General features: G+C 75.1%; 52 protein-coding genes and 1 riboswitch (1 of these 53 running past the window's edge). Of the genes, 5 read left to right on the forward strand and 47 right to left on the reverse strand.

All coding sequences use genetic code 11. The annotated features are described in order from the left end of the window. Nucleotides 1-969 carry the 3' portion of an aspartate aminotransferase family protein gene (locus AC2TDM_RS10990; RefSeq protein WP_090030146.1) on the forward strand. It extends 465 nt beyond the left edge of the window, so only the last 969 of its 1434 coding nucleotides appear in the window; the start codon falls outside the window, past its left edge; its stop codon occupies nt 967-969. Then, a complete protein-coding gene (locus tag AC2TDM_RS10995; RefSeq protein WP_484634627.1) occupies nt 966-2429 on the forward strand; it encodes an NAD(P)/FAD-dependent oxidoreductase in 1464 nt (487 codons plus the stop codon). Before AC2TDM_RS10990 ends, AC2TDM_RS10995 begins: the two co-directional genes overlap by 4 nt. Before the next feature lie 79 nt (nt 2430-2508). Here AC2TDM_RS10995 and AC2TDM_RS11000 read toward each other — a convergent pair whose 3' ends face one another. From AC2TDM_RS11000 to rpsB, 9 genes are all read right to left on the reverse strand, one after another. Further along, nucleotides 2509-2985 carry an SRPBCC family protein gene (locus tag AC2TDM_RS11000; RefSeq protein ID WP_484634628.1) on the reverse strand — a complete coding sequence of 159 codons (477 nt, stop codon included), beginning with the start codon at nt 2983-2985 and terminating at the stop codon, nt 2509-2511. Further along, nucleotides 2982-4190 carry a 1-deoxy-D-xylulose-5-phosphate reductoisomerase gene (dxr, locus tag AC2TDM_RS11005; RefSeq protein ID WP_484634629.1) on the reverse strand — a complete coding sequence of 403 codons (1209 nt, stop codon included), beginning with the start codon at nt 4188-4190 and terminating at the stop codon, nt 2982-2984. The genes AC2TDM_RS11000 and dxr overlap by 4 nt, the downstream gene beginning before the upstream one ends. Before the next feature lie 50 nt (nt 4191-4240). Then, nucleotides 4241-4795 carry a DivIVA domain-containing protein gene (locus tag AC2TDM_RS11010; protein ID WP_090030142.1) on the reverse strand — a complete coding sequence of 185 codons (555 nt, stop codon included), beginning with the start codon at nt 4793-4795 and terminating at the stop codon, nt 4241-4243. Beyond that, on the reverse strand, nt 4792-5910 hold the full coding sequence (gene rlmN, locus AC2TDM_RS11015) for a dual-specificity RNA methyltransferase RlmN (RefSeq protein WP_484634630.1): 1119 nt from the start codon (nt 5908-5910) through the stop codon (nt 4792-4794). Before rlmN ends, AC2TDM_RS11010 begins: the two co-directional genes overlap by 4 nt. Before the next feature lie 66 nt (nt 5911-5976). Continuing rightward, nucleotides 5977-6828: a phosphatidate cytidylyltransferase gene (locus AC2TDM_RS11020; protein ID WP_484634631.1), complete on the reverse strand. Its 852-nt coding sequence runs from the start codon at nt 6826-6828 to the stop codon at nt 5977-5979. Then, nucleotides 6828-7385, reverse strand: coding sequence for a ribosome recycling factor (frr, locus tag AC2TDM_RS11025; RefSeq protein ID WP_484634632.1), 558 nt, complete (start codon nt 7383-7385; stop codon nt 6828-6830). Before frr ends, AC2TDM_RS11020 begins: the two co-directional genes overlap by 1 nt. 76 nt (nt 7386-7461) lie before the next feature. Next, on the reverse strand, nt 7462-8157 hold the full coding sequence (gene pyrH, locus AC2TDM_RS11030; RefSeq protein ID WP_484636444.1) for a UMP kinase: 696 nt from the start codon (nt 8155-8157) through the stop codon (nt 7462-7464). 282 nt (nt 8158-8439) lie between these two features. After that, entirely contained in the window at nt 8440-9285 is an 846-nt protein-coding gene (gene tsf / locus AC2TDM_RS11035; protein WP_090030134.1) for a translation elongation factor Ts, read from the reverse strand. 120 nt (nt 9286-9405) lie between these two features. Continuing rightward, the gene (rpsB, locus tag AC2TDM_RS11040; RefSeq protein ID WP_090030132.1) at nt 9406-10359 is read right to left on the reverse strand and encodes a 30S ribosomal protein S2; all 954 of its coding nucleotides are present in this window, start codon (nt 10357-10359) and stop codon (nt 9406-9408) included. 395 nt (nt 10360-10754) lie between these two features. Between rpsB and AC2TDM_RS11045 the strand changes: the two genes are divergently transcribed. After that, nucleotides 10755-11318: a peptidoglycan DD-metalloendopeptidase family protein gene (locus AC2TDM_RS11045; protein WP_484634633.1), complete on the forward strand. Its 564-nt coding sequence runs from the start codon at nt 10755-10757 to the stop codon at nt 11316-11318. A gap of 90 nt (nt 11319-11408) precedes the next feature. Here AC2TDM_RS11045 and AC2TDM_RS11050 read toward each other — a convergent pair whose 3' ends face one another. The 13 genes from AC2TDM_RS11050 to rpsP all read right to left on the reverse strand — a co-directional run bounded on the left by AC2TDM_RS11050 (nt 11409) and on the right by rpsP (nt 22158). After that, a complete protein-coding gene (locus tag AC2TDM_RS11050) occupies nt 11409-12335 on the reverse strand; it encodes a FliA/WhiG family RNA polymerase sigma factor (protein WP_239078646.1) in 927 nt (308 codons plus the stop codon). A gap of 15 nt (nt 12336-12350) precedes the next feature. After that, nucleotides 12351-12425, reverse strand: a riboswitch (cyclic di-GMP riboswitch). A gap of 100 nt (nt 12426-12525) precedes the next feature. After that, nucleotides 12526-13458: a tyrosine recombinase XerC gene (locus tag AC2TDM_RS11055; RefSeq protein ID WP_090030130.1), complete on the reverse strand. Its 933-nt coding sequence runs from the start codon at nt 13456-13458 to the stop codon at nt 12526-12528. A gap of 105 nt (nt 13459-13563) precedes the next feature. Next, nucleotides 13564-14850, reverse strand: coding sequence for a DNA-processing protein DprA (gene dprA / locus AC2TDM_RS11060; protein ID WP_484634634.1), 1287 nt, complete (start codon nt 14848-14850; stop codon nt 13564-13566). Further along, nucleotides 14847-16376, reverse strand: a complete 1530-nt coding sequence (locus AC2TDM_RS11065; RefSeq protein ID WP_090030475.1) for a YifB family Mg chelatase-like AAA ATPase — start codon at nt 16374-16376, stop codon at nt 14847-14849. The genes dprA and AC2TDM_RS11065 overlap by 4 nt, the downstream gene beginning before the upstream one ends. A gap of 101 nt (nt 16377-16477) precedes the next feature. Beyond that, nucleotides 16478-16837 carry a YraN family protein gene (locus tag AC2TDM_RS11070; RefSeq protein ID WP_090030128.1) on the reverse strand — a complete coding sequence of 120 codons (360 nt, stop codon included), beginning with the start codon at nt 16835-16837 and terminating at the stop codon, nt 16478-16480. Nucleotides 16838-16973: 136 nt separating this feature from the next. After that, the gene (locus AC2TDM_RS11075) at nt 16974-17300 is read right to left on the reverse strand and encodes a DUF2469 domain-containing protein (RefSeq protein WP_090030126.1); all 327 of its coding nucleotides are present in this window, start codon (nt 17298-17300) and stop codon (nt 16974-16976) included. After that, nucleotides 17297-18382, reverse strand: coding sequence for a ribonuclease HII (locus AC2TDM_RS11080; protein ID WP_484634635.1), 1086 nt, complete (start codon nt 18380-18382; stop codon nt 17297-17299). The genes AC2TDM_RS11075 and AC2TDM_RS11080 overlap by 4 nt, the downstream gene beginning before the upstream one ends. Continuing rightward, the gene (gene lepB / locus AC2TDM_RS11085; protein ID WP_484634636.1) at nt 18379-19212 is read right to left on the reverse strand and encodes a signal peptidase I; all 834 of its coding nucleotides are present in this window, start codon (nt 19210-19212) and stop codon (nt 18379-18381) included. Before lepB ends, AC2TDM_RS11080 begins: the two co-directional genes overlap by 4 nt. 141 nt (nt 19213-19353) lie before the next feature. Next, complete coding sequence (rplS, locus tag AC2TDM_RS11090) at nt 19354-19728, reverse strand: 50S ribosomal protein L19 (protein ID WP_090030123.1); 375 nt, start codon at nt 19726-19728, stop codon at nt 19354-19356. A gap of 244 nt (nt 19729-19972) precedes the next feature. Beyond that, a complete protein-coding gene (trmD, locus tag AC2TDM_RS11095) occupies nt 19973-20800 on the reverse strand; it encodes a tRNA (guanosine(37)-N1)-methyltransferase TrmD (RefSeq protein WP_484634637.1) in 828 nt (275 codons plus the stop codon). Between the two features lies 1 nt (nt 20801). Then, the gene (gene rimM, locus AC2TDM_RS11100; RefSeq protein WP_484634638.1) at nt 20802-21353 is read right to left on the reverse strand and encodes a ribosome maturation factor RimM; all 552 of its coding nucleotides are present in this window, start codon (nt 21351-21353) and stop codon (nt 20802-20804) included. 137 nt (nt 21354-21490) lie between these two features. After that, nucleotides 21491-21727, reverse strand: coding sequence for an RNA-binding protein (locus AC2TDM_RS11105; RefSeq protein WP_090030117.1), 237 nt, complete (start codon nt 21725-21727; stop codon nt 21491-21493). After that, on the reverse strand, nt 21727-22158 hold the full coding sequence (rpsP, locus tag AC2TDM_RS11110) for a 30S ribosomal protein S16 (RefSeq protein WP_090030115.1): 432 nt from the start codon (nt 22156-22158) through the stop codon (nt 21727-21729). The genes AC2TDM_RS11105 and rpsP overlap by 1 nt, the downstream gene beginning before the upstream one ends. Nucleotides 22159-22415: 257 nt before the next feature. Here rpsP and AC2TDM_RS11115 point away from each other — a divergent pair, with 257 nt between their 5' ends. Next, entirely contained in the window at nt 22416-23783 is a 1368-nt protein-coding gene (locus AC2TDM_RS11115) for an MFS transporter (protein WP_484634639.1), read from the forward strand. Between the two features lie 53 nt (nt 23784-23836). Here AC2TDM_RS11115 and AC2TDM_RS11120 read toward each other — a convergent pair whose 3' ends face one another. The 17 genes from AC2TDM_RS11120 to ileS form a co-directional block, all read right to left on the reverse strand. Further along, complete coding sequence (locus AC2TDM_RS11120) at nt 23837-24919, reverse strand: amidohydrolase family protein (protein WP_484636445.1); 1083 nt, start codon at nt 24917-24919, stop codon at nt 23837-23839. 29 nt (nt 24920-24948) lie between these two features. Then, entirely contained in the window at nt 24949-26547 is a 1599-nt protein-coding gene (ffh, locus tag AC2TDM_RS11125; protein WP_484634640.1) for a signal recognition particle protein, read from the reverse strand. A 100-nt stretch (nt 26548-26647) separates the two neighbouring features. Further along, nucleotides 26648-28441 carry a [protein-PII] uridylyltransferase gene (locus AC2TDM_RS11130; RefSeq protein ID WP_090030110.1) on the reverse strand — a complete coding sequence of 598 codons (1794 nt, stop codon included), beginning with the start codon at nt 28439-28441 and terminating at the stop codon, nt 26648-26650. Nucleotides 28442-28454: 13 nt separating this feature from the next. After that, on the reverse strand, nt 28455-28796 hold the full coding sequence (locus AC2TDM_RS11135; protein WP_090030108.1) for a P-II family nitrogen regulator: 342 nt from the start codon (nt 28794-28796) through the stop codon (nt 28455-28457). Beyond that, the gene (locus AC2TDM_RS11140) at nt 28796-30103 is read right to left on the reverse strand and encodes an ammonium transporter (RefSeq protein WP_090030106.1); all 1308 of its coding nucleotides are present in this window, start codon (nt 30101-30103) and stop codon (nt 28796-28798) included. Before AC2TDM_RS11140 ends, AC2TDM_RS11135 begins: the two co-directional genes overlap by 1 nt. A 186-nt stretch (nt 30104-30289) precedes the next feature. Next, nucleotides 30290-31543 carry a signal recognition particle-docking protein FtsY gene (gene ftsY / locus AC2TDM_RS11145; protein ID WP_484636446.1) on the reverse strand — a complete coding sequence of 418 codons (1254 nt, stop codon included), beginning with the start codon at nt 31541-31543 and terminating at the stop codon, nt 30290-30292. A 25-nt stretch (nt 31544-31568) separates the two neighbouring features. After that, the gene (locus tag AC2TDM_RS11150) at nt 31569-31955 is read right to left on the reverse strand and encodes a hypothetical protein (RefSeq protein WP_090030102.1); all 387 of its coding nucleotides are present in this window, start codon (nt 31953-31955) and stop codon (nt 31569-31571) included. A 124-nt stretch (nt 31956-32079) separates the two neighbouring features. After that, nucleotides 32080-35679 (reverse strand): chromosome segregation protein SMC, encoded by a 3600-nt coding sequence (smc, locus tag AC2TDM_RS11155; RefSeq protein WP_484634641.1) that lies wholly within the window; start codon nt 35677-35679, stop codon nt 32080-32082. 98 nt (nt 35680-35777) lie between these two features. Then, complete coding sequence (gene ndk, locus AC2TDM_RS11160) at nt 35778-36209, reverse strand: nucleoside-diphosphate kinase (protein WP_484634642.1); 432 nt, start codon at nt 36207-36209, stop codon at nt 35778-35780. Nucleotides 36210-36276: 67 nt separating this feature from the next. Then, nucleotides 36277-36735 (reverse strand): DUF4233 domain-containing protein, encoded by a 459-nt coding sequence (locus AC2TDM_RS11165; protein ID WP_484634643.1) that lies wholly within the window; start codon nt 36733-36735, stop codon nt 36277-36279. Nucleotides 36736-36802: 67 nt separating this feature from the next. Further along, nucleotides 36803-38419 (reverse strand): MDR family MFS transporter, encoded by a 1617-nt coding sequence (locus AC2TDM_RS11170; protein WP_484634644.1) that lies wholly within the window; start codon nt 38417-38419, stop codon nt 36803-36805. Between the two features lie 61 nt (nt 38420-38480). Next, on the reverse strand, nt 38481-39095 hold the full coding sequence (locus AC2TDM_RS11175; protein ID WP_484634645.1) for a TetR/AcrR family transcriptional regulator: 615 nt from the start codon (nt 39093-39095) through the stop codon (nt 38481-38483). Nucleotides 39096-39152: 57 nt separating this feature from the next. Beyond that, on the reverse strand, nt 39153-39974 hold the full coding sequence (gene dhaM / locus AC2TDM_RS11180; RefSeq protein WP_484634646.1) for a dihydroxyacetone kinase phosphoryl donor subunit DhaM: 822 nt from the start codon (nt 39972-39974) through the stop codon (nt 39153-39155). Then, nucleotides 39971-40603, reverse strand: coding sequence for a dihydroxyacetone kinase subunit DhaL (gene dhaL / locus AC2TDM_RS11185; protein WP_090030091.1), 633 nt, complete (start codon nt 40601-40603; stop codon nt 39971-39973). The genes dhaM and dhaL overlap by 4 nt, the downstream gene beginning before the upstream one ends. Nucleotides 40604-40688: 85 nt before the next feature. Continuing rightward, nucleotides 40689-41684, reverse strand: a complete 996-nt coding sequence (dhaK, locus tag AC2TDM_RS11190) for a dihydroxyacetone kinase subunit DhaK (RefSeq protein ID WP_484634647.1) — start codon at nt 41682-41684, stop codon at nt 40689-40691. A 209-nt stretch (nt 41685-41893) separates the two neighbouring features. Beyond that, nucleotides 41894-43318 (reverse strand): bifunctional folylpolyglutamate synthase/dihydrofolate synthase, encoded by a 1425-nt coding sequence (locus AC2TDM_RS11195; RefSeq protein WP_484636447.1) that lies wholly within the window; start codon nt 43316-43318, stop codon nt 41894-41896. Nucleotides 43319-43419: 101 nt separating this feature from the next. After that, a complete protein-coding gene (gene ileS / locus AC2TDM_RS11200; RefSeq protein WP_484634648.1) occupies nt 43420-46707 on the reverse strand; it encodes an isoleucine--tRNA ligase in 3288 nt (1095 codons plus the stop codon). Between the two features lie 783 nt (nt 46708-47490). Here ileS and AC2TDM_RS11205 point away from each other — a divergent pair. Beyond that, nucleotides 47491-48192: a hypothetical protein gene (locus AC2TDM_RS11205; protein WP_484634649.1), complete on the forward strand. Its 702-nt coding sequence runs from the start codon at nt 47491-47493 to the stop codon at nt 48190-48192. On the opposite strand, the gene AC2TDM_RS11210 is transcribed toward AC2TDM_RS11205, so the two are convergent. From AC2TDM_RS11210 to malQ, 8 genes are all read right to left on the reverse strand, one after another. Then, on the reverse strand, nt 48131-48466 hold the full coding sequence (locus AC2TDM_RS11210; RefSeq protein ID WP_310747052.1) for a histone-like nucleoid-structuring protein Lsr2: 336 nt from the start codon (nt 48464-48466) through the stop codon (nt 48131-48133). The genes AC2TDM_RS11205 and AC2TDM_RS11210 overlap by 62 nt on opposite strands. A 230-nt stretch (nt 48467-48696) precedes the next feature. Further along, nucleotides 48697-49323 carry a hypothetical protein gene (locus tag AC2TDM_RS11215; protein ID WP_484634650.1) on the reverse strand — a complete coding sequence of 209 codons (627 nt, stop codon included), beginning with the start codon at nt 49321-49323 and terminating at the stop codon, nt 48697-48699. Further along, nucleotides 49317-50531 (reverse strand): hypothetical protein, encoded by a 1215-nt coding sequence (locus AC2TDM_RS11220; protein WP_484634651.1) that lies wholly within the window; start codon nt 50529-50531, stop codon nt 49317-49319. The genes AC2TDM_RS11215 and AC2TDM_RS11220 overlap by 7 nt, the downstream gene beginning before the upstream one ends. Before the next feature lie 77 nt (nt 50532-50608). Beyond that, nucleotides 50609-51058, reverse strand: a complete 450-nt coding sequence (locus AC2TDM_RS11225; RefSeq protein WP_484634652.1) for a signal peptidase I — start codon at nt 51056-51058, stop codon at nt 50609-50611. Nucleotides 51059-51151: 93 nt separating this feature from the next. Beyond that, entirely contained in the window at nt 51152-51805 is a 654-nt protein-coding gene (locus tag AC2TDM_RS11230) for a hypothetical protein (RefSeq protein ID WP_484634653.1), read from the reverse strand. Nucleotides 51806-51911: 106 nt separating this feature from the next. Next, nucleotides 51912-53564 carry a GGDEF domain-containing protein gene (locus AC2TDM_RS11235; RefSeq protein WP_484634654.1) on the reverse strand — a complete coding sequence of 551 codons (1653 nt, stop codon included), beginning with the start codon at nt 53562-53564 and terminating at the stop codon, nt 51912-51914. Beyond that, nucleotides 53561-54451 (reverse strand): hypothetical protein, encoded by an 891-nt coding sequence (locus AC2TDM_RS11240; RefSeq protein WP_484634655.1) that lies wholly within the window; start codon nt 54449-54451, stop codon nt 53561-53563. Before AC2TDM_RS11240 ends, AC2TDM_RS11235 begins: the two co-directional genes overlap by 4 nt. Before the next feature lie 215 nt (nt 54452-54666). Then, a complete protein-coding gene (malQ, locus tag AC2TDM_RS11245) occupies nt 54667-56490 on the reverse strand; it encodes a 4-alpha-glucanotransferase (protein ID WP_484634656.1) in 1824 nt (607 codons plus the stop codon). Nucleotides 56491-56949 lie beyond the last annotated feature (459 nt).

The following is a 56949-nucleotide window of genomic DNA, read 5'->3' on the forward strand; positions in this document are numbered from 1 at the left end:
GGGAAGCCCGGCAAGCACAAGGTGATCTCCCGCGCGCTGGCCTACCACGGCACCCCGCAGGGGGCGCTGTCCATCACGGGCCTGCCCGGCATGAAGGCGCCGTTCGAGCCCCTCGTCCCCGGCGCGCACAAGGTGCCGAACACCAACATCTACCGGGCGGAGGACGGCCTGCGCGAGGACCCGAAGGCGTTCGGGCGGTGGGCGGCGGAGCGCGTGCGCGAGGCCATCGAGTTCGAGGGGCCCGAGACCGTCGCGGCCGTGTTCCTCGAGCCCGTGCAGAACGCCGGCGGCTGCTTCCCGCCGCCCCCGGGGTACTTCGAGCGGGTCCGGGAGATCTGCGACGAGCTCGACGTGCTGCTCGTGTCCGACGAGGTCATCTGCGCGTTCGGCCGGATCGGGTCCATGTTCGCGTGCGACGACTTCGGGTACGTGCCCGACATCATCACGTGCGCCAAGGGGCTGACCTCGGGGTACTCCCCGCTGGGCGCGATGATCGTGTCCGACCGGGTGCACGAGCCGTTCCGCAGCGGCGCCGCGACGTTCCTCCACGGCTACACGTTCGGCGGGCACCCCGTCTCGACCGCCGTGGCGATGGCCAACCTCGACATCTTCGAGCGCGAGGGCCTCAACGCGCACGTGCAGGAGAACGCCCCGGCGTTCCGCCGCACGCTGGAGAAGCTCCTCGACCTGCCCATCGTCGGCGACGTGCGCGGGGCCGGGTACTTCTACGGGATCGAGCTCGTCAAGGACAAGGCGACGCGGGAGACGTTCGACGAGGCCGAGTCGGACCACCTGCTGCGCGGGTTCCTGTCCGAGGCGCTGTTCGAGGCCGGGCTGTACTGCCGCGCCGACGACCGCGGTGACCCCGTCGTGCAGCTCGCCCCGCCGCTGACCATCGGCCAGCCCGAGTTCGACGAGATGGAGCAGATCCTGCGCGGCGTGCTCAGCGAGGCCTGGACCCGCCTGTGACGCCGCCGGCGGGGAGCGGCGCGCCGGGACGGCCCGGGGGACGTGCCGGCGGTGGCCGGTCCACCGCCGGCCCCGCCGCCCGCGAGGACCTGCGCGGCCTGTCGCTGTGGTGGGACCAGGTCGCCGACGAGGACCCCGGCGCCCTCGTGCCCCGGCCGCCCCTCGACGGCGACACCACCGCGGACGTCGCCGTCGTCGGTGCCGGGCTGACCGGTCTGTGGACGGCGTACTACCTGCTCGAGGCCGACCCGTCGCTGGAGGTCGTGCTCGTCGAGCGGGAGGTCGCGGGCTACGGGGCCAGCGGCCGCAACGGCGGCTGGTGCTCGGCCCTGTTCCCCACGTCCGCGGCGGCGCTCGCCCGTCGCCACGGGCGCGAGGGTGCACTCGCGCTGCGGGCCGCGATGCGCGACACCGTCGTCGAGGTCGGCGGCGTCGCGGCCGCGGAGGAGATCGACTGCGGCTTCGCGTACGGCGGGACGGTCACCCTCGCCCGGTCGGCGGCCCAGCTCGCGCGCGTGCGGGCGTCCGTCGCCGAGGACGCGGCCTGGGGCGACGAGTCCGAGCTCCTCGACGCGCCGGGCGTCGCCGCGCACGTGCGCGCCGCGGGCGTCGTCGGCGGGGCGTTCACGCCGGACTGCGCCCGCCTGCAGCCGGCCCGCCTGGTCCGCGGCCTGGTCCGCGTCCTCGAGGAGCGCGGCGTGCGGCTCGTCGAGGGCACCCGGGCCCTGCGCCTGTCCCCCGGCGCCGTCGTCACCGACCACGGCACCGTGCGGGCGCGCCACGTGCTGCGCGCGACCGAGGCCTGGACGCCGGACCTGCCCGGCAGCCGTCGGGCCGTCGCCCCCGTCTACTCGCTCATGGTCGCGACCGCCCCGCTGCCGGCCGCCGCGTGGGAGGAGATCGGGCTCGAGCGGGGCCAGACCTTCACCGACGGCCGCAACCTCATCGTCTACGGGCAGCGCACCACCGACGACCGCATCGCCTTCGGCGGCCGCGGAGCCCCCTACCACCTCGGCTCGCGCGTGCGTCCGTCGTTCGACCGCGACGAGGCGGTGTTCGCCCACCTCCGCGCCGAGCTCGTCGCGCTGCTGCCGGTGCTGCGCGGGGTGGACATGACGCACGCCTGGGGCGGGCCGCTGGCCGTCCCGCGGGACTGGCACGCCTCGGTCGGCCTCGACCGCGCCACGGGCCTCGGGTGGGCCGGCGGCTACGTCGGCGACGGCGTCGCGACGACGAACCTCGCCGGCCGCACGCTGGCCGACCTCGTCACGGGGGCCGACTCGGAGCTCGTCCGTCTGCCGTGGGTCGACCACCGCTCCCCGGACTGGGAGCGCGAGCCGCTGCGCTGGGCCGGCATCACCGCGGGGCTGCGCGGGGCGGCCCTCGCGGACCGGGTCGAGGACCGCACCGGGCGCCCGAGCCGGGTCGCCGCGCTGCTGGGACGCCTCACCGGGCACTGAGCCGGGCACCGAGCCGGGCACCGAGCCGGGCACCGAGCCGGCGCCCACCGGGCCGCGGCCGGGCCGCGGCGACCGGGTGCTACCGGCGGACGCGGCGGGCGGCCTCGCGGCCCAGGCCGCCGAGCAGCCGGCGCACCACGAGGTGCACCACCGGCGCGAGGAGCGCCGAGGTCAGGCCGACCGGCAGCGGGCCGGCCAGGTGCACCTCCTCGGACCACGTCACCGTGCTCGCGCCCGCCCCCGTCGGTGCGACCTCCACGGTGGTCGCGCCGCGCAGCACCGGCCCGGTCCGCACGAGGACGGCCCGTCCGGGCCGGCCGTCCTGCGGCGGCTCGAACGTCTCCACCGTCTGCCGGTCGGGCAGGCCCGGCACGCCGCGCGCGGTGAACGGCCCGAGGAGCGCCGTGACGCGGGTGCCGACGCCCAGCGGCAGGCCGTCGACGGCGGTGCGCACGAGCGGGACCCACCGCGGCCGGTTGCGCGGGTCCACGGCCGTGGCCCACGCCTCCCCGAGCGGGAGCGCCACCGTGCGGGCGACGACGACGGGCCGGCTCACCGGCGCGCCAGGAGCTCGCGCGCCCGCACCCGGGCTGCGTCCTCCGCGTCGAGCACCGCCTCCAGCGTGAGCGCGGACGCGGGCGTGCCGGGGTGCTCGTCGAGCACACGCTCCACCGTGGCGACGACGTCGCCGAACCCGATGCGGCCGGCGAGGAACGCCTCGACGCACTCCTCGTTGGCCGCGTTGAGCACGGTCGGGTGCGTGGCCGACGCCCTCACGGCCGCCCGGGCCAGGCGCACCGCCCCGAAGACCTCCTCGTCGAGCGGCTCGAACGTCCACGCCACCGGTGCCGTCCAGTCGTTGGCCGGGGCCGCCCCGGGCACGCGGTCGGGCCAGCCGAGGCCGAGCGCGATGGGCAGCCGCATGTCGGGCGGGGAGGCCTGCGCGATCGTCGAGCCGTCGACGAACTCCACCATCGAGTGCACGACGGACTGGGGGTGGACGACCACGGCGATCCGGTCCTCGGGCACGTCGAACAGCAGGTGCGCCTCGATGAGCTCCAGGCCCTTGTTCACGAGGGTCGCCGAGTTCACCGTGACGACCGGCCCCATCGACCAGGTCGGGTGCGCCAGCGCCTGCCGCGGCGTCACGGCCTTCACCGCGTCGGCGTCCCAGCCCCGGAACGGCCCGCCGGACGCCGTCAGGACGAGGCGTCGGACCTCGCCGCGAGCCCCCGTCCGCAGGGCCTGCGCGATGGCGGAGTGCTCGGAGTCGACCGGGACGATCTGGTCGGCGCGGCGCCGGGCGGCCTGCACGAGCGGCCCGCCCACGACGAGGGACTCCTTGTTGGCCAGCGCCAGGGTGCTGCCGGCCGTCAGCGCGGCGAGCGTCGGGCGCAGGCCGACCGATCCCGTGATGCCGTTGAGGACGACGTCGGCCGGGCGTCCGGCGAGCTCCGTCGCCGCGTCGGGTCCGGCGAGCACCTCCACCGCGGCTCCGGACCATCCGGGGCGCGCGCCCTCGCCGCCGTCCTGCGCCACCAGTGCCGCACGGAGGGGGGCGGCCGCGGCGGGGTCGGCGACCGCGACCACCTCGACGCCGAGCGTCGCGGCCTGGCGCGCGAGCGCCCCCGGGTCCCGCCCACCGGCCGACAGCCCGGTGACGACGAACCGGTCGGGGTTGCGGAGCACCACGTCCTCGGCCTGCGTGCCGATGGAGCCGGTGCTGCCCAGCACCGTGACGCGCCGGGGGGCGGAGGTCACCCCGCCCGTGCCGGAGCCGAGGCCCTCGGCGGCGCCCGCCGGTCCGCCGGTCACTCGACGCCCAGCAGGACCTCGACCGCACGGGCGAGGAACGCGTCGACGGGCCCCTCGGCGTACGCGGTGCGGCCGCGGCGGGCACGGAAGGTGGCGGTGCGCAGCTCGGCGGCCGTCAGCGGCACGCCCTCGTCGAAGTAGTCCACGAGGCGGTGGCACAGGGCGTCCACGTCCGCGGACTCGTACCCGGCCTGCCGTCCGGGCGGCGGCGCGAACCGCTGTCCGTCCGGTCGCCCCAGCCGCGGGTACAGCGTCCGCGCCTGCTCGCCGAGCCGGTCCATCCACGCCGTCTGCCCGTGCTCGGCGACGAACTCCGCCCGCGCCCGGGCGACGAAGGCCGCCTCGAGGCGGTCGAGCGCGGCGTCGACGGCGGCGGTGGAGTAGCCGCCGCGGACGAGCTCGAAGGCGGCGCCGCGCACGTCCTTGCCCGACAGCGCGCCGGCCGGCCCCGACTCGTACACGGTGCGGGCGTGGGAGAAGAAGGCGTCGACCTCGCCCGGGTCGTACCCGCGCCGCAGCCCGGGGACGGTCCGGAACATGCCGTCGCTCACTGCTCCTCCTCGGCCGCCAGCTGCCCGCAGGCTCCGTCGATGTCGCTGCCCCGGGTGTCCCGCACCGTCGTCGGGATGCCGTGCGCGCGCAAGCGTGCCACGAACTCGTCCTCGACCGCCGGGTCGCTCGCCGTCCACTTCGACCCCGGCGTCGGGTTGAGCGGGATGGGGTTGCAGTGCACCCAGCCCTTGCCGCGCGCGTTCAGCTTCTCCCCGAGCAGGTCGGCCCGCCACGCGTGGTCGTTCATGTCGCGGATGAGCGCGTACTCGATGGAGACCCGGCGGCCCGTGGCGTCGAAGTACCGGCGTGCCGCGTCGAGCGCCTCGTCGACCGTCCAGCGCGTGTTGATGGGCACGAGCTCGCTGCGCAGCTCGTCGTCGGGCGCGTGGAGCGACACCGCGAGGGTGACGGGGATGCCCTCCGCGGCGAGCTTGTCGATCGCGGGCACGAGTCCCACGGTGGACACCGTGATGTTGCGGGCGCTCATGCCGAGGCCGTCCGGGACGGGCGCGACGAGGCGCCGCACCGTCTCGATGACCGCCTTGTAGTTGGCCATGGGCTCGCCCATGCCCATGAACACGACGTTGCTGAGCCGGCCGGGGCCGCCGGGGAGCTCGCCGGCCGCCAGGGAGCTGGCCGCGGTACGGACCTGCTCGACGATCTCCGCCGTCGACATGTTGCGCGTGAGGCCGAGCTGGCCCGTCGCGCAGAAGGGGCAGGCCATGCCGCAGCCGACCTGGCTCGAGACGCAGAGCGTGGCGCGGCCGGGGTAGCGCATGAGCACGGACTCGACCTTGGCCCCGTCGAACAGGTGCCACAGCGTCTTGACCGTCGTGCCGCCGTCCGCGCTGAGCGTGCGCACGGGCGTCAGCAGCTCGGGGAACAGCGCCGCCACGAGCGTGTCGCGGGTGCGCTCGGGCAGGTCGGTCATGCGCGCCGGGTCGGCGGTGAGGTGCGTGAAGTAGTGCGTGGCGAGCTGCTTGGCGCGGAACGGCTTCTCGCCCAGCTCGACGACCGCGGCTCGGCGCTCCTCGGGCGTGAGGTCGACGAAGTGGCGCGGCGGCTTGCCGCGGCCCTTCGGCGGGGCCATGACCAGCGGGACGGGCGTGGACATCGAGGATCCCTCCCGGGACGTGTGGGTGGTGCGGTGGGGTGGCGGGGTCCGGTGCGGCCGGACGCCTCAGCCCACGGGGACGAGGACGGCCAGCACGGCCCAGGTGACGGGCGCCGTCAGCAGCAGGCTGTCGAGGCGGTCGAGCAGCCCGCCGTGGCCCGGCACCAGCCGGCCCATGTCCTTGAGCTCGAGGTCACGCTTGAGGAGCGACTCCCCCAGGTCCCCGAGGGTCCCTGCGGCGACCGCCGCGAGCCCGACGACGACGCCGACGAGCGGCGGGGCGTCCAGCAGGAACGTGACGCCGAGGACCCCGACCACCACTGCCAACACCACGGACCCCCCCAGACCTTCCCAGGTCTTCTTGGGGCTGATCGAGGGGGCCAGCGGGTGCCGGCCCCACAGGACGCCGGCGGTGTACCCGCCGGTGTCGTTGGCGACCCCCAGCAGGATGAACAGCAGGACCCGCCACGCCCCGTCGGGCGCCGCCAGCATGAGCATCGCGAACCCGGCCAGGAATGGCAGGTACGCCGCGGCGAACGCCGCCGCCGTCCCGTCCCGCAGCGCCGCCGTCCCCGATCCGTCGAGCAGCCGCCACACCACGCAGCCGCCCACGGTCAGCAGGAACGCGACGAACAGCGCCTCGAGCCCGCCGGTCCAGGCCGAGACCGCCATGCCGACGGTGCCCGCGAGCAGCGGCACGAGCGGCAGGTGCAGGTCCCGCCGCCGGAACGCCTGCGCCAGCTCCCACAACGAGGCGCCGACGGCCAGCACGAGCACGAGGCCGAAGGCCTCCTTGCGCACGAGCAGGGACGCCAGGACCAGCGCGATCAGCGCGACCCCGACCCCGACCGCGAGCGGGAGGTCGCGGCCGGTGCGGACGGTGGAGCCGGTCACGGCGGGCGCGGTCTGCTCGATCATCAGACCTCGAGCAGCTCGCTCTCCTTGCCCTGCAGCAGCGCGTCGATCGTGTCGACGTGCCGCTTCGTGAGGGCCTCGAGCTCCTTCTCCGCGCGCTGCACCTCGTCCTCGCCGGCCTCCCCGTCCTTGACGAGGCGGTCGAGCGTGTCCTTCGCGCGCCGGCGGACCGAGCGCACGGAGATGCGGGCGTCCTCCGCCTTCGTCTTGGCGAGCTTGACGAACTCGCGCCGGCGCTCGGTGGTCAGGGCGGGCAGGACGACCCGGATGACCGAGCCGTCGTTCGTCGGGTTGACGCCGAGGTCGGAGTCGCGCAGCGCCTTCTCGACCGCGGTCATGGACGACTTGTCGAACGGCGCCACGAGCACGGTGCGCGCCTCGACGACGTTGAAGGAGGCCAGCTGCTGCAGCGGCGTCGGGGCGCCGTAGTAGTCGACGAACACCTTGGCGAACATCGCGGCGTTGGCCCGGCCCGTACGGATCGCCGCGAAGTCCTCCTTGGCGACCTCCACGGCCTTGTCCATCTTCTCCTCGGCCTCGAAGAGGGTCTCGTCGATCACAGGGTGCTCCCTTGTCCGTGGGTCGGTGTGGCGGGGTGTGCCGCCCGGCGGGTCCCGGGTGCCCGGGACGGGCGGGTCAGGACGCCGTGACCGACGTCCCGATCTTCTCACCCTGCAGGGCGCGGGTGACGTTGCCGGGCTCCTCGAGCCCGAAGACGCGCATGCGCACGTCGTTGTCGCGGCACATGCTCAGCGCCGTCGCGTCCATGACGGCCAGCCCGCGCACGAGCGCGTCCGTGTACGTCACGTGCTCCAGGCGCTGGGCGTCCGGATCCTTCTTCGGGTCGGCGGTGTAGATCGCGTCGACGCCGTTCTTGCCCATGAGCACCTCGTCGCAGTGCGTCTCGAGGGAGCGCTGCACGCAGACCGTGTCCGTGGAGAAGTAGGGCATCCCCGCGCCGGCGCCGAAGATGACCACGCGCCCCTTCTCCAGGTGCCGGATGGCGCGCAGCGGGATGTACGGCTCCGCGACCTGGCCCATGGTGATCGCGGTCTGCACCCGCGTGGTGACGCCGGCCTGCTCGAGGAAGTCCTGGAGCGCCAGGCAGTTCATCACCGTGCCGAGCATGCCCATGTAGTCGGCCCGCGCGCGGTCCAGGCCGCGCTGCGACAGCTCCGCGCCGCGGAAGAAGTTGCCGCCGCCGCACACGATCGCGACCTGCACGCCCGAGCGCACCGCCACCGCGATCTCGGCCGCGATGCGCTGGACCACGTCCGCCGCGAGGCCGACCTCGCCACCGCCGAACGTCTCGCCCGAGAGCTTGAGCAGCACGCGGCGGGAGGCCGGCGCCTCGCCGACGCGGCGCGCGTCGGTGCCGGTGCCGGTGCCGGCGCCGGCGCCGGCGCCGGCGCCGGTGGTGCCGGTGATCGGCCCGGCCGCCGCGGACGGGGACGGGACGTGCGTGGCGGGGTCGGTCACGGGCGGTCCTCCGGTGCTGGGTCGGTCTGGGGGCTGGGCGCACGGTACCGCGCACCGCCGGGCGCCGGGCGACCGGCGCCGTACGCGGCGGTGGCCCCGCCCCTCACGGAGGGACGGGGCCACGGCCGGCGGGCGTCAGGCGCCGACGCGGTACCGGACGAAGGCGGTGACCGTGCCGCCGGCCTCGGTCAGCACCTGGCCGACCGACTTCTTCGGGTCGCGGGCGAACGCCTGGTCGAGCAGGACGTTCTCCTTGAAGAACCCGTTGAGGCGACCCTCGACGATCTTCGTCAGCGCGGCCTCGGGCTTGCCCTCGTTGCGGGCCGTCTCCTCGGCGATCTTGCGCTCGGACTCCACGACGTCCGCCGGCACCTCGTCGCGCGTGAGGTACTGCGGGGAGTACGCGGCGATGTGCGTGGCGACGTCGCGGGCGACCGAGGCACCTGCGGCGTCGGTGGCGACGAGGACGCCGACCTGCGGCGGCAGGTCCTTGTTGACCTTGTGCAGGTAGACCTCGACGTGCTCGCCGGCCACACGGGCCACGCGGCGCACGACGACCTTCTCGCCCAGCGTCGCGGCCGTCTCGTCGACCACCGTCTGCACCGGGGTGCCGTCGGAGTCGGCGGCCAGCAGCGCGTCGGCGTCGCGGGCGCCGGAGGCGACGGCGGCGGCCAGCACGCGGTCGGCCAGGGAGATGAACGCCTGGTTCTTGGCGACGAAGTCCGTCTCGGAGTTGACCTCGACGAGCACGCCCGTCTGACCCTCGCCGTCGCCGGTGGGGGCGACGTGCGCGGCGACGAGGCCGTCCGAGGCCGAGCGGCCCTCGCGCTTGCCGACGCCCTTGAGGCCCTTGACGCGGATGATCTCGAGGGCCTTGTCGGCGTCGCCGGCGGCCTCCTCGAGCGCCTTCTTGACGTCCATCATGCCGGCGCCGGTCTTCTCGCGGAGCGCCTTGATGTCGGCCAGCGAGTAGTTCGCCATAGGAGTGCTTCCGTCCTTCTCGTCGGGGCCCGCGGCACGGGCCCGGTGGCACCCGTGGGTGCCGGGATGCGTGGTGCGGCCCGGGCCACCCGCAGGTGCGGGCGACCCGGGCCGGGGACGTCAGGCCTGGGAGGGCTCGGCGGGGGCGGCCTCGACGGCCGGCGCGGCGTCCTGGCCCGGCGTCGCGGGCTCGGCGTCGACGACCGTCTCGGCGCCCGCGCCCGCGGCCGGCGTGGCCTCGGAGACGACGGCGTCGGCGGGGGCGGCGTCCGGGACGTCGGCGGCCGGGGCGGCGGGCGCCTCGGTGCCGGCGAGCAGCTCGCGCTCCCACTCGGCCAGCGGCTCGGCCTGGGCCGTCGCGGCGTCGTCCGCACGCCCGCCGCCGGAGCGACGGACGAGGCCGTCCGCGGCCGCGTCGGCGATCACGCGCGTGAGCAGCTGCACGGCGCGGATGGCGTCGTCGTTGCCCGGGATCGGGTAGTCGACCATGTCCGGGTCGCAGTTCGTGTCGAGGATCGCCACGACCGGGATGCCGAGCTTGCGCGCCTCGTCGACGGCGAGGTGCTCCTTGTTGGTGTCCACGATCCACACGGCCGAGGGGACCTTGGCCATGTCGCGGATGCCGCCGAGGGTCTTGCTCAGCTTGTCCTTCTCGCGACGCAGGACGAGCAGCTCCTTCTTCGTCAGGGCCGAGCCCGCGACGTCGTCGAAGTCGATCTGCTCGAGCTCCTTGAGGCGCTGCAGGCGCTTGTGGACCGTGGAGAAGTTGGTCAGCATGCCGCCGAGCCAGCGCTGGTTGACGTAGGGCATGCCCACGCGCGCGGCCTGCTCGGCCACGGGCTCCTGCGCCTGCTTCTTCGTCCCGACGAAGAGGATCGACCCGCCGTGCGCGACCGTCTGGGAGACGAAGTCGTAGGCCCGGTCGATGTAGGTGAGCGACTGCTGCAGGTCGACGATGTAGATGCCGTTGCGCTCGGTGAAGATGAAGCGCTTCATCTTGGGGTTCCAGCGGCGGGTCTGGTGCCCGAAGTGGACACCGCTCTCGAGCAGCTGGCGCATGGTCACGACGGCCATGGCACGTCCTTCCGTCGCGCGCCCGTCGGGGCACGCGCACTCGTGCAGGAGCCCGCACGCGTCGCGCGCACGGGACCTGCGGTCTCGGTTGTCGGCCCGACCGGACGGCCGGGGCCCCTGACGCCGAGCCGGGCAGGCGCCGGGCGGACCCGGACCGTTGCCTGCACCGGTTCCGGACCGCGTGGTCGGGCAGGGCCCGACGGTGACGGCGACCGGATGACGGCGTGCGAAGTCGACCGGCGAGGGCCGGTCGCGTCACCAGGGTACCGGACGCCAGGCCGTGCCCGTACCGGCCCCGTCGCCGATCCGTCCCCAGCCCCGGTCGTGCGGTGCTCGCCCACGGCCCCGGCGGGGGCGCGCTGCTGCGATGCCTGCGGCCAGGCACGGTGCCGGCCATGGTTCCCCGCCGCTCCCCCGCCACCCCCCTGCTGATGGCCGCGCTCCTCGTCGCCGGCGTGGCCCTGCCGCTGCTCGCGGCACCGGCCTACGGAGGGAGCTCGACGACGACCGTCGCGGCGCCGGCCACGACCGCGTCGGCCGCCGAGGGCTGGCGGCTGCCGGTGGCGTCGGCGGTCCTGGCGCCCTTCGTGCGCCCGCCGCAGCCGTGGGCCGCCGGGCACCGGGGCCTGGACGTGCGCGCGGACCCCGGCACGGTGGTGCGCGCTCCCGCGACCGGCACGGTCGGCTTCGCGGGTGTCGTCGCGGGGCGCGCGGTCGTGGTGGTGCGGCACGACGGCGGCCTGCGCAGCACGCTGGAGCCCGTCACGGCGACGGTCCCGGTCGGGACCGTGGTGGAGGTCGGGGACGAGGTGGGCACGGTGGCGGGTACGGTCACGACCGCCGGCGCCTCGCACTGCGCGGACCGGTGCGTGCACTGGGGCGTGCGCGAGGGCGACCGCTACCTCGACCCCGGCGCCCTCGTGGGACGGCTGCCGCGGGTGGTCCTGCTGCCCTGGTGAGCGCCCGGCACGGCCCGTCGGTGCGGGCGGCGTCGATCCGTTCGCCGAACCGTGCGCCGATCCGTGCGCCGACCCACTACCGGTCGCGGGTCAGGCCGCCTCGGCGTCCGTCAGCCGCGTGCGCAGCCGGCCGATGGCGGCGGTGTGCATCTGCGAGATCCGCGACTCGGTCACGCCGAGGACGCGGCCGATCTCGGCGAGGGTCCGGCCCTCGAAGTAGTACAGGACCACGACGAGGCGCTCGCGCTCGCTGAGCTGCTCGACGGCCCGCGACAGCAGGAAGGCCTGCTCCTGCTGCTCGACCGAGCCGGCCGGGTCCTCCGCCCGCGCGTCGCGCAGGGCGTCGCCCAGCGAGGCGGCCGAGGAGCCGTCCTCGCCGCCGAGCAGCTCGTCGAGCGCGGCCACGTTCGTCGTGGCGAGCTGGCTGTAGGTCGCGCGGACCTCGGCGACGGGGAGCTCGAGCTCGGCGGCGATCTCGGGCAGCGTCGGCGTGCGGTGCAGGCGCGCCTCGAGGTCGGCCACGGCGCGGTCGAGCGTGCGCGCCTTCGAGCGGACGGACCGCGGGACCCAGTCGAGCGAGCGGAGCTCGTCGATGATCGCGCCGCGGATGCGGGCGGCGGCGTACGACTCGAACTTCACGGCGCGGTCCGTCTCGTACTTCTCGATCGCGTCGATGAGGCCGAACATGCCGTAGGAGACGAGGTCGGACTGCTCGACGCTGCTCGGCAGCCGCATGCCGAGGCGCCCGGCCACGGACTGGACCAGCGGCGCGTAGTGGAGGATCAGCTGCTCGCGGGAGCGGCGGCAGCCCGTCTCCTTGAACGTCGCCCAGAGCGTGTCGACCTCCGAGCGCGGGGCGTCGGGCGTCGGCAGCTCGGCCGGGGTGCGCTGGGCGGGGATGACGCCGGCCGGCGCGGTCACCGCGGGCGCCACGCGGGCGGCGACGGAGAGAGCGGCGGTCTCACGGGACATCCCGACCGGGGCGGACACGGTCAGGAGGGAACCGGGCTGCGGCATGATCGATCCTGTCTGTTCGGTGGCCCGGCTGACCTCAAGGGTCCCGTGGCTTTGCGTCCCCCCCTCGCGGAGGGTTTGCCGTTTCGCTGACAGTGAGGACTCTAGGCGACCGCACAGCCAGGAGCAATGGTCTGTCCCCACCGAACGGTGGTTTCACCCGCGCCGGGCGGTGCACCTGGGATGACGCGGCTCAAGCCCGCGGGTGCGCGAGCCGATAGGCGGCCCTCAGGCGCTCGGCGGACACGTGCGTGTACCGCTGCGTGGTCGCCAGCGACGCGTGACCGAGGACCTCCTGCACCGACCGCAGGTCCGAGCCCCCCTCGAGCAGGTGGGTGGCCGCCGCGTGCCGCAGGGCGTGCGGGGCCACGTCGGGGACGGCGGCACCGGCGGCGGCCGCGTGCACGACGGCCCGGATGCGCCGCTGGTCCACGCGCCCGCCCCGCGTCCCCAGGAGCAGCGCCGGTGGCGAGCCCGCGACGGCCAGGTGGGGCCGGCCGCGCGAGAGCCACCGCTCGAGCGCCACGGCGGCAGGCCTGCCGAACGGCACGACCCGCTCCTTGTCACCCTTGCCGACGACCCGCAGGAGCCGTCCCACGAGGTCGGCGTCGTCGACGTCGGCCGCGCACAGCTCCCCCACGCGGACCCCGGTGCCGTAGAGCAGCTCGAGGGCGACCCAGTCCCGCAGGGCGAGGGGGTCGTCGCCCGCCGCCCGGTCGCGCGCGCCGTCGACCAGCGCGGCCACCTGCGCGGCCGGCAGCACGGTGGGCAGCGTCACGCGGGGCCGGGCGCTGGCCAGGCGGGCGGCGGGGTCGACGGCGACGCGGCCCGTGCGCTGCGCCCAGGCGAAGAAGGTGCGCGCCGCCGCCGTCCGCCGGGCGAGCGTGCCCCGGCTGAGGTGCGCCGCCGCCATGGCGGCGAGCCACGAGCGCAGCACCGCGAGGTCCACGTCGGCCAGCGTGGCGCTCCCGCGACGGAACGCATGGGACAGCAGGTGGTCGACGTCCGCCCGGTAGGCGCGCACGGTGTGGCGTGCCAGGCCCCGCTCGGCGCCGAGGTGCTCGGCCAGGTCCGCCAGCAGGCGCGCGCGCGCGGGGTCGCCCGGCAGCAGGGGGACGTCGGACACGGGGTCACTGTGGACCGCCTCCCCCGCCCCACCACGGAGGCGCGCGGACGGGCCACGTCAGCTCCCCCGCCCGCGCGACCCGAGACGACCCGCCCTGACGGCGCGTCACGTCGGGACGGCCGCGCGCCACCCGGTGGCGGTCCGCTGCGCCCAGCCGCCGAGCTCGAGGACCGCCAGCGCGTCCTGCGCCTCCCGTAGCGTGACACCGGCCGCAGCGGCGACGTCGCCGTCCGGGCGCGCCACCCGACGGGGCAGCGCGTCGTGCACCCGGGCGGCGACGGGGTCCACGTCCTCCGGCCCCCTGGTCGTCGCGGGGGCACCCGTGAGGGGCGCGCCGGTGTCCGGCGGTGCGTCCGGCGCGTCCACGGTACCGACGGGCTCGACGAGCTCGCGCACGTCGTCGGCGTCCGTCACGAGCGTGGCCGCCTCCTCCCGGACGATGCGGTGGCAGCCCGCCGACGCCGCCGACGTGACCGGTCCGGGAACCGCGCCGACGGGCCGCAGGAGGCCAGCCGCGTGGCGTGCGGTGCTGAGGGCCCCGGACCGCCACGCCGCCTCGACCACGACGGTCGCGCCGGCGATGGCCGCGATGAGCCGGTTGCGCTGCAGGAACCGTGTGCGGGTCGGCAGCGCGCCGGGCGGCACCTCCGCGAGGACGGCCCCGCCCTGCTCGACGGCCGCCGCGAGCAGCCGCGCGTTCCCGGCCGGGTACGGGCGGTCGACCCCGCCGGCGACGACGACGAGCGTCGTGCCGCCGGCGGCCAGCGCTCCCCGGTGCGCCGCCGCGTCGATGCCGTACGCGCCGCCGGAGACGACGACGAGGCCGGCCCGCGCGAGGTCGCCGGCCAGCCGGCTCGCCACGTGCTCGCCGTACGGGGTGGCGGCGCGGGCGCCGACCAGCGCGACGGCCCGCCGCCCGGCCGCCGGCAGCGTGCCGCGCACCCAGAGCGCCGGGGGTGCGGTCTCCCGCAGGTCGTCGAGCCCGGGCGGCCAGTCCTCGTCACCGGGGACCACGAGGCGCCCGCCGGCTGTGAGGTGGTCCCGGAGACCACCGTCGGGCGCGAGGCCGGGCAGGCGGACCGCCCACCGCGCCAGGGCGCGCCGTGCGCCGCGCCGGTCGTCCTCCCCGAGGGGCTCGACGAGGCGGGCCACCACCCCTTCGGGGGAGCCGGCACCCGAGGCGGCCGCCACGGCCGCGCGGACCCCGGCGAGCGCCGCCGGCGCGCCGTGCGCCGCGAGGAGCAGGCCGGCCGCCCGGTCCCCGGGCTCGACGAGCGCGCTCCACACCGCGCGGGCCGTTCGGTCGTCCCCGTCGAGCGCCCGCCGGTCCTCCCGCACCGGCCTGACAACCGAGCCGTTGCCCGCCCGCAGGGGCGTCACGCTCCCGCTCATGCGCCCTGCCCCCGCGTCCGCAGCCACAGCGCACGGCCGAGGTCGGCGCGGTCGGGCGCCACGCGTCCGGCCAGGTCGGCCAGCGTCCACGCCACGCGCAGCACCCGGTCGACCCCGCGCAGGCTCAGCGTGCCGCGGTCCACCGCCCGGTCCAGCTCCGCCAGGACCGCGGCCTCGGGACGCCACCGGGCACGCAGCCACGGGCCGGGGACCTCGCCGTTCGTGCGCCAGGGCGTGCCGCGCAGGCGCTCCGCGGCGGTCGCACGGGCTCCCTCGACCCGGGCGGCCACGACCGCCGTCGCGTCGCCGGGGACGGCGCCCGACCGCTCGGGCAGCACCTCCACCTGCAGGTCGACGCGGTCCAGCAGCGGCCCGGAGAGCTTGGCGAAGTACCGCCGTCGCTGCTCCGCCCGGCAGGTGCAGGCCAGGCCCTTGCCGACGCCCTGGCCGCAGGGGCAGGGGTTGGCGGCCAGCACGAGCTGGAACCGTGCCGGGTAGCGCGCGGCCCCTGCCGCCCGGTGCAGCACGAGCTCCCCGTGCTCGAGCGGCTGCCGCAGCGTCTCGAGGACCGCGGTGCCGAACTCGGGCGCCTCGTCCAGGAACAGCACGCCGCGGTGGGCACGGGACGCGGCGCCGGGACGGGGCAGCCCCGCCCCGCCGCCGACGATGCTCGCCGGGGTGGCGGTGTGGTGCGGGTCCTCGTAGGGCGGGCGGCGCAGCAGTCCCTGGCCGGGGTCGAACGTGCCGGCGACCGAGTGGACGGCCGTCACCTCCACCGCCGCCGCCTCGTCGAGGTCCGGCAGGAGCCCGGGCAGGCGGGCCGCCAGCATCGTCTTGCCGGCTCCCGGCGGGCCGACCATGAGCAGGTGGTGCCCGCCCGCGGCCGCGACCTCGAGCGCGGTGCGGGCCTCCGCCTGCCCCACGACGTCGACGAGGTCGAGCGTGGGTGCCGCAGCCGGCGCGCGGTGCCCGGCGGGCACGGGGACGACGTCCGGGACCCGGACGTCGGCGCCGTGCCAGGCGGCCACCTGCGCCAGCGTGGCCGCGCCGCGCACCCGCGCCCCGGGCACCAGGGCTGCCTCGGCCGCGTTGGCCTCGGGCACGACGACGTCCGGCACACCGGCTGCCACCGCCGCCACGACGGCGGGCAGCACGCCGCGCACCGGCCGCAGCCGTCCGTCGAGCCCGAGCTCGCCCAGGTGCACGGTGCGTGCGGCGGCCACCGGGGCGAGCACGCCGGCGGCGGCCAGCACGGCCACGGCGACGGCGAGGTCGAAGCCCGTGCCGGACTTGGGCAGCCCGGCCGGCGAGAGGTTGACGGTGATGCGACGGTTCGGCCAGGCGATGCCCGAGGCGGCCACCGCCGCCCGGACCCGGTCGCGCGCCTCCGCGAGGGAGGCGTCGGGCAGCCCGACGAGCACGAAGCCCGGCAGGGACGGCGCCAGGTACGCCTCGACGTCCACGAGGTGCGCCTCGAGGCCGACCAGCCCGACGGCCCGGCTGCGCCCCAGGTCCGGGCTCGTCATCGGGACCGGCACCGGGACCGGCACCGGGACCGGCACCGGGGCCGGCGCGGAGACCGGCACGCAGACCGACGCAGGGAGCGACGCCGGGACCGACGCGGCGCTCACGGCGTCACCCCGACGAGGTGCTCCAACCGCGGCGCCCCGGTCCGCGGCAGCACCACGCACACGACGTCGACCCGCACGGCACGCGCGTGCTCGTCGTGCTCCGCGAGCCACAGCGCCAGCAGTCGGCGCAGCCGCGCCAGCTTCACCGCGGTCACCGCTTCCGCGGGCGACCCGTACCGCTGCGACCGGCGCGTCTTGACCTCGACCGCGACGAGCTCCTCGCCGTCGCGCGCCACGAGGTCCAGCTCGCCGGCGCGGCACCGCCAGTTCCTGTCGAGCACCGACCAGCCCGCGGCGCGCAGGTGCGCCTCGACCAGGTCCTCCCCGTACCGTCCCACCACGTCCTTGACCGCCATGCGACCACCTCCGCGCCCGAGGCTGCCGCGCAAGCATCGGCCGAGAGGCGGTGCGGACGCCGGCCCGGGATACGAGCGCGCACGGGGGGGCTGGGGACGGCTCGGTGGCCGCAGGGCGACCGCGTGGTGCCGTCGGTCAGCGGGCGGGGAAGGCGGTGGAGCCGCCGAGGTCCAGCTCGGCCTTCGCCAGCTCCTCGACGTTGACGTCCTTGAAGGTGACCACGCGCACGGACTTGACGAACCGCGCGGACCGGTAGACGTCCCACACCCACGCGTCGGCGAGGGTCAGCTCGAAGTAGACCTCGCCCGCGGCCGACCGCACCTGCAGGTCGACGTGGTTGGCGAGGTAGAAACGACGCTCGGTCTCGACCACGTAGGAGAACAGGCCGACCACGTCCCGGTACTCGCGGTAGAGCGCGAGCTCCATGTCCGTCTCGTAGTTCTCGAGGTCCTCGGCGCTCACGCGCCCATCATCCCCCATGCCGCACGCCCGTCGGACGGCTCCTCGTCGGGCAGCAGGTCGCCGTCGAGCAGCCCGTCGTCCACCAACTCGTCGTCCAGCAGCCCGTCATCCAGCAGCCCGGGAGTGACGGACGCCCCGACGAGGCCGTCGGGCACCGCCACGTCGGGGCCGGGGCCGGACGCGTCGTCGTGCGGTAGGCCGGGCAGCCGCCAGGAGCGCCGGTGCCAGGGGCTGGGTCCGAGCCTGCGGAGCGCGTCGACGTGCTCCGGCGCCGCGTAGCCCTTGTTGTCCTCCCAGCAGTACGCCGGGTGGTCGGGCGCGAGCGCCACCATGAGCGCGTCACGTTCGCACTTGGCCAGCACGCTGGCGGCGGCCACGGACGCGCAGGAGCGGTCGGCCTTGACCCTCATCCGCACCCGCGGCACGACGAAGCCTGCGGGCAGGCCCGGGGCGACGGGCGGCACGGAGGCCGGCACTGGCCTCGTGCCGGGGTCCGGCACCGGGTCCGGCACGGGGAGCGCCACCGGGGCCGGCAGGAGGGCCGGCAGGAGGGTCGGCACCGACGCCCGAGGACCCGTCGCGGCCGGTGGCGGCGCCTCGTCCGCCGGCGGGTCGGCGGCGCTGAACAGGTCCGCAGGGGGCGTCAGCCAGTCGTGCGACCCGTCGAGGATCACCAGGTCGACCGGGCCGCTCACCGCCGTCGCGGCGACGAGCGCGCGCGTCCCGGCCAGCCGCAGCGCGGCCACGATGCCCAGGGCGTCGATCTCCGCCGCGCTCGCGTGCCCGACCGCCCGCGCCAGGCCCCAGCGTCCGAGGGCCGGCAGCAGCGCCCGGCGCGCGGCCGGCGTCAGGAGCTTCGAGTCGGCCACGCCGCGCGGCGCGGTCCGCGTCGTCGCGTCCACCACGACCACGCCCACGCTGACGGGCCCGGCGAGGCTGCCGCGCCCCACCTCGTCCATCCCGGCCACGCGCACGGCCCCCTCGCGCAGCGCGGCCCGCTCGTGGCGCAGGTGCGGCCCGGGCCGGGACGGGCCCGGCGTGCGCGCGACCCCGCCCGTGCGCGTCGGCACGGACGCGCTCACGGTGCGGGGACCTCGGCGAAGGTCGCGGACGGGTTGCGCAGGATCGTCGCCCGGTCGAGGGGCCACACGGTGACGAAGGCGACGCCGACGACGTCGCTGATCGGCACGAACCCCCCGCCGCGGCTGCCGAGGTTGAACCGCGAGTCGGACGACTGCTGCCGGTTGTCGCCCATGACCCACAGCATCCCGTCCGGGACCACCTGGTCGAATCCCGACTCGCTGGGCTGGGAGCCGGGGGCCAGGTAGGGCTCGTCGAGGGCGACCCCGTTGACCGTCACGGGCGCACCCGGACCGGCGCAGGCGACGCGGTCGCCCGGCAGCCCGATGACGCGCTTGACGAGGTGCTCGTCGGAGTCCGACGGCAGCAGCCCGACCCAGGTCATGACCTCCTGCAGGAGGCCCGGGTCCGTCTCGACCGGCGCGGGCAGCCACCCCCCCGGGTCCGCGAAGACGACGACGTCCCCGCGGTGCAGGTCGAACGGTCCGGGCGTGAGCTTGCTGACGAGGATGCGGTCGTCCTCGATCAGCGTGTCGTGCATCGACGGGCTGGGGATGTAGAAGGCCTGCACGAGCAGCGTCTTGACCAGCCACGAGAGCACCAGCGCGCTCACGAGCACGATGGCGGTCTCCCGGACCCAGCCGAGGACGCCCCGGTGGCCGTGGTCCTCGTCGCCGTGGTGGTGGTCGGCGTGGTGGTCGGGTCCCTCGTCGCCGTGCCCGCTCCCGTCGTCGCGCGGGAGCGGCGGGAACGAGGGCGGGGGCGCCGACGCCGCCGCGGGCGCCGAGGGCTCGGACCGGTCCTCGGGGAGCCCGGCGGCGTGCTGCGTCACCGGTCCAGGGTCGCACGCGCGGCGGTGTGCTCGTGCCGCCCAGGTGTGCGGGACGGATCGGGCACGGGGGCCGCGGCGGGACGACGACGGGCGGCCACCCCAGGTGGGGTGGCCGCCCGTCGACGGTGCGGTGCCGGAGGGTCAGCTCGTCTTCGCGGCCTTGGCCGGGACCGACTCGCGCTTCTCCTTGATCTTGGCCTTCTTGCCCCGCAGGGAGCGCAGGTAGTACAGCTTCGCGCGGCGCACGTCACCGCGGGTGACGACGTCGACCGTGTCGATCGTCGGCGCGTGCAGCGGGAACGTGCGCTCCACGCCGACGCCGAAGCTGATCTTGCGGACCGTGAAGGTCTCGCGGACACCGTCGCCCTGGCGGGCGATCACGACGCCCTGGAACGCCTGGACGCGGGAGCGGTTGCCCTCGACGACCTTGACGTTGACCTTGAGCGTGTCCCCGGGGCGGAAGTCCGGGATGTCGGTCCGCAGCGAGGCGGCGTCGAGCTGGTCGAGCGTCTGCATGGTGGTTCGCTTCCTCGTCCCCGCCACAGGTCGGCGGCGTCGTCGTGGGCGCGCGTGCGCCCGGCGATGTCTCGGGGTCCCCGTCACGGGGTGGTGGCGGACCGGGCAGCCGGCCGAGGGCCGTCGTGCACCGGTGGGGCCGTCGGCCGTCTCCCCTGTGGCAGAGACGCGGCCTGCGCGCGCACCAGCGCACGAGTCTGCCACACGCACGGCCCGTCCTGGAACCCGGCCCTGCGTCACGGGATCACCGCACGGGGTCCGGCCCCTCGCCCGCGTGCCCCTCCCCCGTCGCCACCAGGCGGTCGCCGAGCACGGTCCACCCGAGGCCCGCGAGCAGGGCGCGGTCCGCGCGGTCGAGCGCGGCGACGTCGAGAGCGGCGAGCAGGTCCGGTCGCCGCCGTGCCGTCCGCTCCAGCGCCTGGTCCCGCCGCCAGCGCGCGACGCGGCCGTGGTGGCCCGACAGCAGCACCTCGGGCACCTCCAGGCCCTCCCACACCGGCGGCTTCGTGTAGACCGGGTACTCCAGCAGCCCGGCGGCGCCGTGCGACTCCTCGACGAGCGACTGCGGGTTCCCCACCACGCCGGGCAGGAGCCGCACCACGGCCTCGACGACGACGAGCGCCGCGGCCTCGCCGCCGTTGAGCACGTAGTCGCCGATGCTCAGCTCCGTCACCGGGTGCCGCGCGCCCACGTGCTGCGCCACCCGCGCGTCGATGCCCTCGTAGCGCCCGCAGGCGATGACGAGGTGGCTCTCGTCGGCCAGCCGCTCCGCCAGCCGCTGCGTGAACGGCCGGCCGGACGGCGTCGGCACCAGCAGGTGGGCGTCGACCGGGAGCCCGGGGCCCGGCCGCATGACGTCGTCCAGCGCCGCACCCCACACGTCGGGGCGCATGACCATGCCCGCACCACCGCCGAACGGCGTGTCGTCGACCGTGCGGTGCCGGTCGTCCGTCCAGTCCCGCAGGTCGTGCACCCGCAGGTCGAGCAGCCCCGTCCGGGCGGCCCGCCCCACGAGGGACAGCCCGAGCGCCGACAGGTAGGCCGGGAAGATGGAGACGACGTCGATCCGCACGTCAGCCCTCGGCCCGGTCCTGCGTCTCCGGCGACACGACGAGGTTCGCGGCGTCGGACGCCAGCAGCCCGCCGGGAGGGTCGAGGACGACGCGTCCGCCCGGCACGTCCACCACGGGCACGATCGCCCGGACGAACGGCACGAGCGTCCGCTCGCCGCCGGTCTCGCGCAGCACGAGCGCGTCGTGCGCGGGCAGGTGCTCCAGACCGAGCACCTCCCCGACGACCGTGCCGTCCGCGAGCTCCGCCCGCAGCCCGGCCAGCTCGTACGGGTACCAGGCGTCCTCCTCGTCGGACCCCTCGATCTCGAGCACGAGGGCGGTGCCCGCCAGCGCCTCGGCGGCCGTCCGGTCCTCGACCCCGGTGAACGCGACGTACCACCGGCCCTGCTGCACCCGCGTGCGCGCCACCGTCAGGGGGCCGCGCCCCACGGGCTCGGTGAGCAGGACGCTGCCCACCGCGAGCCGCTCCTCGGGCGCGTCCGTGCGCAGGTCCAGGGCCACCTCGCCCCGCAGTCCGTGCGCGCGTCCCACGCGCGCGACCGTCAGCCGCATGCCCGGCCCGTCCCTTCTCGTCGGTGGTGGGCGCCGGCCGCTCCCGGCCGTTCGCGCCGCTCGCGCCCCGGCACGGACGGCGAAGGCCCGGCCCCCGGTCGGGGGCCGGGCCTGCGCTGGTGTCCGGCTCGCGCTGCTCAGCGACGGTCGACGTCGACGACGTCGACCCGCACGGGACCGTCGGCCAGCGCGCCGACGACCGTTCGCAGCGCGCGGGCCGTGCGGCCGTTGCGCCCGATGACGCGGCCGAGGTCCTCGGGGTGCACGCGCACCTCGAGCAGCTCGCCCCGGCGGCCCGTGGAGTGCTCCACGCGCACGTCGTCGGGGTGGTCGACGATGCCCCGCACCAGGTGCTCGAGCGCGTCGGCGACCATCAGGCCTGCTCGTCCTCGGCGGCCGGGGCGGCGTCGGCGTCCGCGGCCGGGGCGGCGGCCTTCGCCTCGGCGGCGCGCGCCTTGGCCTTCTCCGCGTCGGCGGCGACCGCCTCGACGGCCGCCTTCGTGTCGGCCTTGCCGGCCTTCGTCCGCAGGGTGCCCTCCTGGCCCGGCAGGCCCTTGAACTTCTGCCAGTCGCCGGTGACCTTGAGCAGGGCGAGGACCTGCTCGGTCGGCTGCGCGCCGACGCCGAGCCAGTACTGCGCGCGCTCGGAGGTGACCTCGATGAGCGAGGGCTCCTCGGTGGGGTGGTACTTCCCGATCTCCTCGATGACGCGACCGTCGCGCTTCGTGCGGGAGTCGGCGACGACGATGCGGTAGTACGGCGCGCGGATCTTGCCCAGGCGCTTGAGGCGGATCTTGGTGGCCACGGTGTGGTGTCTCCTGATGTCTGCTGAGGTGGCTCCGCGGCGCCGCGCCCAGTGGGGTGCGGGCGTGCGACGCGGGCCGAGGACGCGCCGGGCGCAGGTAGAGGGGCTGCGGGCCGACGAGTACAGCCGGCCATTGTGCCAGACGCGCGGCCCGGCACCCAACCGCCTGCGAGCGCCTGGTCGGCCCGACGGTTAGCCTCACCGGGCCCCTCCGCACGAGGACCGGCGGGAGCGGGACGACGACGAGGGGCGAGCGGGTGCAGCACGGGGACGCGGACGACGACGACCTGACCCCCGGTCCGGTGGTCGCACCGCCCCGGCGACGCGGCCACCTCGTCGACCTGTCGCCGCTGCGCGCGAGCCCGGCGTTCGCGCGGATGTGGGCCGGGACCGCCGTGTCGACCGTCGGCACCCAGCTGACCGTGGTGGCCGTCGGCCTGCAGGTCTACGAGCTGACCGGCTCGACGCTGGCCGTCTCCGGCGTCGGCCTCGCCGCGCTCGTGCCGACCGTGCTGGCCGGGCTGTACGGCGGCGTGCTCGCCGACGCGCTCGACCGCCGGCGGCTCCTGCTCGTCGCCGCCGTCGTCGCGTGGTGCGCCACGGCGACGATCGCCGGGCTCGCCTGGGCGGGGCACGAGGGCGTCGGCGCGCTCTACGCCCTGACTGCGCTCACGGCCACCGCCGGCACCGTCCTCGGCGCGACCCGGATGGCCGTGGTCCCGCGGCTGCTGCCGCCGCGCCTGCTGCCCGCCGCGGCCGCGCTGGGCGGCATCACCGGCGGCCTGGCGGTGACGGCCGGCCCGGCCCTGGCCGGCGTCCTCGTCGCCACGGCGGGGTTCCCGCTCACCTACACCGTCGACGTCGTGCTGTTCCTCGGCGCCTTCCTCGGCATCGTGCAGCTGCCGCCCGTGCGCCCCGAGGGCGAGCGCGTGCGCGCCGGGCTGGGGTCCGTCGTGCAGGGGCTGCGGTTCCTGGCGACCGCGCCCACCGTGCGCGCCTCCTTCGTGGCGGACATCGCGGCGATGGCGCTGGCGCAGCCGCGCGTGCTGTTCCCGGCGGCCGGTGCGGCGGTGCTCGGCGGCGGGGCGGTCACGGTCGGCGTGCTCACGGCGGCCGGCGCGGTGGGCGCGGTGCTGTCCGGGCTGCTCTCGGGGCGGCTCACCGGCACGCGGCGGCAGGGCGTGGCCATCGCCCGCGCGATCCAGGTGTACGGCGCCGCGGTCGCCGCCTTCGGCGTGGTGCTGGCGGTCGCGGCCGCCACCGATCCCGCCGCGGGCACGGGCAGCGTGCTGCGCGCCGAGGGCCTGCGGCCGGTGCCCGTCGCGGCGGCGGCGCTGCTGCTGGCGGTCGCGGGCGCCGCCGATAACGTCTCGTCCATCTTCCGGCAGGCCGTGCTGCAGCAGGCGGTCCCGGACCACCTGCGCGGGCGGCTCCAGGGCATCTTCATCGTCGTCGTCACGGGCGGTCCGCGCGTCGGCGACCTCTGGACGGGGGTCCTGGCGACGCTGCTGGCCGTCTGGCTCCCGCCCCTGCTCGGCGGCGCGCTCGTCGTCGTCGCCCTCGCCGTGCTGCTGGCGCGGCAGCCGGGCTTCCGCGCCTACGACGCACGGCACCCGACGCCCTGACCGCGGCCCGGGGCAGCGGCGTCGACGAGGACGACGACGAGGACGGCGACGGGTCAGCGCACCCGGCGCCCGCGCAGCACCACGGCCGACGGGGCCGCCAGGACCTCCACCCCGTGGCGCGGGTCGGCCGGGACGACGACGAGGTCCGCCGGGTCGCCCTCCTCCAGGCCCGGAACGCCGAGCCACGCGCGCGTCCGCCAGCTCGCGGCCGCCACGACGTCCGCCGCCGGCAGCCCGGCCGCGACCATCTCGGCCATCTCCTCGACGATGCGTCCGTGCCCGATGGTGCCGCCCGCGTCCGTGCCGACGAGCACCCGCACGCCGGCCTCGTGCAGGTCGCGCACGTGCTGGTGGCGGCGGCCGTGCATCGCGCGCATCCGCGCCGCGTACACCGGGTAGCGCGTGGCCTGGGCGGCGATGGCCTCGAACTGCGCGACCTGCAGCAGCGTCGCCGTCACCGGCACCCCCGCCGCCGCGATCCGGTCCACCTGACGCGCGTCGGCCCCCGTGGCGTGCTCGAGGCAGTCGACTCCCGCGTCGAGCAGGTCGTCGAGCGCCTCCGTGGCGAAGGTGTGCGCCGTGACGCGGGCACCCGCGGCATGGGCGGCCGCCACGGCCTCTGCGAGCACGTCCCGCGGCCACAGCGGACGCAGGTCCCCCGCCGCCCCGAGGTCGCGGTCGATCCAGTCCGCGACGAGCTTGACCCAGCCGTCGCCCCGTCGGGCCTCCTCGGCCGCGGCGGCGGGCAGGTCGGCGACGTCGTCGAGCTCGCGGGCGTAGTGCCGCAGGTACCGCTTCGGCCGCGCCAGGTGCCGGCCGGCCCGCAGCAGCCGCGGCAGGTCCTCCTCGTCGTGCACCCACGCGGTGTCCGCGGGCGACCCGGCGTCCCGGACCAGCAGGACCCCCGCGTCCCGGTCGGCCTCCGCCTGCGCGCGGGCCGTCGCGCGGTCCACGGCACCGTCGGCGCCCAGGCCGATGTGGCAGTGCACGTCGACGAGCCCCGGCAGGGCCCAGCCCTCGAGCACGGCGTCGGGCTCGCGGGCGGGACGCGTCGTGGTGACGCGCCCGTCGACGACCCACAGCTCGTCGAGCACCCGCTCGTCGTCGAGCAGGACGCGCCCGCGCACGTGGAGCACGGGCGCCGCGCCCCCGCGGCCCACGGGGGTCAGCGCCCCAGGAACCGGTCCAGGCCGGCGGGCAGCTGCAGGGCCGACGGGTCGACGCCCTCGGGCTCCTGCGCGGCGCCGGCGCCGAGCCCGAAGGCCGACCCCGCCGGCGCCGCCGGGCGCTGGGCGCCGAGCCGCTCCTGCTCGGCGCGCTTGGCCGGGTTGCCGCTCTTCCCCTTCGCCTTCCGCGCCGGGGCCGGCGCCTGGCGGCCGCGGGACTTCTTGCCGCTGCCGGGCAGGCTGCCCATACCGCCCATGGCCGGCATGCCGCCGCCGCGCGCCATGGTCCGCATCATCTTCTGGGCGGCGTCGAAGCGCTCGAGGAGCTGGTTGATCTCCGCCGGCGTCGTGCCCGAGCCCTTGGCGATGCGCGCGCGGCGCGAGCCGTTGATGATCTTCGGCGTCTCGCGCTCGGCGGGCGTCATCGAGCGGATGATGGCCTCGATCCGGTCGACCTCGCGCTCGTCGAAGTTGTCCAGGGCCTCCCGCATCTGCCCCATGCCGGGCAGCATGCCGAACATCTTCTTGATCGAGCCCATGTTGCGCAGCTGCTGCATCTGCACGAGGAAGTCGCCCAGCGTGAAGTCCTGGCCGCTGGCGAGCTTGCCCGCCATCCGCTCGGCCTGCTCGGCGTCGAAGGCCTTCTCGGCCTGCTCGACGAGCGTGAGCACGTCGCCCATGTCGAGGATCCGGGACGCCATGCGGTCCGGGTGGAAGACCTCGAAGTCCGTGAGCTTCTCGCCCGTGGAGGCGAAGAGGATGGGCCGGCCGGTGACGCTCGCGACCGACAGGGCCGCACCACCGCGGGCGTCGCCGTCGAGCTTGGACAGCACGACGCCGGTGAAGCCGACGCCGTCGGCGAACGCCTGCGCGGTCGTGACCGCGTCCTGGCCGATCATCGCGTCGATGACGAAGAGGATCTCGTCGGGGTCGACGGCGTCGCGGATGTCGGCGGCCTGCTGCATGAGCCCGCCGTCGACGCCCAGACGGCCGGCGGTGTCGACGACGAGCACGTCGTGGTGGCGCTGCCGCGCGGCCTCCAGGCCCGCGCGGGCGACGGCGACGGGGTCGGCCCCGGCCGGCAGCACGTCGTCGAGGCCCTGGTTGCCCGGGTGCGGGGCGAACACCGGCACGCCCGCGCGCTCCCCGACGACCTGGAGCTGCGTCACCGCGTTGGGCCGCTGCAGGTCGGCGGCCACGAGGAGGGGGGTGTGCCCCTGGCCCTTGAGGTGCAGCGCGAGCTTGCCGGCGAGCGTCGTCTTGCCGGCACCCTGCAGGCCCGCGAGCAGGATGACGGTCGGGCCGGTCTTCGCGAACCGCAGGGTGCGCGTCTCGCGGCCCAGCACGCCCACGAGCTCGTCGTTGACGATCTTGACGACCTGCTGCGCCGGGTTCAGCGCGCCGCTGACCTCCGCCGAGAGCGCCCGCTCGCGCACCGCGCCGGTGAAGGCCCGCACGACGGGGACGGCGACGTCCGCGTCGAGCAGGGCGCGGCGGATCTCGCGCACCGTGGCGTCGATGTCGGCCTCGGACAGCCGCCCCTTGCTGCGCAGGTTGCGGAAGGTCGACGTCAGCCGGTCGGACAGGGTGGCGAACACCGGGTGCTCCTGGGGTCTCGGGGGTCGGCCGCCGGTCCGGCGGCACGCGGGCCGGTCCGCGTCCGCGGTGGCCCCGGCGCTGCGCCGGGAGCCCCCGGCCTCACGCCCCGCCCAGGGTACCCGTCAGCACCCGGCGGGCCCGGTCCGTGAGGTCGTCCACCAGCCGGGCGCGCCACGCGGTCCACGCCTGCGGGCCGGCCGCCGACGCGTCGGCCTCCGTCAGCGCCCGCAGCACCTCGAGCAGGTCCAGCCGGTGGTCGACGGCGTCGAGGAGACGGGCGACCGTCGCCGGGTCGTCCGGGTCCGCACTCGTCGCCAGCTCCGACAGCGTCAGGTGCTCGCGCACGAGCCGGGCGACGTCGTCGGCCACCGCGTCCTCGAAGCCCATCCGCTCGACGACCGGACCGGCCAGCCGCGCCCCCTCCACCGAGTGGTCGCCCGCGCCCGCGCGCTTGCCGATGTCGTGCAGCAGGGCGGCGACGAGCAGCGTGTCCCCCAGCGCGACCGCCCGCCGGTCCCGCCCGGCGCGCGCCGCCGTCTCGACGAGGTGCCGGTCGACGGTGTGCCGGTGCACGGGCGAGCGCTGGGGCCGGTTGCGCACGCCGGCCCACTCGGGGATCCAGGTGGTGACGACGCCGGCGAGGTCGAGGGCCTCCCAGACCGGCACCTGCGCCGTGCCCGCGCCGAGCAGCTGCAGGAGGTGGTGCCGGGCCGACCGCGGCCACGGCACCGGCAGCGCCGGCGTCACCTCGAGGCTGGCGACGGTGACCGGGGACAGCGCGAGCCCCGTGCGGGCGGCGGTCGCCGCGGCCCGCAGGGACAGCACGGGGTCGTCGGCGGGGCGCGCCTCGACCGCGAGGACGATCTCCCCGTCGTGCTCGACGAGCCCCTCGGCGATGGTGCGCAGGCGCGGGGCGGCCCGGCGCCCGCGGGCGAGCACGGCCGCGCGCGCCGGGCGGTGCAGCGCCTGCCGGGCGTTGCGGACGGTCGTGTCCAGGGCGTACGAGATGATCCGCCCCGCCTCGGCGATGGAGGCCAGCAGGTCGTCGCGGTCGTCGAAGCCCGCGCGCGCGGCCACCTCGTCCTGGTCGGCGAGCCCGAGGCGGTTCGTCCGGCGGCGCGTGACCACCTGCACGGTGTCGCGCACGTCGAGCAGGTGCGCGTAGGCGCGGTCGACGGCGCCGTGCGGCCGGTCCGTGAGCCAGGTGGCGGCCAGCGCCGACAGCACGACGGCGTCGCGGATGCCGCCGCGCGCCTCCTTGAGGTCCGGCTCGATGAGGTACGCGAGCTCCCCCGAGCGCTCCGCGCGCTGCCGCGTCGAGGCCAGGAGCTCCGGCAGGCGCCGCCGGGCCGCCGACCGCCAGTCGGCCAGCAGGGCGGAGGTCGCGCGCGCCACCACCGCCGCGTCGCCGGCCACGGGGCGCAGGTCGAGCAGCCCCACCGCGGCGGGCAGGTCCTTCGAGGCGACCTGCCGGCACTGCGCGAGCGAGCGCACGGAGTGGTCGAGGTCGAGCCCGGCGTCCCACACGGGGTACCAGAGCCGCTCCGCGAGCGTCGCGAGCTGCTCCGGCGGGTGCGCCCGGCCCTCGTGCACGAGGAGGAGGTCGAGGTCGCTCGTCGGGCCGGCGTCCCCGCGACCGACGCTGCCGACGGCGGCCAGCGCGAGCCCCGTCGTGTCGACCCCGGCGGTCGCCTCGTCCCACAGCTCGGCGAGGCGGCGCACGACGAGCGCGCCGACCGCGGCGCGCCGTGCGGCGCCGTCGCACGTCGGGCCCGTCAGCGAGGTGGCCAGCGCCAGGCGCTCACGGCGGAGGTCCCGCACCCCGGTGGTGCTGGGGTGCGGGACCTCCGACGTGGCGCCGGCGCCCGGGGCGGGCGGCGGCTGGTGGTTCATCCGGTGCGGGCCCTCAGAGGGCGTCGGAGCCGTGCTCGCCGGTGCGGACGCGCACGACGTCCTCGACCGGCACGACCCAGACCTTGCCGTCGCCGATCTTGCCCGTCTGAGCGGCCTTGACGACCACCTCGACGACCCCCGCGGCGTCCTCGTCGGCGACGAGCACGTCGATCTTCACCTTCGGCACCAGGTCGACCGTGTACTCGGCCCCCCGGTAGACCTCCGTGTGGCCGCGCTGCCGGCCGTAGCCGCTGGACTCGCTGACCGTCAGGCCGCGGACGCCCGCCGCCTCGAGGGCCGACTTCACGTCGTCCAGCCGGTGCGGCTGGATGACCGCCTGCACGAGCTTCGTCATCACTTCACCTCCGTCACGACACGACCCCCACCGAGGGTCTCGTACGCCGACTCGCCGTGGACGGCGAGGTCGATACCGCCGACCTCGACATCCTCCGACGCCCGGATGCCGATGGTCGCCTTGGCGATCGACCCGATGACGTAGGTGGCGAGGAAGGAGAAGACCACCGCGACGAGCGCGACGACCGTCTGGGAGAGCAGCTGCGTGACGCCGCCGCCGTAGAACAGGCCGTTGAGCGCGCCCTCGGGGTACCACGTGGCGTTCTGGTCCGTGGCGAACAGGCCGATGAGGACCGTCCCGACGAGCCCGCCGACGAGGTGCACGCCGACGACGTCGAGCGAGTCGTCGTAGCCGAACCGGTACTTGAGGCCGACCGCCAGGGCGCACAGGACGCCCGCCACGGCACCGATGACGATCGCGCCCCACGTGTCGACGGCCGCGGCGGCCGGCGTGATGGCCACCAGGCCGGCGACGATGCCCGACGCCGCACCGAGGGACGTCGCGTGCCCGTCGCGCGCCTTCTCCGTCGCGAGCCACGCGAGCATGGCCACGCCCGTGGCGACCGTCGTGTTGATCCACGCGCGGCCCGCCGTGGCGTCCGCCGCGAACTCCGAGCCGGCGTTGAAGCCGAACCAGCCGAACCACAGCAGGGCGGCGCCCAGCATGACGAACGGCAGGTTGTGCGGCCGCATGGGCTCGCGGCCGAAGCCCTTGCGCTTGCCGAGCAGCAGCGCCAGCGCCAGGCCGGCGGCTCCCGCGTTGATGTGCACGACCGTGCCGCCGGCGAAGTCGATCGGCGTCGACAGGGCGCTGGCGATGGCGCCGTCCCCCGACAGGTGGCCTCCGCCCCACACCATGTGCGCCATCGGGATGTAGACGAACGTGGCCCAGACGCCGGCGAAGACCATCCAGGCGCTGAACTTCATGCGGTCGGCGACCGCGCCGGAGATGAGCGCGACCGTGATGATCGCGAACGTCGCCTGGTACCCCGCGGCGACGAGGAACGGCACGCCCGTGGCAGCCATGAGCGACTCGTCGTCCGTGGCGCCCTGCAGGCCGAAGTACTCGAACGGGTTGCCGAAGAAGCCGAGGTAGTTGCCGTCCCCGAACGTCGCGGAGTACCCGTAGAGGATCCAGATGAGGCCGACGAGGCCCAGGGCCCCGAAGCTCATCATCATCATGTTGAGCACGCTCTTGCCGCGCACCATGCCGCCGTAGAAGAACGCCAGGGCCGGCGTCATCAGCAGCACGAGCGAGGCAGCCAGGATCATGAACGCGGTGTTGCCGCTGTCCAAGGTGAATTCCATCGGTCGCCCTTCTGCTCCACCCAGGGAAGTTGTCGGGCACCACCGTCGGGGACCGGCGTTTCACGAGGTGTCCGCCGACGTTACGGCGACGTGACAAGCCGCCCGTGGGCGTAAACATCCGGTTTCGGGCGCGCCAGGGTGACGCGGGCGGGCGCGGGCGTCACCCCCGCGGGTGAGACCGGCGTCTCAGGCCCCGAGCAGTCCGTCGACGAAGGCCTCCGGGTCGAAGGGCGCCAGGTCGTCGGGCCCCTCCCCCAGGCCGACGAGCTTGACCGGCACGCCGAGCTGGCGCTGCACGGCCACGACGATCCCGCCCTTGGCGGTGCCGTCGAGCTTCGTCAGGACGATGCCCGTGACGCCCGCGACCTCGCCGAAGACCTTCGCCTGCTGCAGGCCGTTCTGCCCCGTGGTCGCGTCGAGGACGAGCAGCACCTCCGACAGCGGCGCCTCGCGCGTGATGACCCGCGTGATCTTGCCCAGCTCGTCCATGAGCCCGGCCTTGTTCTGCAGGCGGCCCGCGGTGTCGACGAGCACGACGTCGACCTCGGCCTGCCGCCCCGTGCGCACGGCGTCGAAGGCCACCGCCGCAGGGTCGGCGCCGTCGCGGTCGGAGCGCACCGTCGGCACGCCGACGCGGCTGCCCCACGTCTCGAGCTGGTCCGCCGCCGCCGCGCGGAACGTGTCGGCAGCGCCGAGCACCACGCTGCGGCCCTCGGCGACGAGCACCCGGGCGAGCTTGCCGACCGTGGTCGTCTTGCCGGTGCCGTTGACCCCGACGACGAGCACGACCGCGGGCACCCGGGCCCCGTCGGCCGACGTGCCGGGCGCGACGGCCAGGGACCGGTCGAGGGACGGGTCGACGAGCGTCAGCAGCTCCTCGCGCAGGACCGCGCGCACCTGCGCGGGCTCCCGGACGCCCTGCACCCGCACGCGGGTGCGCAGCCGGTCGACGATCTCCCCCGTCGGGCCCGCGCCGACGTCGGCGAGCAGCAGGGTCTCCTCCAGCTCGTCCCAGTCGTCCTCCGTGAGGTGGTCGCGGGAGAGGACCGACAGCAGGCGCGAGCCGAGCGGGGACCCCGAGCGCGCCAGGCGTTCGCGCAGGCGCACCCAGCGCCCGGCCACCGGCGCGGGGACCTCGAGCGGCGGGGCCGCCAGGACGTCCTCGTCGAGGACGGGGGGCGGCAGCACGTCGGGGTCGGCCAGGCCCGGGGTGGCCGTGCCGGCCGGGTCCGGGGGCAGCGGCGCCGTGCCGGGCCGCTCGAGGGTCGACGTGCCGGTGCCGGTGCCGGTGCCGGTGCCGGTGCCGCGCCCCGTGCGGTCGGTCCGGTCGGCGTCGCCGCCCCCCGGACCCCGACGGCGGACGAGCAGGGTCGCGGCGACGCCGACGACGGCTGCCACGGGCAGGCCGACGGCGAGCAGCTCTGGGAGCAGGTCCTCGATCACGGGGTCAGTCTGTCAGGGCGGCCTAGCCGCGGCGCACGTGCTGCAGCAGCCCCGAGGTCCGCTCCTGCGCCCGCTCGGTCACCCGCTGCAGGCCGGTGGCGAGCTCGTCGACGCGCACGTAGGCGTCGCCGCGCTCGACCGTGGACCGCAGGAGCTCGGCCAGCGACACGTCCACGGGGTCCGCGAGGACGAGCTCGCGGTCGCCGGCTGACGCCGCGTCCGCCCCGGTCCCCGGCGTGCCCGCCGCGTCCGCGTCGTGCCCCGAGCGGGCCGCCCGACGCGCGGCCCACCCCTCGCGCAGGCCGGTCCAGGGGCGGTGGCCCTCGTCGTCGGGGAGGACGGCGCTGACCCCGACGAGGACGAGGGCGGCGACGAGCAGGACGAGCAGGAGCGTGAGTGCGATGGCCACGTCCCCATTATCGGCCGGGTCGTCCCATGACGAGAGGTCGGACACGCGCCGACGCGCCGACCGCCACAGAGCCTTCACACGCGCGCCACCCGGAGGTCGCGCGGCCGGGCTCCCGGTCGGCCGCCTACCCGGTGGCCGCCGGCTCGCGGAGGCGCTGGCTGATGACGGTCGTGACCCCGTCCCCGCGCATCGTCACGCCGTAGAGGGCGTCGGCGATCTCCATCGTCCGCTTCTGGTGCGTCACGACGATGAGCTGGGAGTCCTCCCGGAGCTCGCGGAAGACGTCCAGCAACCGGCCGAGGTTCACGTCGTCGAGCGCCGCCTCGACCTCGTCCATGACGTAGAACGGGCTCGGCCGGGCCTTGAAGATGGCCACGAGCAGCGCGACGGCGGTCAGCGACCGCTCCCCGCCGGACAGCAGGGACAGCCGCTTGACCTTCTTGCCCGCCGGCCGCGCCTCCACCTCGATGCCCGTGGTGAGCATGTCGTCCGGGTCCGTCAGCACCAGCCGCCCCTCGCCGCCGGGGAACAGCCGGGGGAAGACGCGGTCGAACTGCGCCGCGGTGTCGGCGAAGGCCTCGGCGAAGACCCGCTCCACGCGCTCGTCGACGTCCTTGACGATCTGCAGCAGGTCGGCACGCGTCCGCCGCAGGTCCGCGAGCTGCTCCACGAGGAAGCCGTGCCGCTCCTCCAGGGCCGCGAACTCCTCGAGGGCCAGCGGGTTGACGCGTCCGAGCCGGGCGAGCGCCCGTTCGGCGGCCCGCAGCCGCCTCTCCTGCTCGTCGCGCACGTACGGCACGGTGGTCGGCGCCCCGGGGTCCGCCTCCTCCCCCGGCGCGGGCACCACCGGGACGGGCCGGTCGGGGCCGTACTCCTCCAGCAGCACGTCGGGGTCCGTGCCGAGCTCGTCGACCGCCCGCTGGCGCAACGTCTCCACGCGCAGGCGCTGCTGGGCCCGCGCCACCTCGTCGCGGTGCGCCTCGTCCGTGAGCTCGGCCAGCTCGCGGGCCGTGGCGTCCACCTGCGCCCGGACCTCGACGAGGGCCGCCTCCCGGTCGGCGCGGTCGGCCTCCGCGGCGGCGCGCTCGGCACCGGCCCGCTCGAGCGAGACCTCCAGCGCGGCGAGGGCGCGCCGGGCACCGTCCGCGACCGACGAGGCGAGGGCCGCCTGCCGCCGCCGCGCGCGCTCGCGCTCGGCCGCCCGTGCGCGCGCCTGCCGCTCCGTCGCCGCCGCCCGCTCGAGGGCGGCCGCGCGGCCCGCCACCGACCGGGCGCGCTCCTCCCCGGTCCGCAGGGCCAGCCGCGCCTCCGTCTCCGCCGCCCGCGCCTCCGTCGCGGCGCGCGCGAGCGCGTCCCGCCGGGCCGCCCCCTCGACGAGGACGCGCTCCCCGACCTCGGGAGCCTCCTCCGCCGCGGCGAGCCGGGCGGCGAGGTCCGCCAGCTCCGCCCCGTGCTCGGCGAGTTGCCGGGTGGCCGCCTCGAGCGACCCGCCGAGCCGCTCCGCCTCCGCCCGTGCGGCGCGGGCCGTCTGCCCCAGCTGGCCGAGCTGCTCGGCGACGGCGGCGAGGGCGGCGTCGGACTCGTGCAGCCGGTCCAGCGCGGCCGCGTGCCGTGCCGCCGCGGCGTCCCGCTCGGCCGTCGCCCCGACGAGCGCGAACCGTGCGCGCTCCGCCGCGGCGGCGGCGGCCGCGGCGCCGGTGCGCGCCGCGTCCAGCGCCTGCTGCAGGTGCAGCGCGCTCGGCGCCCCGGCTGACCCGCCGGCGGCGCGGTGCCTCCCGACGAGGTCCCCCGCCCGCGTCGCCACCACGAGCCCGGGGTGCGCCGCGACGAGCGCCCGGGCGCGAGCGAGGTCGTCGACCACGACCACGCCGGCCAGGGCGGCCGCCACGGCGTCGCGCACGGCCTCCGGCGCCCGCACCAGGTCGAGGGCGGCCACGACGTCCTCCTCCAGCCCCGCGACGGCGCGGACGTCGACGTCGGCGCGCCCCTCGCCCTGGCCCCCACTGCGCCCCCCGCCCACCAGCAGGACGGCCCGCCCGGCGTCCTGGTCCCGCAGCCAGCGCAGCGCGTCGACGGCCGCGTCGACGGACTCCACGGCGACGGCGTCGGCCAGCGGCCCGAGCGCGGCGACGACCGCCTCCTCGTCGTCGGGCGCCACGCCCAGCAGCGCCGCGACGCTGCCGAGCCGGCCGGGCAGGTCCTCCGCGCCGAGCAGGGCGCCGGCGCCGTCCTTGCGCGTGAGGGACAGCTCCAGCGTCTCGGCGCGCGCCACGAGGGCCGCCCGGTCACGATCCGCGTCGGCCGCCGTCGCCCGCAGGTGCTCCACCCGCTCGCGCGCCGCCTCGAGGGCCTCCAGCGCCGCCTCGTGCTCCGCGTCGAGGTCCTCCTCGCCCGCCTCGGCGCCGACGGCCTCGGCCTCGAGCGCGGCGAACCGGGCCGTCGCCGCGGCGTGCCGGCGCTCGGCCTCCTCGTGCGCGGCCCGCAGGCGGCCGATCTCCGCCTCCGTCGCCTCGACGCGGCTGCGGCGGGCGGCGACCTGCCCCGCCAGCCGCGCGACGCCCTCGCGGCGGTCGGCCGCGGCGCGCAGCGCGGCGGCGAGCTCGCGCTCCGCGACGTCGGCCGCGCCCTCGGCCGCGTCCCGCGCGGCCACCGCCGCGGCCAGCGCCGCGCGGGCGCCCTCGACCTCCTGGGCGGCCGCGCCCTCGGCCCGTCGTGCCCGGTCCGCCTGGGCGTCGAGGTCGTCCGGGTCCTGGCCGGCCCCGCGCGCGGGCTCCGCCGTGCCGAGCAGCCGCACCCGGTCGGCGGCCAGGGAGGCCGTGCCGCGCAGGCGCTCGCGCAACGAGGACAGGCGGTGGAACGTCTCGGTCGCCTCCCCCAGTGCCGGCGCCGCCTCGGCCGCCGCGCGCTCGAGGGCGACGAGCCTGGTCCGGGCCGCGTCGAGCTGCGCCTCCACCTGCGTGCGACGGGCCACGAGCGCCGTCTCGTCGGCCAGCTCCTGCTCGAGCGTCGCGGTGAGCTGGGCGAGGTCGTCGGCCAGGAGCCGGGCGCGCGCGTCGCGCAGACCCGCCTGCACGACGGCCGCCCGGCGCGCGACCTCGGCCTGGCGGCCCAGCGGCCCGAGCTGGCGGCGCAGCTCGGCCGTCAGGTCCTGCAGACGCGCGAGGTTCGCCTGCATCGCGTCGAGCTTGCGGACCGCCTTCTCCTTGCGGCGCCGGTGCTTGAGGACGCCCGCCGCCTCCTCGACGAACCCGCGACGCTCCTCCGGCGTCGCCCGCAGCACCGCGTCGAGCCGCCCCTGACCGACGATGACATGCATCTCGCGGCCGAGCCCCGAGTCCGAGAGCAGCTCCTGGATGTCCAGCAGCCGGCAGGCCTGGCCGTTGATGGCGTAGTCGGAACCTCCCGTGCGGAAGAGCGTCCGGGAGATCGTCACCTCGGTGTAGTCGATCGGCAGGGCGCCGTCGCCGTTGTCGATGGTGAGAGCCACCTCGGCCCGACCCAGCGGCGGGCGGCCGGAGGTCCCGGCGAAGATGACGTCCGCCATCGTGCCGCCGCGCAGCGAGCCGGCGCCCTGCTCGCCCATCACCCACGCCAGGGCGTCGACGACGTTGGACTTGCCGGACCCGTTGGGCCCCACGACGCAGGTCACCCCGGGCTCGAAGCTCAGCGTCGTCGCCGAGGCGAACGACTTGAAGCCCCGCAGGGTGAGCGTTTTGAGGTGCACGCGCCGACTCTAGGCCGGACGTCCGACAGCACCGGCGAGGGGGCGCCGCGCCGCCGCCGCCGACCCCGCCGCACCCGACCGGGTGCGCCGGCGGCGGGTCAGAGCGACGGGAACCAGAGGGCGATCTCCCGCGCGGCCGACTCCGGGGAGTCCGAGCCGTGCACGACGTTCTCGATGAGCGGCGAGCCGACGTCGTGCGCCAGGTCGCCGCGGATGGTGCCGGGCGCGGCGGCCGTCGGGTCGGTGGCGCCGGCGAGGCTCCGGAAGCCCTCGATGACGCGGTAGCCCTCGACGACGGCGGCGAGGACCGGCCCGCTGTGCATGAACTCGACGAGCGCCGGCAGGAACGGCTTGCCCGCGTGCTCGGCGTAGTGCTCCTCGAGCAGCTCGGTCGGCGCCACCCGCAGCTCCGCCGCGACGAGCGTGTAGCCCTTCGCCTCGATGCGGCGCAGCACCTCCCCGGACAGGCGGCGGCGGACGCCGTCGGGCTTGACCAGGACGAGGGTGCGCTGCGGTGCGGTCGCGTTCATGGCGCACACCCTAACGGCGCGGCCGGCGCGTGGACGGGGCGGCGGGCCCGGCCCGGGGCGGCCGTCGTCAGCCCAGGCGCGGGCGCGGCGGCGGGGGCACCGCGTCGGGGTGGGCCGCGTCGAAGGCGGCCCGCTCCCGGTCGATGCGGCCGCCGAGCCGCAACGAGACGACCCACAGGACGACGAACACGCCGCCGGCGACGAGCATCATCGGCACGACGACCCCCGTCGCCAGCACGAGCACCTGGGCGACGGACCCGAGCGCGTACCCGCCGCGCCGGCTCACCGACCCCGAGAGCAGCGTCAGCAGGACCGCCAGCCCCAGCCCCCCGCCCCACAGCCACCCGGCGGGCACGTCGAGCTGACCGGCGCGCTGGAGCCCCGAGGCGACGAGCGTCGCGAACAGCACGACGAACGCCTCGAGCAGCAGCATCGTCTGCGCGAACTGCGGCTTCGCGTCCCGCTTGCGCCGGATGACGTACCCCGGCGGCGGCCCCGGCGGCGGGCTGGTCGTGGACCCGGTCATGGCACCCAGGGTACGAGCCGGCCGGCGGTGGGTGGTCCCGCCGCCGGCCGCGTCCCGCGTCGTGCTCTCAGGCGCCCGCCCCCGGCGTGTGGGCGACGGCCTCGCCGCGGGCGACCATGCCGGCCTCGTCGGACAGCTTCACCTCGCGCAGGAACAGCGCGAGCACCAGGCCGACGAGGATGAGCGGGATCAGCAGCCAGAACGCCGGGGCCAGCGCCTGCGCGTAGGCGTCGACGACGCCCGTACGCAGCGCCTCCGGCAGGGCCGAGACGATCGCGGGCGTGAGGCCCGACGCGCCGCCCGAGTCCGCGGACGGGTCGCCGCCCGTCGTCGCCCCGGCGAACAGCGGCTCCAGGCCGTCGGCCAGCCGCCCGGTGAAGATCGTCGAGAAGACCGCCGTCCCGACCGCCGCGCCGATCTCGCGGAAGAAGTTGTTCGCGGACGTCGCGGTCCCGATCTCGTGCGGGTCCACGGAGTTCTGCACCGCGAGCACCACGGTCTGCATGACGAGGCCCAGACCGGCGCCGAGGACGAAGATCATGGCGCCGAACACCCACATCGACATGTCGCCGGTGATCCGGGTGAGCCACACCATGCCGGCCGCCGTGACCGCCAGGCCCGCGACGGGGAACAGCTTGTAGCGGCCGGTCCGGGTGATCGCGACGCCGGAGACGATCGCGGTGAGCATGAGGCCCGCCATCATCGGCAGCATGAGGAAGCCGGACTCCGTGACTCCGGCACCCGTCGCCATCTGCAGGAAGGTCGGCAGGAACGCCAGGGCGGAGAACATGCCCATGCCGAGCACGAGGCCGATCGCCGTGGCGATGGTGAAGGTCGGGTTGCGGAACAGCCGCAGCGGCAGGACGGGCTCCTGCGCCCGCAGCTCGACGAGCACGAACGCGGCGATGGCGGCCAGCGTGCCGACGACGAGGCCGGACAGGCGCACGTCGGACCAGTCGTAGCCCTCGGCGCCGGACCAGGAGTCCCAGCTCGTCGCGAGGACGAGGCCCGAGGTGGCCAGCACGAGCAGGACGATCCCCGCGACGTCCAGCCGCTTCTCGGACCGGTGGCTCGGCAGGCGCAGGGTCACCCAGGCGGTCACGAAGGCGGCCACGCCGATGGGGATGTTGATCCAGAACACCCAGCGCCAGTCGGCGTGCTGGGTGAAGAAGCCGCCGAGGACCGGCCCGAGGACGGCCGAGATGCCGAACAGCGCGCCGAGCGGCCCCATGTACTTCCCGCGCTCCCGCGCGGGGACGATGTCCGCGATGATCGCCTGCGACAGGATCATGAGCCCACCGCCGCCCAGGCCCTGGACCCCGCGCCAGGCGACGAGCTCGCCCAGGGACTGCGAGAAGCCGGCGCCGGCCGACGCCACGGTGAACAGGCCGATGGCGACGAGGAACGGGTAGCGCCGGCCCCACAGGTCGCCGAACTTGCCGTACAGCGGCATGACGATCGCGATCGCCAGGATGTAGACGGTGACGACCCAGCCCTGGTGCTCGACGCCGTCCAGCTCCCCGACGATCGTCGGCAGCGCCGTGCCGACGATCGACTGGTCGAGCGAGGACAGGAACATGCTGGCGAGCAGCGCGGCGAAGATCGTCCAGATGACGCGGGGCGTCAGGACGACGAGCCGGCCGTCGGGTTCCGGCGGGGCGCCGGCCGTGGTGGCTGCGGACATGCGGATGACCTCGTTCTCGATGACGTGGGGGGGTGAAGAGGGGCAGGTGGGCGCGGGGCGGTCAGGCGCTGATGAGGGACCGCAGGTCGCGCAGGGCGGGGCCGAGGTGGTCCCCGGGCGAGCCGTCCCCGCCGGCGCGGTCCCGCCGCTCGATGGCGGTGTGCACGAGGAGCAGCACGAGCATCGCGGCGACGTCCGACCGCTCGTCGTCGGGGCCGAGGCGGCGCCGGACCATCTCGAGCAGGGCGTCCTTGTGCTGGTCGAGCCAGGCGAGGTGGCGGGACAGGAGCCGGGGCTCCTGCCGGGCCAGCGACAGGCCGCGCATCATGCGGTCCCGGTCCGGGACGCCGTCGAGCACGCGCGTCAGGAGGTGGACGACGTCGCGGGGGAGGACGCCCGTCGGCCCGCCGGCGGCGAAGGCCTCCGCCACCGCCGGGTCGAGCGGCCAGGGCACGTGGCCCAGCACCGCGTCGTCCTTCGTGTCGAAGTAGTTGAAGAAGGTGCGGGCGGAGACGCCGGCCCGCTCGCACACCTCCTCGACCGTGACGGCCTCGACGCCGCGGTCCGCCGCGATGGCCTGGGCGGCGTCGATGAGCGCGGAGCGGCACGCGGCCTTCTTGCGCTCGCGCAGCCCGGGACCGCCGGGGACGGCGGGTGCGACATCGGTCTTCTGCACGGGACGCAAAGTTACAGCGACTGCACGTTTCTCACCAGAGGCCGTCCAGGTGACGCCTCACACCTCGCCGAAGCCGCTCTCCACCGCGGTCGTGAACGCGTCGAGCGCCTCGCGCGCCTGCCGGCCGCGCGCCTGCACGGCCAGGGTCTGCCCACCGACCGCGCCGAGCTTCATGAGGGCGATGACGGACGCGGCGTTCGCGCCGTCCACGAGCACCTGGGCGTCGAACGCCGCCATCGCGCGGGCGAGCTGGGCGGCGGGGCGCGCGTGCAGCCCGAGCTCGTTGCGCACGGTGACCTGCGCGTCCAGGGGCTCGTCGGTGGGCGCGGCCGGAGCCGGCGTCGCGTCGGGGCCCGGCGTCGTGACGGATGCCGCGGCGGTCCCCGCGGACGCCGTGTCCGGCTCGTCCTCCGCCCCCGCGACCGGTCCTACGTCCGGTCCTGCGTCCGGTCCTGCACCGCCGGACGCCGGTCCGCGCGCCTCCGCCGCCGCCCGGGCCACCGCCTCGAGGTCGGCACCGCCCGCCGCGGCGACCGCCGCGGCCACGGCCCCCTCGACGAGCGGCGCGTCCACGAGGCGCACCCGCGCGACGACGTCGTCGGCGGCGAGCTCGAGCGCGGACTCCGCCGTGAGGACGGCCGACCCCAGGTCCGTCAGGACGACGACGTGCCCCCCGTCGCGCGTGCCGGCGACGAGGGCCTGCGCCACGAGGTCGAAGCTCGTCCCCAGCCCGCCGTCGGGGGCGCCCGCGGCCGGCAGCAGCCGCACCCCGGGCGCCATCTGCGCGGCGAGCTCGACGACGCCGTCGGCCAGGGTGCGCGAGTGCGACACGACGACGAGGGCCACGGACGGCGTCGACGCGCCGGCGGTCCCGCTCATGAAGCCGCTCCCGCCGCCGCCCGCAGGATGAGCGCGGTCGAGGCCGAGCCGGGGTCGAGGTGCCCGGCCGAACGCTCGCCGAGGTAGCTCGCCCGGCCCTTCGTGGCGACGAGCGGGATCGTCGAGCGCGCGCCCTCCTCGGCCGCATCCGCCGCCGCCCGCAGGACCGCCGCCGGCTCGGCACCGGCGTCGGCCGCCGTCACCGCCGCCTCGACGGCCGGCGTCCAGGCGTCGACCATCGTCTTCTCCCCCACGCCGGCCTTGCCGCGCACGACGATCCCCTCGAGCGCCGCCTCGAGCAGCGCGACGACGCCGGCGCTGTCGAGCACCTCGGCCGCCGTGACCTTGGCCGCGCGCAGGTACGCCGTCCCGTACAGCGGGCCTGCGGCGCCGCCCACCGTGGACATGAGCGTCGTCGCCACGAGCTTGAGCACCTCCCCGACCTGCGCCGGCGCCTCGGGGAGTGCGTCGAGGCGCTGCACGACCGCGGTGAAGCCGCGGTGCAGGTTCTCCCCGTGGTCGCCGTCGCCGATCTGGCGGTCCAGCTCGACGAGCTCCGCCCGGTGCTCGGCGACGGCCGCGGCGGCGGCCCGGGTCCAGGCCACGGCCCACTGCGCGTCGAGGCTCATCACGCTCCCTGCCCTTCGGGGTCGGGGCCCTCAGCCGGACCGGCCGGACCGACGGCCACCGTAGACCCCGGCCCGCGTCGGCTCCTCACCAGCGCAGCGCCGCCGTGTGCACCGGCGCGTCCCACAGCGCCGTCGTCTCCTCGTCGAGCCGCAGGACCGTCACCGAGGCGCCCTGCATCTCCAGGGAGGTGACGTAGCTGCCGACGAGGGACCGCGCGACGGAGACGCCCCGGGCCTCGAGCAGCGCGCGGGCCTTGCGGTAGACGATGTAGAGCTCGGACGCCGGGGTCCCGCCCATGCCGTTGACGAAGAGCAGGACCTGCTCGCCCCCGCTCAGCCCGAGGTCCTCGACCACGGGCGTCAGCAGCGCCTCGGTGACGGCGTCGGCGGGCTGGAGCGGCACGCGGTGCCGGCCCGGCTCGCCGTGGATGCCGATGCCGATCTCCATCTCGTCGTCGGGCAGGTCGAAGCTCGGCCGGCCCGCGTGCGGGACCGTGCAGGCGGTGAGCGCGACACCCATCGACCGGACGTTGGCGACGACCTTCTCCGCGACGGCCGCCACCGCGTCGAGGTCGTCGCCGCGCTCGGCCGCCGCGCCGGCGATCTTCTCGACCATGACCGTGCCCGCCACGCCGCGCCGGCCGGCGGTCCACGTGGAGTCCTCGACCGCGACGTCGTCGTTGACGACCACCGTGCGCACGGTGACGCCCTCGGCGTCGGCGAGCTCGGCGGCCGTCTCGAAGTTGAGCACGTCCCCCGTGTAGTTCTTCACGATCGCCAGCACGCCGGCGCCGGAGTCCGCCGCCTGGATCGCGGGCGTGATGGCGTCGGGGACCGGGGAGGTGAACATCGCGCCGGGGACGGCCGCGTCCAGCATCCCGACGCCGACGAAGCCGGCGTGCAGCGGCTCGTGCCCGCTGCCCCCGCCGCTGACGAGACCGACCTTCCCGGTCACGGCACCGCCGGCCCGCGCGACGAACAGGGGGTCGGCGTGGACGGCCACGAGGTCGGCATGGGCGAGGCCGAAGCCCTCCACCGACTCGGCGACGACGTCCTGCGGGTCGTTGATGAGCTTCTTCACGAAGGTCCCTCCAGCGTCACGCCGCCCTCGCCGGGCGGTGCCGGGCGTCCTCGCCCGCGGCGGGACCCACTGTGTCCGCAGGTGAGCGCGCGGTCAAGGACTCCCGTGCAGGTGCGCTGCACGTCCGTGCACTCGCCCGCCCGGGATCCCCCGGACGGGCGACGTGCCATTGCAGCGCGCCCTCGCGGACGCGCGCTCCGGGCCTGTGCTCAGGACCGGCCGAGCAGCGCGCGCGCCTGCGCGACGAGCTGGATGGACCCGGTGACGAGCACGCCGGCGCCGCGCTCGACCTCGCCCTCGGCCCGCTGCACCGCCACGTCGATCGCCTCGTCGAGCCGCTCGGCGACGTGGACGCGGTCCTCGCCGAACACGTCGCGCGCGAGGTCGGCCAGGTCGTCGACCTCCAGCGCCCGGTCGGAGGCCGCGCGGGTGACGACGACCTCGTCGAGCACGGGCTCGAGGACCGACAGGATGCCCTCGACGTCCTTGTCCGCCATCGCGCCGACGACCCCCACGAGCCGGACGAAGGAGAACGCCTCCTCCAGCGCCGCCACCATGGCCTCGGCCCCGGCGGGGTTGTGCGCGCCGTCGACGACGACCGTCGGGCTGGTCCGCACCACCTCGAGGCGGCCGGGGGAGCTCACGTCGCCGAACGCCGCCTCGACCACGCCCGCGTCGAGCGCGCCGCCCCCGGTCAGCAGCGCCTCGACCGCGACGAGGGCGAGCAGCGCGTTGTGCGCCTGGTGCTCGCCGTGGAGGGGCAGGAACACGTCCGTGTAGACGCCGCCGAGGCCGCGCAGGCTCACCACCTGCCCGCCGACGGCCACCACGCGCTCGAGCACGTCGACGTCCACGCCCTCGCGGACCACGCGCGCCCCGCGCTCGGCCGCGACGGCCAGCACGACGCCGTCGACGTCCTCCTGCTGGCGCGCGAGCACGAGGGTGGCGCCGTCCTTGACGATCCCCGCCTTCTGCTCGGCGATCTCCACGAGCGTGTCCCCGAGGTAGCGCTCGTGGTCCATCGCGACCGGCGTGATCACCGCGACCTCGCCGTCGACGACGTTCGTCGAGTCCCACCGCCCGCCGAGCCCGACCTCGACGACCGCCACCTCCACCGGCGCGTCGGCGAAGGCGGCGAACGCCATGACCGTGAACACCTCGAAGAAGGACAGCCGCGGCTTCCCCTGCTCGAGCGAGCGGGTGTCGACCAGGTGCACGTACGGGGCCACGTCCTGCCACACCTCGACGAACCGCTCGTCGGACAGCGGCTCGCCGTCGATGGCGATGCGCTCGGTGACGCGGGTCAGGTGGGGGCTGGTGAACCGGCCCGTGCGCAGCCCGTGCTCGCGCAGCAGCCGCTCGACCATGCGCGCGGTGGAGGTCTTGCCGTTCGTGCCGGTGAGGTGGACCGTCCGGTAGGCGCGCTGCGGGTCGCCGAGGAGCTCCAGCACGTCGCGGACCCGGTCAAGCGTGGGGTCGATGTCGTGCTCGGGCGCCCGCTCGAGGATCGCGCGGTACACCTCGTCGGCCGCCTCCCGGGCCTCGCGCGCGGCCTCGGCGCGCAGGTGCGCGGCGCCCGACGAGGCGTGCGCGCCGGCGGACGCGGCGGCCCGGCGCTCGTCCCCCTGGGCCATCCGGCGGCCCAGCAGGTCGCGGCGCTCGTCGTCCGCGTCCCGGCCGTGCGTCTCGTCGTGCTCCTCGTCGCGGACCTCGGGCCCCTCGTCCTCGCGTCCGGTCATGCGCGCGCCACCTCCACGGTGAGCTCGGGGTGGTCGGGGGTGGCGGGGGCGACGACGAGCGTCGTCGCCAGGGTCTCGTCGGCGACGAACGCGCGGTGCGCCTCGACGGCGGCCACGTGCTCGGCCGGCACGCCGAGGGTCAGCGCGATGCGGTCGCCGACCTGGAGGCCGGCGGCCTTGCGCGCGTCCTGCACGGCCCGGACGACGTCGCGGGCGTAGCCCTCGGCACGCAGCTCGTCGTCCAGGACGAGGTCGAGCACCGCGAACCCGCCGCCGGGCAGCACCGCGGCCGCGGCCGTCGGACCCTCGCCGCTTTCGGCCGCCGCGACGACGGTCGTCAGCTCGTACTCCGCCGGCTCGAGCGGCACGTCGCCGTCGGGCGTGGTCACCACGACCGTCTCCCCGTCGACCCGCCACGCACCCTCGCGGGCCGCGCGGATCACGGCCTGCACCCCGCGGCCGAGGCGTGGCCCGGCGGCGCGCGCGTTGACCGCCAGCCGCTGGGCGATGCCGTGCGCGGCGGCGGCGGCCTCGTCGGCCGCGACGAGCTCGACGTCCTTCACGTTGAGCTCGGCCGCGAGCAGGTCGCGGTAGGGCACGAGCGCGTCGGGGTCCGGCACGGCGACGGTCAGCCGCCGCAGCGGCTGGCGCACGCGCTGCCCGTTCGCCTTGCGCAGACCGAGCGCGACGGACACGGCGGACCGGACTCCGTCCATCGCGGCGACGAGCGCGGGGTCGGCGACGAGCGCCCCGTCGTCCGGCGTCGGCCAGTCGCCGAGGTGCACCGAGCGCCCGCCGGTGAGCCCGCGCCACACCTCCTCCGTCACGAGCGGCGCGAGCGGCGCCATGACGCGCGTCAGCGCCTCGAGGGCGGTCCACAGCGTGTCGAACGCGTCGGCGTCCTCCGCCCAGAAGCGGTCGCGCTGGGTGCGCACGTACCAGTTGGTCAGGACGTCGAGGTGCTCGCGCACGGCCTCGCACGCCCCGGCGATGTCGTACGCGTCGAGCCGCGCCGTGAGGTCGACGACGAGGTCGCGCGTGCGGGCCAGGAGGTACCGGTCCATCGGCGGCAGCCCGGCGACGCGCTCGGCCGTCACCGGCTGCGCCTCGTACCCCTCGCCGCCGCGCGCCGCACCGGCGTAGAGCGTGAAGAAGTAGTACGTGCTCCACACCGGCAGCAGCACCTGGCGCACGGCCTCGCGGATGTTCTCCTCGGCGACGACGAGGTTGCCGCCGCGCAGCACCGGCGAGGACATGAGCGACCACCGCACGGCGTCGGAGCCGTACCGGTCGAACATGACCATGGGGTCGGGGAAGTTGCGCAGGGACTTGGACGCCTTGCGGCCGTCGTCGCCCAGCACGATGCCGTGCGAGATGACGGACCGGAACGCCGGCCGGTCGAACAGGGCCGTGGCCAGCACGTGCAGCGTGTAGAACCAGCCGCGGGTCTGCCCGATGTACTCGACGATGAAGTCGCCCGGGAAGTGCCCCTCGAACCAGTCGGCGTTCTCGAAGGGGTGGTGGACCTGCGCGAACGGCATCGAGCCCGAGTCGAACCACACGTCGAGCACGTCCGTGATGCGCCGCATCGTCGCCCGGCCCGACGGGTCGTCGGGGTTCGGGCGCGTCAGCTCGTCGATGAAGGGCCGGTGCAGGTCGGGCTGCCCGGCGGCGTTCGTCGGCAGGCGCCCGAAGTCCCGCTCGAGCTCGGCCAGGGAGCCGTAGACGTCGGTCCGCGGGAAGGCGGGGTCGTCGGACACCCACACCGGGATGGGTGTGCCCCAGTACCGGTTGCGGGAGATCGACCAGTCGCGCGCGCCGGCCAGCCACTTGCCGAACTGCCCGTCGCGCAGGTGCTCCGGCGTCCAGGAGATCTGCTGGTTGAGCTCGACCATGCGGTCGCGGAACGCGCTCACGCGGACGAACCAGGAGGAGACCGCCTTGTAGATCAGCGGGTTCCGGCAGCGCCAGCAGTGCGGGTAGGAGTGCACGTAGGAGGACTCGCGCAGCAGGCGGCCGTCGGCGCGCAGGCGGTCGATGATCGGCTTGTTCGCCTCGAACACCTGCAGGCCCTGGAAGTCCGGCACCACGGCTGTGAACCGGCCGCCCTCGTCGACGGACAGGATGGTCGGGATGCCGGCGCGCTCGCAGGACTCCTGGTCGGCCTCGCCGTAGGCGGGAGCCTGGTGGACGACGCCCGTGCCGTCCTCGGTGGTGACGTAGTCCTCGGTGAGCACCTGCCAGGCGTGGCCCGTGCCCCAGGCGTCGGTGTCCGCGAAGTAGTCGAAGAGCCGCTCGTAGCGCACCCCGGCCAGCTCCGCGCCGGTGACGCGCCGCGTGACGGCCGCGAGCGCCTCGTCGCCCGACGCGTAGCCGAGGTCCTTGGCGTAGGCCGGCAGCAGAGCCTCGGCGAGCAGGAACGTGTCCGCCGCGAGGTGCTCCTGGATCCCGGTGCGCTCCGCGGCCGGCGTGGCGTGCGGCACGACGACGTAGGTGACCTCCGGCCCGACCGCCAGGGCGGCGTTCGTCGGCAGGGTCCACGGCGTCGTCGTCCAGGCCACGGCCGCGACGCCCGCCAGCCCGAGGCCCTCCGCCCGCTCCCCGGCCAGCGGGAACGTCACCGTCACCGTCCGGTCCTGGCGGTCCTGGTACACGTCCGCGTCCATGCCGAGCTCGTGGTTGGACAGCGGCGTCTGGTCGCGCCAGCAGTAGGGCAGGACGCGGTAGCCCTCGTAGGCCAGGCCCTTGTCGTACAGGGTCTTGAACGCCCAGAGGACCGACTCCATGAAGGAGATGTCGAGCGTCTTGTAGTCGTGGTCGAAGTCGACCCAGCGCGCCTGGCGGGTGACGTACTCGCGCCACTCCCCCGTGTAGCGCAGGACGGACTCCTGGCACGCGGCGTTGAAGGCCGCGATGCCCATCTCCTCGATCTGCGACTTGTCGGTGATGCCGAGGATGCGCTCGGCCTCGAGCTCCGCGGGCAGGCCGTGGGTGTCCCAGCCGAACCGGCGCTCGACGCGGTTGCCGCGCATCGTGCGGTAGCGCGGCACGACGTCCTTGGCGTAGCCGGTCAGCAGGTGGCCGTAGTGCGGCAGGCCGTTGGCGAACGGCGGGCCGTCGTAGAAGACGAACTCGTTGGAGCCGCCCTCGCCCGCCGGGCGCGCGTCGATGCTGGCGCCGAACGTGCCGTCCTGCGCCCAGTGCGCGAGGACGTCCGCCTCGAGCGCGGGCAGGTCCGGGGACGCCGGGACGGGCGACGACGAGCGGTGCAACGGGTAGGCCACGCGAGGGGCTCCTTGGTCCTGCCGCACCCGCCGGGGTGCGTGACGTGCCGGGCGCACGAGGACGACGTCACCGGACCGGCCGGGCCACCGCGGTACCACCTCGCTTGCCGGGCCCGTCGCCCGCCCTGCGGCGTGCGACGCGTCCGACCACTTGTCGTCGGCTGTCACGGGCCTGCCCGTCCGGTTCTACCGGGACCGCTCGCGCAGTCCTTTCTTCCGGAGGCTCGCCGGTGATGGCCGGGTCGACGCCTGTACGGCCATGGTAGCCACAGGCGTCGGCCTGCGGCGATCGGGCTGACATCGCGCGGCCGCGGATCAGGCGCCGGCCATCTCCCGCGCCGGCGGCGCCAGGGCGGTGATCCTCTCGCACCGGAAGCCGTCGAGCAGCATCGGGTGCGGCTACCCGACCCTCGTCGGCACACCGGAGCGGGCGTGGCGATCGACGCCCACGGTGCCGCCTTGTCGACGCTCAGTTGATGGGCAATCCATACCTTTCGCTTCGGCGCCTGGACTGGTATCGCGCGCGCACGGGATCACCGCACCGTGTCCGCGTCCTCGCGAAGTGGGCGGCACCGGCCCGAATACTTCACCCGATCGGGTCACATGGGCGGTGCCCGGAACTGCTTGGATCACGCGCAGGTGTCGTACCGCAGTGGCGCGGTGGGCCAGCCTCGAGGGGGAGCGCGTGCGCGGTCGCTGGGGTGTTCTCGTGGGATTGCCGGCCGTGGCGTTGGTGGTCAGCGGGTTACCCGCTGCTGCGGCGGTGCCGTCGGTGAGCGGTTCGTGTTCGAGAAGGCGCTGACGTACTCGCCGATCATCGGGGCGCGGGTCAGCGATGCGGACGGCGGGTCGGTCAACGGCACCTTCTACGCGCGCCGCGCAGGCTCCACCACCTGGAACCTGGCCAACGGCACCGCGGTGCCCGTCGCCGCCGGTGGTACCGCCCGGCTGACGCTGACAGGGCCGCTGCCTGCCGGCACGGTCATCGAGTGGCAGGTCAAGGGCTGTGACGCAGGGGCGTGCTCGGCGCTCAGCGCGCTGCAGACCTCGCAGGTGTCCCCGATGCTGGGCGCTGGCCCGCGCAAGAACCGCACCGCGTTCTCCTACTCCCCCGCTGACCGGGTCTCGGCCGAGGTCAACGTCGCCACCGGCAACCTCATGGCTACCATCGACGGGATGGCCGCAGGCGGGATCGCTGGGGACATCCCGGTCTCGCTGGTCTACAACTCCCTGTCGGTGGGCGTGGCGGGCCTGCCGCAGGCCTCGACGTCCAGCCCGACCGGGTACGGGTGGACGGTCAACATCGCCACCCGCCTGTCCTTCGGCGGGGACGGATCTGACCGGCGCGCACGGGCTGGCGCTCGTCACCGCCTGGCTAATTTGCCGCCATCGCTGAGCGCGGCTTTGAGGGGCGCTGGGCGCCTCAGGCTTTCGCGGCCTCGTACTGCTGGCGCACCGAATCCGCGATCCGGCCACGCTCGTTGACCGTGATGCCGTTCGCCTTCGCCCACTCGCGGATGGCCGTCGTGTCGGCGTTGCCCGCGCGCGTCCGGGGAGCAGCACCGCCGCTGCGAGAGCGTCCGCCGCCGACCTTCCGACCAGCGTCGATGTAGGGCTGCAGCGCCTTGACCAGGACCTCACGGTTCTTGTCGCCGAGGTCGATCTCGTAGGACTGACCCTCGTAGGAGAAGGCGACGCTCTGGGCGCCTTCGGTACCGTCGATGTCGTCGAGAATGGTGACCTTCGTCTGCTGTGCCATGTGCTCAACATTCCCACGATGCGCATCCTCTGTCCAAAGGGCATCGCGTATTCATCATTCGGCGGGCAACGTTCACCGCAGCACTGAGACGCTTGAGACGTCGGTTCACCCGGTCTCGGGCATGTGGTCGGGCGCCTCGGCGATAGCCGACCCGGCGCGGGCGTCCCCCGTGAGGCTGGGCCGGTGCGGGCCGTCGACCTTCGCCAAGTCAGTGGTGGCCCGCATGCCGATCAAGTGGTGACAGACTTCCAGAAGAAGGTGACGGCGCTCACAGAGGCTCCGGGCGTTGTGGCGTCGTCGGCCAGCCGAACGGAGATCCGGAAGACGTGCTCATCACCATTTGGCACATGCCTCCACTCGCCGGTGGGTGCCCCGGTGTCCGATGACCCGTGCGCCGACAGGAAGGTCGCGAGCGTTCCGCGGAAGACAGGCCCAGCTGGATCAGGTTCGTAGCTTTCGCCACACGGAGCCTCGGGGGTCTTCGGGCCCGATGCGGACCCTCGCTCGACGGTGAGTTCCAGCGAGTCGCTCAGGCCCGCTTCGGCGCGCTCACCCGAGCCCGAGGCGTAGAACACGACGTCTTGCCTACCGGCCGTCGCGTCGGTCGCCAGCACGACGGCGACGCACCTTACGATCTGCTGGCCGGGCACCATCGCCGCCGCCTCCCCGTCCGCAGGATGGAAGAGAGCGGTGCCGCGGTCGTCATCGGTGAGGACGACGGTCGCGGCGGTGAAGCTGTTACCGGCGCTGCTGTGGATCGTCGTCCTCTCCGACCAGGCGAGGGCTGCTGTCCCTCCCGCCGTCAGGACCAGAGCTGCAGTCAGAACACGAGGCAACCGGGCTTTCGTCGTCACCACCGAGCCACCCGAGCCTCCCAGTTGATTCCGTCCCACTCAGTGAATGTCACGTGAGGGCGCCCGCCTGAAGCGAGGAGGTGACCCGTCACCGTGTCCGCCGCCGGGCCGATGTCCACGACTGAGGTCCGGATCCACTGGTCGGTGCTCGCTGCGTAGCGAGCGACCACCATGTCGAAGTTGCCGTTCGCGTTGCGCTCGGCCCAGGTGAGCCAAGGGATAGACCCGACGACGGCGATGCTGGGATCCCCGACGTTCGGCATCCCGTCCGGGTACTGCGGTGATCCGCCGCCGACGCTCGAGGTTGTGCAGACGGTGGGTGTCAGACTCGACCCCCCGGACTGCAGCCACGTGCTACCGGTCCATCGCCGCGTGCGGACCTGCCAGCAGCCGGCTGTCTGCTCGCGGAATGCGATGTGAGGCAGGTCATCGAGTCCGACTGCGATGGAGGGGCCGTAAGCAGGCTGGGCGGCGTTCACGTTGAGTTCCGTCCCGCGGCCCACGGACGGTGACCGCACCCGGATTGTCGAGATACCACTGCCGTTCGTTTCGGAGAACACCACCCAGGGCTGCCCCGCGACCGTGGCGACGTCCGGATCGACTGCCTGCTTTGCGTTGTCGTAAGCCATGATTCCGCTACCGCTGGCCGACGAGGTCAGAGTGTTGTAACTGCGCCACTTGACTTGGAGGTAGCTGCCGCTGCTGTCCAGTTCCTGCCACACCGCCCAGAGCGAGGCACCGACCGCGGTGAGGCGTGGCCGGTAGGCGTTCTTTTGGTTGTCCAAGTTCCAGGCATCCTGAGACCCGGCTTGGACTGTCTGCCACGCGCCGGCTGTCCAGCGCGCGATCCGGATCGTGCTGGGCGTGCCGACCTCCGACCAGGCGACGAAGACAGTTCCGTCGACTGCGGCGATCGCCGGTGTTCGCGCGTTCGTACCAAGAGCTCCACCGACGGCTTGCCAAGCCGTGCCGTCCCAGCGCTTGACCCGGACCTGCCGCCCGCTCCCGCTCGTCTCGGCCCATGCGACCCACGGCGCGCCCGCCACGTCGGCAAGTCGGGGCGTCCAGGACGAGACCGACGTGCTGCTGTTGATGGGACTCGTGGTCGGTGTGGTTGCGCTCGAAGGAAGGGGATGCCAAGCGAAGATCGTTGCTGTAGCGAGCTGGTTCCCCGCGCTGACCGTCATGGCTGTGATGCCGCTCGAGGTCATGCCCGTCCCGAGCGGCAGCCACAGTAAGACGGCGAGAGCCCAGAGGGCGGTGCGCCTCGATCGACGTCGGGCCGGGCTCACAGCTGGTCCGTGCGCCAGACGCGGCGCAGAGTTGTGACGGTGAAGATCGCGATGAGGCCGGTGATCGCGCAGGCCCGCACTAGAGGGAGGCCGAGGACGGCGACCGCGCGACCGACGTGGGGGACTCGAACGGCGACCTGATGGACGACGGCGTCACGTGGAGCTGACCACGTCTCGCTCACGGTGTTCGCGTCTCCCTTGGTCTGGACGGTGAAGCCGCCGGCCGTGTCCGTGCGAATGACGAGGCGGTGGGTCAGCGTGCGGTCCTGTGCCCGCGGATCCGGGAAGGTGAGGATGTCACCGGCGTCGGTGGCGCCGAGGCCGACCGGTCGCAGCAGCAGCAGGTCGCCCGCGCGCAGGGTCGGCCGCATGCTGTCGCTCCTGTCGATGACGATCTGCCAACCGGCAACGGCGAGGCTGGCGATCGCGAGGATGAGCGCGACCATGACCAGGGGTCCCACGCGGATGCGACCGAGGCGCCGAACCAGGCCGGACCGGCGGTTCGGCGCCGTCGCGGCCCGGCGGCGAGACACAAGAGCTCAGTTGGTGTCGGAGGTGAAGGCGAGGGTGAACGGCGCGACCGTCTCGTTCTGGGACGCCGTCGCCAGCACCTCGGCGCGCACCTGGAAGTAGTGCGTCTCTCCGGCGGCGTTGTTCCCCCAGGTCCCGGTGGCCAGCGGCGTGGTGCTAACCGCCGTGATGAAGTCCTGCAGATTGCCTGTGTACAGCTGGCCGACGGCGTCGGCGGTGAACCCGCTGCCGCAGGTCGTGGTCGGCCACGACGGCGTGCCGGTGATCGTTCCACGGGTCACCGTGACATTGACGTCGGGCGCTAGCGTGCCCGCGCCGCCGGTGGCGGACAGCTTCACGGTCGGCGTTCGGGTGGTCGCGTTGGACGTGTACGTCACGCCGATGCACTCGGTCACGACATCGCCGGGAAGGAGAGCGTAGGCATTGCCGCCGTTCGCCGATCGGAACATCGCATAGGCGCCCGTGTCGTTGTCGGTCAGGCTGATCTGGGCGGTGCTGAAGCTGTTTGCCTCGTTCGTCGTCTGAGCGCTGAACCCCGACCAGGTGGACATGGCTGCGCCGCTGGCGACGATAAGCACGAGGACGGTTGTCACGGCGGCAGTACGTCTGCTGCGCTTGGCCGGGTGCACGCGGTGGCGGCCCGGGCTCGTCTTCTCGGTCATGTGGCGCTCCTGGCTGGTGGATGGTCACCACTCCATCGGCCGGGGCCCACCGCAGTTGAACGATTGCGCCATCGTGATCCGGCACCCCGGTCGCCGAGCCGGGATATCACGCCCGCACGGCGGTCGACTCGGTGGAAATTGGGTCCACTTCCGCCTCCGTGGCGTCGACCGTCCGATTTCGTCCCGCCGCCTTCGCGCGGTAGAGCGCGCTGTCCGCAGACCGGAGCACGTCCGCGATCGAGGCATCTGCGGTCCACGGCGCTACACCCACGCTGCACGTGACCGGCAGAGGCGCCTCGGACGTTTCGACCGCTCGCCGTAGGCGGTCTGCTACCGACACAGCAGATCGCGCGTCACCGGGCAGGATCACAGCGAATTCCTCTCCGCCGTACCGCGCGACCATGTCGCCGGTTCGGCTCGCCATGCGGATCGCGTGCGCGGCCGCCCGGAGTACCTCGTCGCCGACCGCGTGACCGTGGCTGTCGTTGACGGCCTTGAAGTGGTCGAGGTCCATCAACGCCACGGAGAAGTCTTCCTGCCCTGACCGTGCGGTGTCGATCGCGTGGGCGAGCGCAGCGTCGAAGGCGCGCCGGTTCCCGACGCCGGTCAGGCCATCTGTCTCGGCGATCCGGCGCAAGGATGCGACGGCAGCCGCGCGCGTCAGCGCCAGGGCGGCGTGTGCCACCGCCTGCTCGGCGGTGGACAGCAGTCGCCGGTCGACGCCGTTGAGCCGGCGTCGACCGAGCTCCAACACGAGCCACCCACGCCCGGCATCACCGAGGGGCAGCGGTAGCGCGACGATGCCTTGCGCTTGGGGCAGGCGTTGGACGAGCCATTCGTCCCAGGTCGGGTCCGCCTTGATGGCGAGCACCGGGCCGCCTCCGACGGGGACTCGAGCCAGGAGCGAACCGGGCGCGTCTGCGCAGCCCGTTGTTGGACCATGCGTGGACACCGCGGTCCGCCGGTCGGCCGAGCCCAGCACCAACTTGTCCGACCCCGGACTCGTCAGGACGACACAGAGCTCTGGGACCAGGCCTGCATCGTGGGTCGGTTGACCGGGCGTCACGGCCACGAGCGCCCGCCGTACGCCGAGATCGTCGACGACCGCTCGGGCAAGGCTGTGCACGACACTCTCTGGGTCGTCGACGGTCGACAGGGCAACAGCGAGGCGGTGTAGGACCTCGGCGTCGTACCGTCGCCGCCGGAGCTCGCGCTCGTTGAGCGCAGCGAACGCCGACGTGCCGAGCGCGGCGACCCAGAGCAGCAGCAGGAACGCCAGGTAGGTGGTCATGATGACCGGCCGACCCTCGAGCGTGCCACCGCGCAGCACACCGGTCGCGGAGGCATGGAGGAAGACGAGCACGACCAACGAGTGCCACAGCGCCACCTTGACGCCCGTCCGGAAGCTCATGAGCAGGCTTACCGCACTCACGTGGATGACATAGAGGGCAGTCACGAAGCCGCTGAGGTCCCCAAGGACGTGGATCACCGCGGCGAGGACGAACCCGTCGAGCACGAGCGAGGCGTTGAGCGCCGTGATCGTCGCCTTGCGTCCCAACCGGGAAGCCAGCAGGGTGACGAGCACGAACGTCAGGTGCGCGACGGCGATGAACGCCGCCGCGTCGAGCGATCGTGTCGGTGCAGTGAGAACGAGACCGGCTGCTGCGCCGAGCAGGCCGATGCGGAGCAAACCTGCCCAGCGCATCCGGTCGACCAGGGGCACGAGGCCGTGGCGCGAGGGATCGGACGTCTGGGTCACGGTCGGCTCCGGGTCGAGGTCGGGAACGGGACGAGCTGGTCTGGGTGCATCGGGGCGAGGGCCAGTTTTGGATCGTCACGGTCGAGGCGGTCCTGCAGCCTTAAGTAGACGAGGAGCAGGACGAGGAGCAGCAGAGGCAGCCAGGCCGTCCGGGCCAGGTCGCGCAGGAAGACGCGCACCGGTCCGGCTTCGAGGGCGATGCCAACTGTGGGCTCGGGCGAGTGCTCCGCCGAGGACTGCACAGCGCTCGTGTCGCCGCCGGACGGTGCGCTGTTCGCAGGCGAGGTCGTGAGGTGCGACGGCCCGGTGTCGGCCGTTGATGCCGACGTCCCACCTGCGGCTTGTGGATCAGGGGGAGGCAGGTCGTCGTCGGGCGTGGCGGGTACCGCGACCCAAAGGAACGTCGTCGTCGCCGTAGCACCGGCGGCGCGCTCATCGTCGGCCACCTCCACGGTCACCCGAAAAGTTCGCGCTCCATCGGCTGGGGCCCAACCCGTGTCTAGGCCGTCCGACGCTGCCAGGTCCGCAAGCGTGCCCTCGTACAAGGTCACGCCCGAGAAGTCGGCGCAGACGGCACTCGATCCGGTTCCTGTAGCGACCGTCACAAGGAGCAACGGCGCGAGCACCCCGTTCAGCTCTTCGGCCAGGAGGTGTACCTGCCCGGGCACGGTCCAGCGAGGCAGTTCGACGCACCCGGCCAGCGGGTGACCGGGCACCAGGCCGGAAGCTGCCAGGAGCGGTTTAGCCCCTGGCGCGGCGGGCTCCCGCGCGGTCGGCGAGAACCCGTCATCGAGACCTTGGCGTGCGAGCAGCACCGGTTGCCCTGCAGGTGGGGACGTGACCGCCACTGCGAGCGACGCGCCAGCGGCGACCAGGAGCGTCGCCACGGTCGCGCGGAAATGCCGAGTGCTCACAGTAGTGCTCATCGACAAGTCCGACGCCGGCAGTGAGACGTTGCGCGCAGCGGACCTTTTCCGGCCGGAGTCAACAGCCTGAAGATCCACATGTGGGGTTGCTGGCGCGCCCCTTCGCGCTGAATCCGTCATGCCCCAGAGCCCGTTTGGGCGTGTGCTGGCCCTTTCTCCCGCGCGTCGCAGGGCCGTCAGACCGCGCGGCGCCCGTCGAGGATGCGCGCGACGTCCTGCGCGAGCGGCTCCTCGAGCAGGTCCTCCACCGGGCGCGGCAGGCTCAGGCACCAGTTGGGCCACTCGGTGACCGTGCCGGGCATGTTGGGGCGCTCGGCGACCGCGCCGGCGTCGTCCAGCGAGGCCAGCACGACGCGGGCCGCACACGCCGAGAGCCGGGCGTACTGGGCCCGGACAGCCTGGGCGACCTGCTCAGGGCCCACGGGGCCGTCGAGGTCCACCCCGGCGGCCGCCGCGAGCTCGCGGCGCACGCCCTCGAGCTGCTCGAAGTTCGCCGACTTCCCGATCGCCCGCAGGTCGGCCATGTCCGAGCCGGTCAGCGTGCCGGCGATCGTCGCCTGGTCGTGCGTGGACGACGCACCCATCGCCGCCTCGGGGAACTGGTCCACCGGCAGGCGCAGCGCGGCGCGGTAGCCGAGCATGCCCTGCTCGGCCATCGTCTCGCGGACGCCCTCGGCGACCGTGCCCATGTCCTCGCCGACGACCCAGGCCCCCGCGCGGTGCGCCTCGAGCCGCAGCACCGCGAGCATCGCCTCGACCGGGTACCGGACGTAGGCGCCCGCGGCGGGGTGGCCGCCGACCGGCACCCAGTAGAGACGCCACAGCTGCATGACGTGGTCGATCCGCAGCGCACCGGCGTGGGCCAGCGCCGAGCGGACCATCGCGACGAACGGCCGCAGGTCCGAGGCGACGAGCGCCGTCGGGCTCAGCGGCGGCAGGCCCCACGTCTGGCCGTCGAGGTTGTGCCGGTCGGGCGGACAGCCGACCTCGTAGTCGAACACGACGGCGTCCTGGTGGGCCCACGCGTCGGCCGAGGAGGAGTCGAAGCCGACCGCGACGTCGGCCACGATCGTCGCGCCCGCCTCGCACGCCGTGGCGAGCTGCACGTCGGCGACCCACTGCGCCCAGCAGTAGAACGCGACGCGCTCGGCGTTCTCCTCGGCGTAGTGCGCCGCACCGGCCGGGGTGCGGTACTGCTCGGGCCAGCTGGGCCAGTACGCCGTGCCGATGCGCTCGGCCAGGACGCACCACGTCGCGAAGCGGCGCAGGTCCTCCCCGCCGGCGGCGACCCAGACGTCGTGCTCGACGGGCAGGCGGCGGCGCGTGGCCTGCCAGATGCGCAGCAGCGCGGCGTGCTTGAGCGCCCACACCCCGTCGCGGTAGATGCGCCGCGTGGCGTTGAGCCCACGGCCGCGTGCGGCGAGGTCGGACAGGTCGACGGCGTCTGCGCCCGGGACGTCCTCGATGGCGATGTGGAGCAGCTGCAGCCACTCGCGCGAGGCGGGCGAGTACGGCGAGGCTTGCTGGACCGAGCACGGCGCCGCCGCGTGCAGCGGGGAGATGAGCACGGAGGCCGCACCGGCGTCGCGCGCCCGGCGCGCGATGTGCGCGAGGTCGCGGAAGTCGCCGATGCCCCACGAGCCGCGCGACCGGGCCGCGTAGAGCTGCACGGCCCAGCCCCAGCCGCGCTCGGGCTGGGGAAAGGTCGCCGGGGCGCTCAGGAGCAGGCGGCGACGGCCGTCCGCCGTGACCAGCCGGTAGTAGCCCGCCGGGGGCGCGACGTCCTCGACAGGGCCGAGGTAGGACCCGTCCAACGTCTCGAGGTGACCGTCCAGCCGCTCCCACCGTTCCCCTGGCACGCAGACAAGCGGCGTTTGGGAGATACCCCTGTTGGTCACGGCGGCCTGCACGACGGCGCGCGTCGCACCGTCAAGATGCTGGACTACGCCGTGGGCGTCGACGTAGCTCGCCGGCACTAAATCGGGATGCGTCACGGCCATGTGTTTGTCCCTGTGCGGATCTGATGGCGCTGGCCCGGGAGTCGACGAGCCGCAGAGCCCGTCCAACTGTTAGGCCACCGCCGAGGATGTACTGCTTCAGACGGAGGAAACGGCAGCCGGGAAGGGCGGTGTCCACATCCCGGCGGCGGCCGCGAGAAAGGGGATGCTCCGTCGCACCGGGTGTCTCCTGATCTGTTCGAGCGGGCGCAGCATCATCGCGAGGCCTCCCGCTGGCGGCCTCGCAACGCTAGACCGGCCGCCGGTGCTTTTGCAAGACCTTGCAGCAACTTGCTGCAACTCATGCAACGAACGCTTGCTGCCCTCCTCCTACGGAGTGCAGCGGTACCTGCCGCCGCGGCTTGATGACCTCGGTGGACGAGGCAAGCCGCTCGAGGTGGCGTCGCGGGAGGGCAGCACCAAGCGACCGATCGGGTGTCGAGGCTCAAAGGCGTCGCCCTC

This window comes from Cellulomonas sp. plas2 (genome assembly GCF_057221735.1).

Bases quoted from the DNA above. Each gene is read 5' to 3' on its own strand.
- AC2TDM_RS11210 (WP_310747052.1), bottom strand. From the start codon at position 48,466: ATGGCACAGCAGACGAAGGTCACCATTCTCGACGACATCGACGGTACC.
- ndk (WP_484634642.1), bottom strand. From the start codon at position 36,209: ATGAACGCGACCGCACCGCAGCGCACCCTCGTCCTGGTCAAGCCCGAC.
- rpsB (WP_090030132.1), bottom strand. From the start codon at position 10,359: ATGGCCGTCGTGACCATGCGCCAGCTGCTCGAGAGCGGTGTCCACTTC.
- rlmN (WP_484634630.1), bottom strand. From the start codon at position 5,910: ATGTCCACGCCCGTCCCGCTGGTCATGGCCCCGCCGAAGGGCCGCGGC.
- dprA (WP_484634634.1), bottom strand. From the start codon at position 14,850: ATGAGCGGGAGCGTGACGCCCCTGCGGGCGGGCAACGGCTCGGTTGTC.
- tsf (WP_090030134.1), bottom strand. From the start codon at position 9,285: ATGGCGAACTACTCGCTGGCCGACATCAAGGCGCTCCGCGAGAAGACC.
- AC2TDM_RS11135 (WP_090030108.1), bottom strand. From the start codon at position 28,796: ATGACGAAGCTCGTGCAGGCGGTCATCCAGCCGCACCGGCTGGACGAC.
- AC2TDM_RS11065 (WP_090030475.1), bottom strand. From the start codon at position 16,376: ATGACGAGCCCGGACCTGGGGCGCAGCCGGGCCGTCGGGCTGGTCGGC.
- AC2TDM_RS11225 (WP_484634652.1), bottom strand. From the start codon at position 51,058: ATGGTCGCGCTCATCCTCGCGATCGCCAGCCTCGCCGTTGCCGGTTGG.
- rplS (WP_090030123.1), bottom strand. From the start codon at position 19,728: ATGCAGACGCTCGACCAGCTCGACGCCGCCTCGCTGCGGACCGACATC.
- AC2TDM_RS11165 (WP_484634643.1), bottom strand. From the start codon at position 36,735: ATGACCGGGTCCACGACCAGCCCGCCGCCGGGGCCGCCGCCGGGGTAC.
- AC2TDM_RS11140 (WP_090030106.1), bottom strand. From the start codon at position 30,103: ATGGAATTCACCTTGGACAGCGGCAACACCGCGTTCATGATCCTGGCT.
- AC2TDM_RS11020 (WP_484634631.1), bottom strand. From the start codon at position 6,828: ATGATCGAGCAGACCGCGCCCGCCGTGACCGGCTCCACCGTCCGCACC.
- AC2TDM_RS11050 (WP_239078646.1), bottom strand. From the start codon at position 12,335: ATGCCGCAGCCCGGTTCCCTCCTGACCGTGTCCGCCCCGGTCGGGATG.
- malQ (WP_484634656.1), bottom strand. From the start codon at position 56,490: ATGGCCGTGACGCATCCCGATTTAGTGCCGGCGAGCTACGTCGACGCC.
- AC2TDM_RS11105 (WP_090030117.1), bottom strand. From the start codon at position 21,727: ATGGTCGCCGACGCGCTCGAGCACCTGGTGCGGGGCATCGTCGACCAC.
- AC2TDM_RS11130 (WP_090030110.1), bottom strand. From the start codon at position 28,441: ATGAACCACCAGCCGCCGCCCGCCCCGGGCGCCGGCGCCACGTCGGAG.
- AC2TDM_RS11195 (WP_484636447.1), bottom strand. From the start codon at position 43,318: ATGGCCCAGGGGGACGAGCGCCGGGCCGCCGCGTCCGCCGGCGCGCAC.
- AC2TDM_RS11170 (WP_484634644.1), bottom strand. From the start codon at position 38,419: ATGTCCGCAGCCACCACGGCCGGCGCCCCGCCGGAACCCGACGGCCGG.
- AC2TDM_RS11070 (WP_090030128.1), bottom strand. From the start codon at position 16,837: ATGGCGGTCAAGGACGTGGTGGGACGGTACGGGGAGGACCTGGTCGAG.
- rimM (WP_484634638.1), bottom strand. From the start codon at position 21,353: ATGCGGCTGACGGTCGCGCGCGTGGGACGCGCGCACGGACTGCGGGGC.
- dhaL (WP_090030091.1), bottom strand. From the start codon at position 40,603: ATGAGCCTCGACGCGCAGTGGGCCGTGGCCTGGACCCGGGCCGCCGCC.
- AC2TDM_RS11045 (WP_484634633.1), top strand. From the start codon at position 10,755: ATGGTTCCCCGCCGCTCCCCCGCCACCCCCCTGCTGATGGCCGCGCTC.
- dhaM (WP_484634646.1), bottom strand. From the start codon at position 39,974: ATGAGCGGGACCGCCGGCGCGTCGACGCCGTCCGTGGCCCTCGTCGTC.
- AC2TDM_RS11220 (WP_484634651.1), bottom strand. From the start codon at position 50,531: ATGACCTCGAGCGGCATCACAGCCATGACGGTCAGCGCGGGGAACCAG.
- AC2TDM_RS11230 (WP_484634653.1), bottom strand. From the start codon at position 51,805: ATGACCGAGAAGACGAGCCCGGGCCGCCACCGCGTGCACCCGGCCAAG.